Genomic DNA, 57671 nt, shown 5'->3' with positions numbered 1-57671 from the left:
TGATGGAAAAATTAGGCACGTCATCTCCCGTCTTGGCAACGGCAAATTCAATATGCAGGGGAAGAAGGAGTAGAGTCAGGTATATAAAATATTTTTTCACTTCGCCATAATAATAATCGTTACCCAGAAGCCTATGCACTCCGGGACGCGGAATTTACGAATAAAAAAAACAGGTTCGACAAAAATTAACCATTGCTTTTACGAAAATAAAAAAAAGCTGACAAAAGGAATATTATTTCAATAAAAAACCGGGGATGCAATACAAAACGCATCTCCGGCTCACAATAAAAAAGCGAATTGAGTAACTTAATATCACTCTTTATATCCTACTTTGTCAATAAACCAATCCAAAGTTTGAGATTTAGGTCGCTCAATAGGCAGGCCATACAATCGGTCCCAAATAAGTTGAGTCAGTACCCCTAGTGCTCTGGAAACACCAAAAAGCATGGTATATACCGGGTACTCCGTAATGCCATAACTAGACAGCAAACTACCGGAAATTGCATCCACATTGGGCCAGGGGTTTTTCACTTTCCCTGTTTGTACCAGTAGATCGGGAACTACTTCATACACTTTTTTAACCAGCTGAATTAATGGTGCTTCAGGAATATATTTATTGGCAAAATCCAATTGAACGGTAAACCTGGGGTCGGTTTTGCGCAAAACTGCATGACCATAGCCTGGAATAACATTACCGGCGCTCAGGGTTTTTTGCGCATACGCTCTGACTTGTTCGGTTGAGGGAGCATCGGTTCCCAACTCATCGATCATTCGCTCGAGCCAGTGCATCACATTTTGGTTGGCCATACCGTGCAGTGGCCCTGCCAAGCCATTCATCCCTGCCGAAAAGCTATAATAGGGATTAGATAAAGCCGACCCAACCAGATGGGTGGTATGGGCAGATACATTGCCGCCTTCATGGTCGGCATGAATAACCATATATAAGCGCATCAGCCTTTTTACTTCCTCGCTGTCAAACCCCATCATATGAGCCAGATTCCCGGACCAATCCAGTGAAGGATCCGGATCAATATATTTCTCATTATGGAAGACCCGACGATAAATATAGGCAGCAATAACCGGTAATCGACTGATAAGATCCATCACCCCCTCATACATCGGATCCCAATACTCCTTTTTATCCAATCCGGAAAGATAAGCACGCCGGAAATGGGACTCTGTACTCATAGCCAAAATAGCGGCATTAAACTGAATCATTGGATGCGCACTTTTGGGAAGCGCGTCAATGACATCAAAAACATGATGAGGGATATTTTGTGCTCTTTTGGCCCACGCTTCACTAATAAACTTAACATCCTCATGGGAAGGAAGCTCACCAATCAGCATCAAATAAAAAAGTCCTTCAGGTAAAGGTTCACCATCTTCTTTAATTTTGGGAAGTTTTTCCCGCAATTCGGGAATGGAATACCCTCTAAAACGAATTCCCTCCTCAGGATCAAGCTTGGAGGTACAGGTCAGTAAAGAAACGACCCCTCTCATCCCTGCAAACACCTGATCAAGAGTTACCTCCTGAATAACTTTATTCCCGTAATCCTTCTGAATTTTTTTAACCAATTCGGCCTGAGGCCTGCCTATGGAGATAAGCTTTTCCTTAATATAATCCATACTTAAAAAATTATTATTAGCAATTGGTTTTATCCGATATAAAATAAGAAGAAGTCAAAACCTGATAATTAAACAACAAATAATTAAAATTGTTCTATACTTCAAATAATACAAAAAGCCGGACAAGAAAAACATCTTGTCCGGCTTTAATTCTTTTGGAAGCAAGTTCCAAAATAGTTTTACGCCAAATTATGTGTTATAAAAACGCAAAATCTATTTTTTCAGAACTTTTTGATATCCATAAACCGCATTATCTCCCAGTTCTTCTTCAATACGAAGCAACTGGTTGTATTTGGCCATACGGTCGGAGCGGCTCAAAGAACCGGTCTTGATTTGACCACTATTGGTAGCCACAGCAATATCGGCAATCGTTGCATCCTCGGTTTCACCGGAACGGTGAGAGGTTACGCTGGTATAGCCTGCTCTGTGGGCCATTTCAATAGCATTCAATGTTTCGGTCAGCGTACCAATCTGATTTACTTTAATCAAGATGGAGTTGGCGGCACCCAGCTCAATTCCTTTCTTAAGATACTCAACGTTGGTAACAAACAGGTCGTCGCCGACAAGCTGACATTTACTTCCAATTTTGTTGTTCAGGTTAACCCAACCATCCCAGTCACCTTCATCGCATCCGTCTTCGATAGAATCGATGGGATATTTTTCAATCAATTCGGCAAGATAGTCGGCCTGTTCAGCGGAGGTACGTTTAGCACCGTTGGCCCCTTCAAACTTGGAATAGTCATAAATTCCGTCTTTATAAAACTCGGACGAAGCGCAGTCCAGAGCAATGGATACCTGACCGCCTTCTTCCAAACGGCCAGCTTTATATCCTGCATTTTCGATGGCTTTAATGATGCAGTTCAAAGCATCTTCGGTTCCGTCCAGTTCAGGGGCAAAACCACCTTCATCACCAACCGCAGTACTGAGCCCTCTTTCTTTCAATACTTTTTTCAACGAATGGAAAACTTCAGCTCCCATACGTAATCCTTCACGGAAACTTTTTGCGCCAACGGGACGGATCATAAATTCCTGAAAAGCAATAGGAGCATCAGAGTGAGAACCACCATTGATAATGTTCATCATGGGAACCGGAAGAGTAACTGCGTTGGTTCCACCAATATACCTGTAGAGAGGCAAATCGAGATATTCGGCAGCAGCCTTAGCCGTTGCCAAAGAAACCCCTAAAATGGCATTGGCACCCAGTTTGCTTTTGGTTTTGGTACCATCCATTTCCAACATTTTTGAATCAACACCGACCTGATCCAGAGCACTCATCCCAACCAAAGCGGGCGCTATTACTGTATTAACATTTTCAACAGCTTTAAGAACACCTTTCCCTAAGTAGCGATTCTTATCTCCGTCGCGTAATTCAAGAGCTTCATTTTCGCCAGTAGAAGCTCCGGACGGAACAGCTGCCCGACCAATAATTCCACAATCAAGAGTAACCTCAACTTCTACGGTAGGATTTCCCCGTGAGTCAAGGATTTCGCGGGCATGAACATTTGCAATTTGTCCCATAACTTTTTTAATTTATATCAGTTAATTAATAAACGTTGGTGTTCGGAATTTTCCGGCACTCAAATATCAAAACATAACAGCAATTTGTCAAAAAAAAAGGATAAAGCTAATACCCTTTATCCCTTTTTAAAGATTTTTTAATCTATTAAAGATCAAATCTATTCTTCTTTTTTGCTTTCCTCTCCCTCCGGTTTCTGATCCACCTGATTTTCTGCAGCTTCATTTTCTACTTTATCGGCAGCATCATCTGCAGGGGCAGCGGTCTCCTCAGAAACAGTTTCAACAGCCGTAGCCGTGGCTTTAGAGGCGGTTGACTTTTTACCACGTCGGCTTCTTCTGGTTCGTTTTTTATCTCCTTCGTCCGATTTAGCAGTCAACATATTTTCATTATAGTCGACCAACTCGATATAGCAAATTTCCGCGGCATCCCCCTGGCGATTACCAAGCTTCAGAATACGGGTATATCCTCCCGGACGATTGGCAATTTTTTCAGATACACCACGAAACAATTCGGTCACAGCCTCTTTGTTTTGAAGATGACGAAAAACAACCCGACGGGAATGAGTACTATCCGTCTTAGATCTATTGATAAGAGGCTCCACATACATACGCAGGGCTTTGGCCTTAGCTACGGTGGTCTTAATTCTCTTATGCATAATCAGAGAACAGGCCATATTAGCAAGCATAGCCTTACGGTGAGAACTGGTGCGGCTTAAGTGATTAAATTTCTTTCTATGTCTCATTGCGATTATTCCTTGTCTAATTTATACTTCGAAATATCCATGCCGAAAGTCAGACCCATATTTTCCAGTAGATCATCCAGCTCGGTAAGTGATTTTTTTCCAAAATTACGGAACTTAAGAAGATCGTTCCGGTTGTATTGAACCAACTCTCCAAGCGTCTCTACATCCGCAGCCTTAAGACAATTAAGGGCACGAACGGAAAGATCAAGATCCACTAGTTTGGTTTTTAACATCTGACGCATATGGAGTACCTCTTCATCAAATTCATCTCCACTCGCTTTTTCTTCAGACTCAAGAGTAATTTTCTCGTCTGAAAAGAGCATGAAGTGATGAATTAAAATCTTGGAAGCCTCTTTCAATGCATCTTTGGGATGAATTGAACCGTCAGTCTGAATTTCCAGGATCAATTTCTCATAGTCGGTTTTTTGCTCTACCCGAAAGTTTTCGATTTCGTATTTCACATTACGAATGGGTGTGAAGATAGAATCTATGGCAATAGTACCCAGCTCCTGATCGCTACTTTGATTTTCGCTGGCAGGTACATATCCCCTTCCTTTTCCAATGGTAAGCGTCATTTGGATTTTAACGTCCGAATCCATATGAGCGATTTCCAGTTCGGGATTAAGTACCTTAAAGCCATTAAGAAACTGATCAAAATCACCAGCAGTTAAAACTTCTTTTCCGGTAAGATCTACCGTCAATTTTTCCTGGTCATGATCCTCTGTGGTCTGCTTAAACCTAACCTGTTTAAGATTCAGGATGATTTCGGTCACATCTTCAACAACACCTGTAATGTTGGAAAATTCGTGATCAACACCCTCAATTTTAACAGTTGTAATGGCATATCCTTCAAGCGAGGACAACAGAATTCTTCTTAAGGCATTTCCAATAGTAATACCATATCCGGGCTCAAGAGGACGAAATTCAAAACGACCGAATTGATCGTCAGCCTCGAGCATGATGACTTTGTCAGGTTTTTGGAACGCTAATATTGCCATAAGAATAAATTATTTAGAGTACAATTCAACGATCAACTGTTCTTTAATATTTTCGGGTATTTCGGACCTTTCAGGTACATTAAGAAATTTACCCTGCATACTATTTTGGTCCCATTCCAGCCAGGAATATTTTTGAACACTAGAATTACTCAAAGAGGTACTAATCACTTCGAGCGATTTGGATTTTTCACGCACTCCAATAACCTGATCGGGCCTTAGGGTATAGGATGGAATATTCACAATACTACCATCAACGGTAATGTGACGGTGTAATACCAACTGACGAGCAGCAGCCCTGGTTGGAGCAATACCTAAACGATAAACAACATTGTCAAGTCTGGATTCCAGCAATCCAAGCAATACTTCACCAGTAATACCTTTTTTACTGTCAGCTTTCTTAAACAAATTACGAAATTGTTTTTCCAGCAAACCGTAGGTATATTTTGCTTTTTGCTTTTCTTTTAACTGAACCCCATATTCACTGGTTTTCCGACGACGGGAATTACCATGCTGACCGGGAGGATAATTTTTCCTTTCGAAATATTTATCCGGACCGTAAATGGATTCTCCAAATTTACGGGCAATTTTGGTTTTTGGACCAATATATCTAGCCATTCTACTAAATTTTTGATTTTAAATTTTTGATTTTAAATGATGAATATGACAGCCGCAAGATTATAGAGAGGAGGTTACAAATATAACCCACCATGATTCAAAACTCAAAATCAAAAATTCATGGTTAACAACTAGTTAAAACAATTATACTCTTCTTCTTTTGGGTGGGCGACAACCGTTATGCGGAAGTGGTGTAACATCTACGATTTCATTAACATCAATACCACTTGAATGAATCGCACGGATAGCAGATTCACGTCCGTTTCCGGGACCTTTGACAAATACCTTCACTTTTCTCAATCCCAAGTCATGAGCAACTTTCGCACATTCACTGGCTGCTACCTGGGCGGCATAAGGGGTATTTTTCTTAGAACCGCGGAATCCCATTTTCCCGGCACTGGACCAGGAGATCACCTGACCATTGTTATTGGTCATCGAAATGATGATATTATTGAAAGAAGAATGTATATGTGCCTGGCCAATAGCCTCCACTTTAACAATCTTTTTCCTTTGACTTCCCGACTTTTTTGCCATAATTCACTCAATTATTTCTTTTTATTAGCAACAGTTTTCTTTTTGCCTTTTCTGGTACGGGCATTATTTTTAGTGGATTGCCCATTCACCGGCAGACCGATACGATGACGAATGCCACGATAGCATCCAATGTCCATTAACCGCTTAATATTAAGCTGAACTTGTGCTTTTAGTTCACCCTCAGTGGTGTAATTGGAACTAATAATCTCACGAATCTTAGTAATGTGCTCATCATTCCAATCCTTAACCTTCATATTTCGGTCAATACCGGCCTGATCCAGAATTTTAATAGCACTACTCCGACCAATACCATAAATGTAGGTCAGAGCAATTTCTCCTCTTTTATTTGTAGGAATATCTACTCCTCCAATTCTTGCCATATTCTAAATTTTTATCCTTGACGTTGTTTAAACTTCGGGTTCTTTTTATTGATAACATACAAGCGACCTTTGCGCCGAACAATTTTACAGTCGGTACTTCGCTTTTTTATAGATGTTTTGACTTTCATACTCTTAAAATTTTCTTATTTGTGATTAAAACATTTGCACCAACCGTAGCCAGGCAAATTATCAAAGTTAACATTTATTTATATCTGTAACTAATTCTACCTTTCGTTAGATCGTAGGGAGACATTTCCACTTTCACCCTGTCTCCAGGCAAAATTTTGATATAATGCATACGCATCTTACCAGATATGTGGGCAGTGATAACATGCCCGTTTTCCAATTCCACGCGAAACATGGCGTTGGAGAGTGCCTCGATTATTGTACCGTCTTGTTCGATTGAAGCTTGTTTGGCCATAATCTATGTATCGTTTTATTTTTCAGACTGCAAATGTAATACTTCTTCCACAAATTTAAAACTGGACAATATATCAGCTTCATTTTTTCCTACAGCAACAGTATGTTCAAAATGAGCCGAAACCTTTCGATCACGGGTACGTATGGTCCAGCCATCCGCCTCTTGAACGATATATCGTTTGCCCAAATTAATCATTGGTTCAATGGCAATGACCATCCCTTCTTTCAGTTTAACTCCGTTACCTCTTCGACCATAGTTAGGCACTTCCGGTGCTTCATGTAAATTTTTTCCAACGCCGTGACCAACCATTTCTCTTACCACTGAAAAGCCGTATTGTTCCACGTAGGATTGAACGGCGAAACCGATATCTCCAATTCTTTTCCCCTCTACTGCTTGTTCAATACCTTTATACAAAGATTTTTTGGTTACATCCAGTAATTCTTTAACCTCTGAATCTACTTCTCCGACACAAAAGGTATAGGCAGAATCACCATAGTAACCATTGAGTAAAACTCCGCAATCCACAGAAATAACATCCCCCTCTTTCAAGGGCTTATTATTGGGAATTCCATGCACCACCTGATCATTCACTGAAGTACATAGTGAATTGGGAAATCCCTGATAATTGAGGAATGCCGGAACGGCCCCATGATCTCTTATGAATTCTTCAGCAATTTTATCCAGCTTCAAAGTAGTAATACCTGGTTCGATCCATTTGGCTAATTCACCCTGGGTTTTACCCACCAGCATATTACTCTCACGAAGTAACTCAATTTCTTCTTTGGTTTTTAAATAAATCATTCTATTATAACCACTCCCTTCATTAATACATCGAAGCGCCTCCTCCGGTGCGGCCTTTTATTCGGCCTGATTTCATTAAACCATCATAATGCCTCATCAGCAAATGACTTTCTATCTGTTGCAAGGTATCCAAAACCACACCTACTAAGATCAACAAAGAGGTTCCTCCGTAAAAATGCGCGAAAGATTGGTCAACACCGGCAATCATGGCAAAAGCAGGCAGAATAGCAACAATGGCAAGAAAGATGGAACCGGGTAAAGTAATTTTAGACATTACAGAGTCAAGAAATTCCATAGTTTTCTTTCCAGGTTTAACCCCGGGAATAAAGCCACCATTCCGCTTCATATCTTCAGCCATTTGCTGAGGATTAACGGTAATAGCCGTATAAAAATAGGTAAACAGTATGATTAACAATGCAAAAGTAAAGTTATACCAAAAGCCTGTATAGTTGGCAAACGTAGCAGCAAAACCGGTGGCGGTATCACTTTCCGAAAATCCTGCAAGGGTAATTGGTATAAACATGATAGCCTGTGCAAAAATAATAGGCATCACACCAGCAGCATTAACTTTAAGGGGAATATATTGTCTTACCCCTCCATATTGTTTGTTCCCAACAATGCGTTTGGCATATTGAACCGGAACTCTCCGAGTGCCCTGAACCAAAAGAATGGTACCTGCAAAAACAAAGAACAAAACCACAAGTTCAATAAGTAACATCACCAATCCACCACCTTCTTCCAAGCGAGAAACAAATTCTGCAATAATAGCAAATGGCAGACGAGCAATAATACCAATCATAATAATCAATGAAATACCATTTCCAATACCTTTATCGGTTATTCGTTCACCAAGCCACATCACAAACATGGAACCCGCAGTAAGAATTATGGTGGATGTTAAAGTAAAGCTCCATCCCCTAGCGGCAAACGCTGTTTCGGGCAACTGAGCGTGAAGATTAGCAATATAACCAGGGGCCTGAAACAATAATATAACCACTGTAAGATACCGTGTAATCTGATTGATTCTCCGACGACCACTCTCTCCCTCTCTTTGCAGCCGTTGGAAATAAGGAATTGCAATCCCTAACAGCTGAACAACAATAGAGGCAGAAATATAAGGCATTATTCCTAACGCAAAAATGGAGGCATTGGAAAATGCACCACCGGAAAACATATTTAATAATCCCAGAACGCCACTACTGGTTTGTGCATCAAGATTGGCTAATTGATCTGGATCAATACCCGGAATAACAACGTACGACCCCAAACGGTAAATGAGAATAAAACCAATGGTAGTCAAAATACGGGTTTTAAGGTCCTCTATTTTCCAGATATTTCGAATGGTTTCTATAAGCTTCATGAGTATTATTTTCTATATTGACAGACAAACAACAGCCCTCACATAGAAAGCGAGGGCCGGTCATTGCCTATAATTGTTCAGTAGTTCCCTGAGCTGCTTCAATAATTTCTTTGGCCTTTTTAGAAAAAGCATGAGCTTTAACATTCAATTTTGCCTTAAGCTCACCCTCGCCCAAAATTTTAACCAGATCTCGTTTTCCAACAAGACCGGCATTATAAAGAACTTCAGGAGTAATATCCGTAACATTCAATTTCTCAAAAAGAGATTGCAACGTACGAACATTGATAGATTTATACTCTTTTCGGTTAATATTCTTAAAACCGAATTTAGGAACTCTTCTCTGCAAAGGCATCTGCCCACCTTCAAAACCTATTTTTCTGGCATATCCCGAACGTGATTTGGCGCCTTTATGACCACGAGTAGAAGTACCTCCTAATCCTGATCCGGGACCCCGTCCAAGACGTCTTCCCTTATGCGTCGAGCCTTCAGCAGGTTTAAGATTATGTAATTGCATGATTTATATCAATAAAACGTTAAAACCTAAATTATTTTTCAACACTCACAAGGTGTTTCACTTTTTCAATCATTCCGAGAATATTGGGGGTATCCTCATGTTCCACGGTACTATTGAGTTTCTTCAGACCAAGTGCATCTAAAGTGCGTTTTTGTTTAAAATTACACTTAATGCGACTTTTAACCTGGGTCACTTTTATTTTAGCCATTTTTAAGAATTTTATCCGTTAAAAACTTTATCCAGGGTTACACCACGCTGTTGGGCAATGGTATGCGCATCACGCATTTGACAAAGCGCCTTAATAGTTGCTTTAACAAGGTTATGCGGATTGGCTGAACCCTTAGACTTAGCCAACACATCAGTAACTCCGGCACTTTCCAAGACAGCACGCATAGCACCTCCGGCCACCAGCCCGGTACCTTGCGATGCAGGTTTCATGAAAATACGGGCACCGCCAAATTTGGTCACTTGTTCATGGGGTATCGTTCCGTTAAGAATGGGTACACGAACCAGATTTTTCTTGGCAGCCTCAACACCTTTAGCGATTGCGCTGGTCACTTCATTGGCTTTGCCGAGTCCCCACCCCACAACACCTTTTTCGTCACCTACAACCACAATTGCGGAAAAGCTGAATGTACGGCCCCCCTTTGTTACTTTGGTAACACGATTAATGGCTACCAGGCGGTCTTTAAGTTCAATATCGTTATTGTTTCTAACTTTTTTTATATTTCCAGCCATAATGTTTTAGAATTTAAGACCGGCCTCTCTCGCAGCATCGGCCAATTGTTTAACTCTACCATGATACAAATATCCGTTACGGTCGAAAACCACTTGCTTGATGCCAGAATTTTGAGCTCGTTCTGCAATCAATTTACCGACCATGGCAGCTTTTTCACATTTCGTTCCACTTTGAGAAGCTATATCTTTTACCAGTGAAGAAGCTGCAGCGAGGGTTTTCCCGGTTTTGTCATCGATCAGTTGAACAGAAATCTGTTTATTGCTACGGTAGACCGACATCCGCGGTTTTTCAGCGGTTCCGCTAATATTTTTCCGGACCCTTCTTTTTATTTTTAGTCTTCTATTTAGTTTTGAAAAAGCCATATCTAATTATTTACTCAGATTAAACCTTAGCACTCTTACCAGCCTTACGACGAATTTGTTCACCCAAAAAGCGGATTCCTTTTCCTTTGTAGGGCTCAGGTTTACGTAATGAGCGCAACTTGGCGCAAACCTGTCCGAGAAGTTGTTTGTCGGCCGATTCCAAAGTAATCAATGGATTACTTTTCCGATCTGTTTTGGCTTCCACCTTAATCTCTTTCGGCAACTGAATATGAATGGGGTGCGAATATCCCAATGAAAGTTCCAGAACTTGTCCTGAATTTTGTGCACGATATCCCACACCAACCAGTTCAAGTTGTTTCCGATAACCTTCTGACACACCAATCACCATATTGTTTATAAGAGACCGGTATAATCCGTGTAAAGCCTTAAATTTCTTCTCGTCTGAGGGCCTTTTCACTTCGATTTTTCCTTCACTAATTTCCACCTTAATTTCGGGGTTAATATCTTGGTGAAGTTCGCCTTTAGGACCTTTAACAGTAACAATATTGTCTTTGACCGTTACGTTAACTCCTGAAGGTATGTTAATTGGTAAAATTCCTATCCTTGACATAACTAAACCTCCTTTTTAATATACGTAACATAAAACTTCACCACCAATTTTTTCCCGACGGGCTTCTTTGTCTGTCATAACCCCTTTACTGGTGGATATAATTGCAATTCCTAGTCCGTTCAGGACCCTTGGTACCAACCGATATCCGGTATATTTTCTTAAACCGGGTTTGGATACACGTACCAAACTTCTAATAGCAGCTTCTTTGGATACGGGATCGTATTTCAGCGCTATTTTTATAATCCCTTGTTTACCGTCTTCGATAAACTTGTAATTAAGGATATAACCTTTGTCATATAAGATCTTGGTCATTTCCTTTTTAAGGTTGGAGGCGGGCACCTCAACAACCTTATGCCTTGCCATAACGGCATTTCTGATTCGAGTCAGATAATCTGCAATTGGATCTGTCATCTTCTTAAGTTTAAATTGATCCCGCTTCCGGGACAATATTTAACACTTACTCTCCTTACCAACTGGCCTTTTTAACGCCGGGGATTAATCCGGCAGAGGCCAATTCACGAAAAGTAATCCTACTAACTCCAAATTGACGCATATACCCTTTGGGGCGTCCCGTTAATTTGCAACGATTGTGCTGTCTAACCGGTGATGCATTTTTGGGCAATTTTTGCAACCCTTCATAATCACCCTCAGCTTTCAGCCGGGCTCTTTTTTCTGCGTACTTGGCAATCAGTTTATCCCGTTTTCTGTCACGGGCTTTCATGGATTCTTTTGCCATACTAATTAATTCTTTTTTAGGTTTTTAAAAGGTAATCCGAATTCCCGGAGCAAACTAAATGCTTCTTCGTCCGTGTTAGCGGAGGTGACAAAGGTAATATTCATACCCATAATTTTATTCACCTGATCGATATTTATTTCCGGAAAAATGATTTGCTCTTCGATACCAAGTGTATAATTTCCACGTCCATCCAACTTGTCATTGATGCCTTTAAAGTCACGAATACGAGGTAAGGCCACACGAATAAGACGTTCCAGAAATTCATACATTTTATCCCGTCGAAGGGTAACACTCGCACCAATAGGCATTCCCTTACGTAACTTAAAATTGGAAATATCCTTTTTAGAGTATCTGGGAATGGCTTTCTGACCGCTAATGGTAGTCAATTCATTAATAGAAATATCCACCAGTTTTTTATCAGCCACAGCATTGCCTACACCCTGGTTAATAACAATCTTCTCCAATCTGGGAACCTGCATGACGGTTTTGTACCCGAACTCTTTCATCAGAGCCGGGATAATTTGTTCCTTATACTGTTTTTCTAATGTAGGTGTATAGCTCATTACTTAATCTCCTCTCCTGATTTTTTTGAATAACGAACCAATTTACCCTGATCATTTAATCTTCGACCGATCCGGGTAGCTTCACCTGAGGAAGGATCCTTCAGGTTGAGATTGGAAATATGAATAGGGGCTTCCTTTTTAATGACGCCACCTTGTGGATTTTCGGAATTGGGTTTGGTATGTTTACTTACCATATTAATTCCTTCCACGATGGCACGCATTTTTTTGGGAAAGACCTCCAGTACCCTTCCTTCCTGTCCTTTGTAGACACCGGCATTAACAATGACGATATCTCCCTTTTTAATATGTAATTTCCCCATAATAATACAAAATTTAAAGCACTTCTGGCGCCAATGAAACAATTTTCATGTAACCGTCACGAAGTTCCCGCGGAACAGGACCAAAGATACGCGTTCCACGTATTTCTCCGGTATTATTGATAAGCACACAGGCATTATCATCGAAACGGATATAAGAGCCATCGGCACGTCTGATTTCCTTTTTAGTACGAACGACTACCGCTTTGCTTACCGTGCCTTTTTTCATATCGCTCGAGGGCAAGGCACTTTTAACTGTCACCACAATACGGTCGCCCACGGAGGCATATCTGCGTCCGGTACCACCAAGGACACGGATACAGAGCACTTCTCGGGCGCCGCTGTTGTCAGCAACATTCAGTCTGGTTTCTTGTTGTATCATGATTACTTAGCTCTTTCAAGAATTTCAACTAATCTCCAACGTTTGGTTTTGCTTAAGGGCCTGGTTTCCATAATACGGACCGTATCCCCTATATGACAGGCATTTTGGGCATCATGAACGTGAAATTTCTTTGTTTTCTTCACAAATTTCCCGTAAAGAGGGTGTTTTTCACGAATTTCCACTGCAACAACGATAGATTTTTCCATCTTGTCGCTCACCACAACGCCTGTTCTTTCTTTTCTAAGATTTCTGGTTCCCATAAAACTTATTCTTTTTCATTAAGTTGTTTTTGACGCAGAATGGTCTTCATGCGTGCAATATCACGGCGGGTGTGCCTAATCTTCATCGGATTTTCCAGAGGAGAAATGGTATGATTTAGTTTCATACGAACCAGCTCCTGACTCATGTTCTCAATACGCTCTTCTAATTCGCGTGGTGTCATTTCTCTAATTTCAGAACTTTTCATACCTTTTATTCATTTGAAGATTCGACATAATCCCTACGCACCACAAACTTAGTCGTAACGGGTAGCTTTTGCGCAGCCAGACGCAGAGCTTCCTTAGCGACATTAAAAGGAACTCCGTCGCACTCGATAAGGATGCGCCCGGGTGTAACAGGAGCAACAAATCCTTCAGGACTACCTTTCCCTTTACCCATCCGCACTTCGGCAGGCTTCTTAGTAATGGGTTTATCGGGGAAGATACGTATCCAGATTTGTCCCTGACGTTGCATATAACGTGTCACTGCAACACGAGCAGCTTCAATCTGACGACCCGTGATCCATTTTGACTGCAGTGATTTAATTCCAAAAGAGCCGAATGCCAGTTCATGCCCACGCTGAGCATTCCCCTTCATTCTTCCCTTTTGTTGTCTTCTGTATTTAACTTTTTTTGGTTGTAACATCGTTAATAATTCAATTAATGGTTTAACCGATGATTACTTTCTTCTCTTTTTGAATCCGCCTTTTCCACGGCCACCTCCGGTTTCTTTCACGCTGTAATTGGGAGAAAGATCGGGTTTACCGTAAATTTCACCTTTGCAAATCCAGACTTTGATGCCTATCAAACCTGTTTTTGTAAGGGCTTCTGCTTTGGCGAAGTCAATATCAGACCGGAAAGTATGAAGGGGTGTACGACCTTCTTTATACATTTCTGAACGAGCCATTTCAGCACCGTTCAAACGACCTGAAACCTGAATTTTAATCCCTTCGGCTCCCATTCGCATGGTCGATGCAATAGCCATTTTCACAGCCCGACGATAGGCAATACGCCCTTCAAGCTGACGTGCAATATTGTTAGCTACGATCAGAGCATCCAATTCTGGACGCTTCACTTCAAAAATATTGATCTGAACTTCTTTATCAGTAATCTTCTTTAACTCCTCTTTAAGCTTGTCTACCTCTTGTCCGCCTTTCCCAATAATAATACCGGGCCTGGCAGTATATACGGTAATGGTCACCAGCTTTAGCGTTCGTTCAATCACGATACGGGAAACACTGGCTTTTGCCAGACGAGCATTGAGATATTTGCGCAGCTTGGAATCCTCCAGCAGCTTATCGCCATAATCTTTGCCTCCGAACCAGTTGGAATCCCATCCTCGGATAATTCCTAATCTGTTACTTATTGGATTTACTTTTTGTCCCATCTAGCTCAATTTAATTTTCTTGGTTTTCTATCTTACTCTCAACCTTAATGGTAACATGATTGGACCGCTTCCGAATCCGGTGTGCCCGTCCTTGAGGGGCTGGTCTCAATCTTTTAAGGATACGTCCGGAATCCACATAAATCTCTTTAATATAGAGATTGGCATCTTCCAGTCGTACATCATCATTTTTTTCCTTCCAGTTGGCGATAGCTGACAACAACAATTTTTCAACACGACGGGAGGCCTCCTTGGTGGAAAACTTCAGTACATCAAGTGCCTTATTCACTTCCATGCCTCGAACCATATCGGCTACGAGTCTCATCTTACGAGGTGAGGTAGGCACATTTCGAAGCCTGGCAACACATTCCTGTTTTTTGGCTTCTTTTAGTTTTTCTGCTCTTATTCTTTTTCTTGCACCCATTATTTTTTCATTAAAAAGTTAGAACTACAGGGCGATTATTTTTTCCTATTACCTGCATGCCCACGGAACGTACGCGTGGGAGCAAATTCGCCCAATTTATGTCCTACCATATTTTCGGTAATATAAACGGGAATAAATTTATTTCCGTTATGTACCGCAATGGTATGCCCCACAAATTCAGGGGCAATCATTGATGCACGGGACCAGGTTTTAACGACCGACTTCTTGCCGGATTCATTCATAGCTGAAATCTTACGTTCCAGTTTATAATGAATATAGGGTCCTTTTTTTAACGATCTGCTCATAATTCAAATACAATTAACCGGTTACTTTTTCCTTCTTTCAAGAATGTACTTAGAAGAAGCTTTCTTACGATTTCTGGTTTTATAACCTTTAGCAAGAAGGCCTTTTCTGGATCTTGGATGTCCACCTGAGGCACGACCTTCACCACCACCCATCGGGTGATCCACTGGGTTCATAACCACACCACGAACACGGGGTCGACGACCGAGCCAACGTGAACGTCCGGCCTTTCCTGACCGTTCCAGTGCATGATCAGAATTACCAACGGCGCCAATGGTGGCACGACAAGTGGTAAGTATCATTCGCGATTCTCCGGAAGGTAATTTCACAACGGCGTATTTCCCTTCACGAGCAGATATCTGTGCAAAGGTTCCGGCACTTCGGACTAATGCACCACCCTGTCCGGGACGAAGTTCAATATTATGGACAATAGTACCCAGCGGAATATCTCCCAAAGGAAGTGCATTCCCTATTTCCGGTGGTACACCGGAACCGGATTGGATCTTTTGTCCAACCTGCAACCCATTTGGTGCAAGAATGTACCGTTTCTCACCATCTTCATAGACCAGCAAGGCGATTCGAGCACTACGATTCGGATCGTACTGAATGGAATCTACCACTGCTGAAACACCGTCTTTGTCTCTTTTAAAATCGATTACCCGATACTTCCTCTTGTGGCCGCCGCCGATGTAACGCATGGTCATTTTACCAGTGTTGTTACGTCCGCCGCTCTTTTTTAGTGGCCGCAATAAGGATTTTTCTGGTACACTTGAGGTAATCGTATCAAATGCACCAATAATTTTGTGTCTCTGCCCTGGTGTTACGGGCTTTAGTTTTCTTACTGCCATGTCAATTAAATATTGCTAAAGAAATCAATCTTATCTCCTTCGGCTAATGTTACAATTGCTTTTTTGAAAGAATTAGTACGCCCGCTGATAATACCACTTTTGGTATAGCGAACTTTTGCTTTCCCGGCATAATTCATCGTATTCACGCGGGAAACTGTGACGCCATACATCTCCTCAACAGCTTTTTTTATTTCGATTTTATTGGCACGCTTGTCCACAATAAAGCCGTATCGGTTCAGGGTATCGCCAAGCCAGGTCATTCTTTCTGTTACTATCGGCTTAATAATTATATTCATGACTCAGTTTGTTAAGCGTTAAAAAGTTGAACGATTTCTTCAACCGAACTTTCGGCCAAAACAAGCGATTGGGCGTTCATAATATTATAAGTATTAAGACTGGTAAGTGTTGCCACCTGACATTTGGGAACATTTCGTGAAGAAAGGAAAACGTTCCGGTCCACTTCTTTGAAAATCATCAACGATTTTACTCCGTCCAGCTTAAGGTTCTTACGAATATTGACAAACTCTTTGGTTTTTGGCGCTTCCATAGAAAAGTCCTCAACCACCACAATAGCGTTATTTTTAGCTTTATAGGCCAGAGCCGATTTACGCGCCAGCTGTTTCAACTTTTTATTGAGTTTAAAGCTATAATCTCTGGGCCTAGGACCAAAAACACGACCCCCACCACGAAATACGGGAGACTTTATACTACCTGCACGGGCGGTACCCGTACCTTTCTGCCTTTTAATTTTCTTGGTACTACCGGCGATTTCGGCACGCTCTTTCGACTTATGCGTACCCTGACGGTTATTGGCCAAAAATTGTTTCACATCCAGATAGATGGCGTGGTCATTGGGCTCAATACCGAAAACAGTGTCGGGCAATTCCACTTTCCTGCCGGTTTCCTGTCCTTGTATGTTAACTACATTCAGTTCCATTACTTTTCGATAATTAAATATGAACCCTTAGGTCCGGGTACAGACCCTTTAACCATCAACAGGTTACTTTCGGGAATTACTTTAATAACTTTCAGGTTTTCAACTTTAACACGGTTGCCGCCTGTACGACCGGCCATTCTCATGCCTTTAAACACCCTTGAAGGAAATGAGGAGGCACCCAACGAACCCGGGGCTCTGAGACGGTTATGCTGACCGTGTGTTTGGTCACCTACACCGCCAAATCCGTGGCGTTTAACAACCCCTTGAAAACCTTTTCCCTTTGAAAAGCCGGTAATATCAACGAAAATATTTTCCTCGAAGAGGTCAACCGTTAATACATCCCCTGCTTTCAGCTCGTTTTCAAAATCTTTCAATTCAACCAGCTTGGCCTTGGGAGAAATACCTGCCTTTTTGAAATGCCCCTTCATCGGCATAGGCGTGTTTTTCTCTTTTTTATCGTCAAAAGCCAACTGAATGGCTTCGTACCCATCTGTCTCTTTCGTTTTGACTTGGGTGACGACGCAAGGACCAGCTTCGATAACAGTGCATGGAATATTTTTTCCCTCGGCACTGAAAACGGAAGTCATTCCGATTTTTTTTCCTATTAATCCTGGCATTGCTCTATAATTAAAACATTAGATCACACTTTTATCTCTACTTCTACACCACTGGGAAGTTCCAGTTTCATGAGCGCATCAATGGTTTTGGCTGTTGAACTGTAGATGTCAATTAGCCTTTTGTAGGATGCCAGCTCAAACTGCTCTCTCGACTTTTTATTCACAAAAGTAGAGCGCAAAACCGTAAAAATCCTTTTGTGTGTAGGCAACGGAATGGGGCCACTCACGACAGCCCCCGTCGTCTTTACTGTCTTTACGATCTTTTCGGCAGATTTATCTACCAGATTATGATCGTATGACTTCAATTTGATTCTTATTTTTTGATTCATAATCGTTGATGAGAACTGTTTCTATAATAATTCAACTTTACCTTTTGCCTCTTTTACAACCTCCATGGCAATGTTTCGGGAGACTTCTTCATAGTGACTGAATTCCATAGAAGAGGTGGCCCTTCCGGATGAAATAGTACGTAAAGAAGTTACATAACCAAACATTTCAGCAAGCGGAACCATGGCTTTCACAACCCGAGCACCAGCCTTAGATTCCATACCGCCTACTTGTCCACGACGCTTATTAAAGTCGGAAATAATGTCTCCCATATATTCTTCTGGAGTCACCACTTCAACCTTCATAATGGGTTCAAGCAACACCGGTTTAGCTTTCGTACAAGCCGCTTTAAAGGCCTGACGGGCAGCAATCTCAAACGACAACTGATCGGAGTCAACCGGGTGGAAAGATCCATCAAGCAATTCAACTTTAAGACTATCCACATTAAATCCGGCTAACACACCGTTTTTCATCGCTTCCTTGAATCCTTTCTCAACAGAAGGAATGAATTCTTTAGGAATGTTACCGCCTTTAACCAGATCGATGAACTCAAGGCCTTCTTTTTCTTTCTCAGCAGGACCTATGCGCACAATCACATCGGCGAACTTACCACGACCACCGGTCTGTTTCTTAAATACTTCACGATGCTCAACCGTTTGGGTAATCGCTTCTTTGTAATTAACCTGCGGACGTCCTTGGTTACATTCAACCTTAAATTCACGTCTCAGTCGGTCAACAATAATTTCAAGGTGTAACTCACCCATTCCACTAATTACTGTCTGGCCGCTATCCTCATCAGTCTCAACCCTGAAAGTAGGATCTTCTTCGGAAAGTTTCGACAAAGCGGTTCCGAGTTTATCCAAATCTTTCTGACTTTTGGGTTCAACAGCCACACTGATAACCGGATCAGGGAAATCCATGGATTCAAGAACCAGTGGATGTTTCTCTTCACAAAGGGTATCACCAGTCCGGATATCTTTAAAGCCCACACCAGCACCGATATCACCGGCAGAAATACTATCTTTAGGTAACTGCTTGTTCGATTTCATCTGGTAAAGACGGGCAATTCTCTCTTTTTTCTGTGTTCTGGAATTCCAGACATAAGAACCGGCATCCACTTTCCCTGAATAAACCCGCATAAATGCCAAACGTCCCACAAAGGGGTCGGTAGCAATTTTAAATGCAAGAGCGGTGAAAGGCGCGTTCTCATCATGCGGACGACTTTCTACGTTTCCGGTTTTAGGATTGGTTCCTTCAATCTCTGCCACATCGACGGGCGAAGGAAGGAAACTCACAATGGCATCAATCAAACGCTGAACACCTTTATTTTTAAAAGCAGATCCACACAACATGGGAACCACTTTCATATCGATCGTTGCTTTACGCAATACCTCGATGATTTGTTCTTTGGTAATAGAATCCGGATCATCAAAGTATCGTTCCATTAATTCATCGTCATATTCGGCCACCGATTCGATGAGTTTGCCTCGCCATTCAGCCACTTCATCAGCCATTTCGGCGGGAACATCCTGCAACGAATAATTGGTTCCAAGCACATCGTCATCGAACCAAACCACCGCTTTATTTTCAAGCAGGTCAACAACGCCTTGGAAATCATCTTCGGCACCAATAGGTATTTGAATGGGCACAGGGTTAGCACCCAGCACCTCTTTCACCTGACGAACCACTTCAAAAAAGTTGGCTCCGGAACGGTCCATTTTGTTGACAAACCCTAACCGCGGCACACCATATTTATTGGCCTGACGCCATACAGTTTCAGACTGGGGCTCTACTCCACCAACCGCACAAAATACAGCAACTGCACCATCCAGAACCCGAAGCGAACGTTCCACTTCGACAGTAAAGTCAACGTGGCCGGGGGTGTCGATGATATTAATTTTATATTCTTGGTCGTTATATTTCCATTGAGTGGTAATGGCAGCGGAAGTAATGGTAATACCTCTCTCCTGCTCCTGCTCCATCCAGTCCATTGTCGCGGAACCATCATGTGTCTCCCCAATTTTATGGGTCATACCGGTATAAAACAGAATCCGCTCTGTGGCGGTTGTTTTACCGGCATCAATGTGAGCCATGATTCCGATGTTTCTGGTATATTTTAAATCTGCCTTTGCCATAATAATAAGGTATCTCCTCTTCTATATTTAGTTAAGTTTAAAATCTAAAATGAGCAAATGCACGGTTAGCTTCAGCCATCTTGTGCATATCTTCTTTACGTTTGAAGGCTCCACCTTCTTGATTGTATGCAGCAACAATTTCAGCAGCCAGTTTTTCTGCCATTGACTTACCACTCCGTTTACGCGCGAAAGCGATCAGGTTTTTCATACTCACTGAAACCTTACGATCGGGACGAATTTCGGTAGGCACCTGAAAAGTAGCACCACCAACCCGACGGCTTTTCACCTCTACGGCAGGGGTAACATTTTCCAATGCTTTTTTAAACATTTCCAGCGGCGCCATCCCCTCTTTTTCAGCTTTTTCGCCTATCCGTTCCATCGATTCATAGAAGATATTGTAAGCGATGGACTTTTTACCGCTAAGCATCAGGTTATTTACGAACTGGGTCACCAGAGTATCATTAAACTTGGGGTCAGGAAGAATAATTCTCTTTTTAGGTTTACTTTTTCTCATTTCTCTTTTTTTGTTTATTAGTCTTTTTATTGGCTGTATTCATGTCTTCAACGACCTTCTGGTCATTTACTCAACCGTTGCTTACAAACCAATAAACAAAACCAAAACGTGAAACTTTAATTACTTCTTAGGACGTTTTGTTCCGTACTTGGAACGGCGCTGAGTTCTTCCTTCCACACCGGAAGTATCCAAAGCACCGCGAACCAGGTGATAACGAACTCCGGGAAGATCTTTTACACGACCACCGCGAACAAGAACAATGGAGTGTTCCTGAAGGTTATGGCCTTCTCCCGGGATGTAGGCGTTCACCTCTTTCCCATTGGTCAATCTCACACGAGCCACTTTACGCATGGCTGAATTCGGCTTCTTAGGGGTGGTGGTGTAAACCCGCACACAAACACCTCGCCGTTGTGGACAAGCATTCAAAGCAGGTGATTTACTTTTCTCTACCTGTTTTTTACGTCCTTTTCTAACTAACTGATGAATTGTTGGCATATAGACATTTGTTTTTAAACTTAATATTCTCTTTTAAAATGGCTTGCAAAGGTAATTTTTTTCTATTAAAACCTCATTGATTTTCAACAATTTTCCCTCTTTCGCACAAAAAAGCGGTGCAAAAGTACTAATTTTCAAACGAAAATTCATAATATCCTCTGTTTTTTTTCTTGTAAAGAATTGGTTAAAAATGGTTTTATCGGATATCAACCTCTAAACATCGTTTCTGATTACGAAGCCTTCATCCTCAAATAAATTTTATTTTTGATTTTATTTTCATTATTTAACCCTCAAGCCTTTTAGCTTTCTTATCCGATAAATTCATCTACCTTTTTCCTGCTTCCGAAGATGTCTTTATGCCAAAAAACATTCGGAATAACGCATTAACAATTAACCGACAAGGCGCATCGACCCATCAGCTTTAGCCCAATAGCGACCAACGCCAGGCATCAAATTTTGTTACCCCAATTAAATATGGAAGGTTAATTCCCGAAAGCCGACAACAACCGGTCAACGCCCCAAAATACCTGATCATACGGAAAAAATAAAACATATTGTATATTTGCAAGGCCAAAAAATAAATCATTAAAAACCAACAGACAATGAAAGCATACGTATTTCCAGGACAGGGAGCCCAATACGTTGGAATGGGAAAAGATGTCTACGACAATCATCCCCTGGCAAAAGAGCTTTTCGAAAAAGCCAATGAAATATTAGGTTTTCGGATAACCGATCTCATGTTTGAGGGGAGTGATGAAGACCTGAAACAAACGAAAGTGACTCAACCAGCCATCTTTTTACATTCAGTGATACTGGCCAAAACCGTTGACGAATCATTCAATCCGGAAATGGTTGCCGGACACTCGCTCGGAGAATTCTCTGCTCTTGTTGCAGCCGGGGCTCTATCTTTTGAAGACGGACTTAAGTTGGTCTCACAAAGGGCTCAGGCGATGCAAAAAGCCTGTGAAATCACGCCTTCCACCATGGCGGCTATCGTTGGACTGGAAGACCATGTTGTGGAAGAAGTATGCGAGTCCATCGAAGATGTGGTGGTGGCTGCCAACTATAATTGCCCCGGGCAGTTGGTTATCTCCGGCTCCTTCGAAGGCATTGACAAGGCCTGCGAACTGTTGAAAGAAAAAGGCGCCAAACGAGCCCTCAAATTACCCGTTGGCGGAGCATTTCATAGTCCACTGATGGAACCGGCACGTGCCGAGCTGGCCGAATCGATCAAAAACACCTCGTTCAGCAAGCCTGTATGTCCGGTTTATCAAAATGTGGATGGTAAGCCTTATACCGACCCCGAACAAATCAAAGCCAATCTGGTATCACAGCTTACATCGCCCGTAAAATGGACACAAACCGTTCGCAACATGATTGCTGACGGCGCCGATGATTTCACCGAAATAGGACCGGGTAAAGTATTGCAAGGACTCATCAAAAAAATTGACAGAAGCGTAGCTACACAAGGGATTAGCAGCTACAATAAATAAAAAACAAAAAAGGCAGAAGGTTGTAGGCCCTCTGCCTTTTTTTTATTTCGTTCAAAAACCAGTCTAAGCCATTGGCTTCTTTAATTTGGTGCGATTCCCAAAGACACCCCCAATACCCCATCTATTCAATTCCCGATCTAATTCTCCTCATTCCACATCACCACAGCTTTTTGTTGTTTCCCATCCATCAAAATGGTTAAGGGCTGTTCCAAACGAATATGTTTAAAGTAACGGGTATCTTCAATTACTTGCTGTTTTTTCAGGAAATCCAGATCTACAAACTCATTTTTATTTTTCGCCAACACCGAAAAATAACCAATATTCAACGAGGTCACATTATGAAAAAAATGAGATCCCAGAGATGCATCCAGCGGGAAGTCGGGAAGGCCCATTTCTACAATAACCCGGGCCTGTGATATTTGCGACCAAAAAACAGGTATTCCGGTCGACGGGTCTCTGGTACCCCACCGCCCCGGACCGATCAAAACATATTCGAGCCCTTCTTTTTCCATCTTTTTATTCATCATGGCCACCTCTTTAGCCATTTCACCTGTTTTGGTACGGTCAAATTTTTCCACATTCATAAAAACCACATCCTTTATATGATCATACCGACCATTTCCCATGCCCTTCTCCGATTTTATGATCACGCGTTTCTGCTCCACTTCTGAAAAGTCGACCTCCATATGTTTTTCCAGCCGAATGAGAGGTTTGATTTGAAGAAGCCAAAGAGTAGGTTTTCCTCTGTCGCCCGGATCCAGGTCCAGGGCAAACTCTATTTCGACCGGAGCCCCCATCGCTTCCCGAAAATACCGCAAAAGAGTATCCAGCGTTCGGGGAAGCGGAACCATGTCGTATTTTAAAATATCTGCAAAATTGAGCACTCTGGGGCCTCGTATTGAGAAATCATTCACCAATCGGTCATTATTTATATCATACACACTGGCACAGTGCTTCAGATTACCATCTTCCTCAGCCTCGCTAATATCCAATTTGCTGAGAAAAGCATCTTCCCCGTCTTTTAAAAAATCGACATTTTCCTTTTCCATATCCACAGCGTAGAAATATTGCTGGGAATCCTTAATCTGATCGCCCAACGAACTAAGTTCCAGACCCGGATAGCGAGGGCAAAACCGCCAGGCTCGCTCGCCCCCCACCACATATTTTCCGAGCCCCACGCCGATGACGGCAAACCCATCTTCGGGCTTCATATAAGAAAAGGGATAATAGTTAAACGACTGAGCCACTCCGCTGACGTGAGGGTAGTAACGATTATGCGCTTTTTGTCCAACCAATTGCTGAATAATTACAGCCATCTTCTCTTCATCGATCTTATAGTGTACCGCTTCGAAATAGGCTCTTGCCGTCGGACTAAAGATGGAAGCATACACCAGTTTCACGGCCGAAGCAAGCTGGCTGAACCGAACCTCCGGATTGGGATCATTGTTGGGAAGCACATAGGTTGAAAACACTCCGGCAAAAGGTTGTAAAAGACTGTCTTCAAAAAGACCGGATGATCGAACGGCTAGCGGCGCTTCCATACATTCGATATATTGACGCAACTTGCATTCTACCTCATCGCTAAGAGTGGCTGACAAAAAACGGTGCTGTAGGTCTTCAAAATCCGTTTCCTCATAAATGGTTTCCAAGAGATGATTCTTTTCCAAGAAGACCGAAAACTCGCCCGCGCCGATAATTGTGGTGGGCGGTATCTTAATATTCAGATCGGGAACGATAGAGAGAAAATCGATATTTTCAATAAAGTTGCTGAGAAAAGCCAACCCTCGCCCTTTGCCGCCAAACGAGCCGTCTCCAATGCGCATCACAAAGCGGTCGTTTTTCACCAAGGCAGGATCGAATTGCACAACGCGACCTCTCAAACGCTCGAGACGGGCTTCCTCGAAAATGTCCAGAATCTTCTGACGTAACTTTGTCGTGCTTTCAAAATCCTCGATCCGATAGGGCCGCAACCGCTTGGCGATGGAGATTTCACCACGGGCCATCAACCAGGTAGAGATCCCATTTCGGCGGGCATGATAGAGCAACGACTCGGCCGGTATTTCTTTCAGACAACTGATAAACTCTTTCAAATTTTTGGCAGTAGCCAGAGTAATGCCCCGCGAATTGGTAAATACAAAATTTCCAAACCCAAGCTTTTGATGGATAAAATTATACAAATCCATACTCAGGGTATCGGAATTTTTATCGATAAAATCGGCCCCCACCATCTCTGCTTTTTGGGCATTTTCAGGGTCGGACGATTGTAAAAGAGTGGGAATATTAATCTTACTTTTCACATAACTGATCAGATCCACACCGGCATTTTCGTCCGGCTGTCCGTCGCGCATATATTTTACGTCGGAAATTACGCAAATCAGGTTATCAAGGTATTGATCAACAATCTCCACGGCTTCCTCATAGGTGCTCACCAACAACACTTTGGGACGCACCCTCATTTTTAATATTTTATGGGTCTGGTCGGAAGTTTCCTCCGCCAAAATATTCTGGGTTTGGATCATTATGATGGAATACAACATGGGGAGATAGCGCGAATAGTAGCGCTGAGAATCTTCCACCAGAAGAATGATACGAACATCGCCCACCTTAACGTCGTTGGCTGTATTGAGCTTATCTTCCACATATTTAATCATGGCCAAAAAGACTCGGGAATCGCCATTCCAAACAAATACTTTATCGATGCTTCCACCCAATGCCGACGACTCATCAAAGTATTTAAGATCTTCATTGTTGTTGACCATTAAAAGAACCGGCAGTGAGGGGCATGACCGGTGTATTTCCTGACTCAGAGTGATGGGCATTTGTTTATCGAGACCGGCCATCAGAATAACCATGTCAAACTTACGCTCTTCAATTAACAGCATCGCTTCCTCATAAGTGGCAACACTGGTAATCCGTGGCGCAGAAAAAAGATTGAGCTGAAGATATTCCCCAAATATCTTATCGAAAAAACGACCCTCCCTCACAATAGAATAAGAATCATAATAGGTTGCAACCAACAAAACTTCGGTTACTTTAAAGGACATCAACTCCTGAAAGATATCCTGATCGGTCTTTTTACGTTTATAGATTTTGGAAAGCTCAACGTAGTCACTTCCTTGGTTCATCCGTATAAAATTTATCTCATTTATTGGTCTGATGAAACTCGCATGACTCCTGTTTTTCACACATACTCTTTGCCGGAAAGGACAAGGACAGATGGTAACATTCCTAAAGTGCCATGCTCATTTCAAAGCGTTAAACGGGTAATGGTTTAAAACCTAAAACAAGGTAGCAGATTTTGCGGAAAAAACAAAAGTCGAGCCAGTGCTTCCTCCACCTCTTCCATCGGTATACGATGGCTCCAATCCAATGGCCCAATGGCGCTCACATGCTCATTTTAAAGCTTGTATCGGTTCTATTTGAGGACAACAGCAGCATGCTCGTTGAAATCATAAAATTTGAATTGGACAGAAAATTGTTCCCGGCCCATAATATGGGTTCCCGCCATGAAACACCTAATCGCGGCACAAAAACACCGCTCCTGCCGATTTTGGAAGCCGTCCCGGCATTTTTATCCCGGCGCTGGCGCAAGACTGCCCCTCACTGGCAACCTGGTGCCTGGCGCTGGCCATCCATCCCCCCTCCTGGCGCATATTTTTTCTTTCCTGGCGGTTAGGTGACCTTTCCTGGCGTAACCATTGTCGTTCCTGGCGGCCAGGAAGGGTTGCAATACCGCCAGGAGAGGGAACGAACTGGCCAGGAGGGGTCGTAACCCGCCAGGACGCCCCACCCATCCGCCAGGAGCGGTGATGAACCGCCGGGACGGCATCAACACCGCCCGCCGCCACCTCATATCGTCAAGCGAACCTGTAAACACCGAAGGGCGAGTTTAAAAGCTGCCGGCGTGCCCAACGCAGGTTCTTGAATAGTCCTTTTCAGGCACAAAAAAAGCCATTCCTTCGGAAGAAGAAATGGCTTTTTTATTTTCATTATTAAAACACAAGTAAAATCCAATAGTATCAGAAAGCATATATATAATTACACACCGGGGTGTACAATCTGCTTCTTTTTTGTATCGTCAACAAACTTGTATTCCAAGAATGAAAGAGAATCGGATGGTTTTACCTTAATTCCAAAACCAAGATCGAATTTCCATTTTAAGATTTGTGATGGAAACCCATGTTTAAGGTAGGAATAAACATAAGGATGAACCCATAAGGTCAATTTTTTCTTTTTCAACTCTTGCACAACAAACCGGATCTTGTCATTCAAAGTATCGGCAAAAAGTAGAGAAGGTGTGATTTTACCTTTTCCATTGCAAACCGGACACTTTTCGCTAGTATCAATATGCATTTCGGGCCGCACCCGTTGCCGGGTTATTTGCATCAGTCCAAATTTACTGAGTGGCAAAATATTGTGTTTGGTTCTGTCGGCATCCATAGCTTGTTTCATTTTTTCATAAACCAGCTGACGGTGCTCGGCAGTTTGCATGTCGATAAAATCGACCACAATAATGCCTCCCATATCTCTAAGCCTTAATTGTCTTGCAATTTCTTCTGCTGCAGCAAGGTTAACCTCTACAGCATTGGTTTCCTGATCTGATGCCGAACGCGAACGGTTCCCGCTGTTAACATCAATGACATGCAAAGCTTCTGTATGTTCAATAATCAGATAAGCTCCGCTTTTAAATGAAACGGTCCGCCCAAAAAGCGTTTTAATCTGCTTTTCTATTCCATACTGATCGAAAAGGGGTGCATTTCCACGGTAAAGTTTGACAATTTTCTCTTTACCCGGGGCAATAAGTTCAACATATTCCTGCACTTCCTTAAAGATATCCATATCGTTGATAAATACGGAATGAAAAGAAGGATTCAGCAAATCTCTTAAAATAGCAGAGGTTCGACCAATTTCACCCAATACAAGACCGGGTATTTTGACGTCCCGAATTCTGGCCATGGCTTCTTCCCAACGTTTTACGAGGGTACGAAGCTCTTTGTCCAATTCAGCAACTCTTTTACCTTCCGCTACGGTACGGATAATAATTCCGTAATTTTTGGGCTTAATACTAAGCAACAACCGTTTCAAACGACTTCTTTCCTCTGGAGAATTAATTTTCTGACTTACCGATACCCGATCAGAGAAAGGAATAAGAATAAGGTTTCGGCCAGCAATGGAAATCTCTGAAGTTAGTCTGGGCCCTTTTGTAGAAATGGGCTCTTTGGCTACCTGAACAAGCACTTCCTGCCCACCTGTTAATACTTCGGCGATGGTTCCGTTTTTATTAATGTCGTTTTCCGGTTTGAATTTGTGCAAAGAGACACTTCCCTTTTTGGCTTTAGCCTGTTTGAGGTATTTATTAAGACTGAGAAACTGAGGCCCCAAATCGAGGTAATGCAAAAAAGCATCTTTCTCATACCCTACATCCACAAACGCAGCATTTAATCCGGGCATAATTTTTTTCACTTTACCCAAATAAATATCGCCAACTGCAAATTTGACATTGCTCGGTTCCCGTCTTAATTCAACAAGACGCTTATCTTCAAGCAAAGCAATGACAAGTTCGCCGGGAGTTACATCTACAAATAGTTCTGCACTCACAATACGAATTAAATTAAATTACCACTATTTCAAAGAACGACTTAACAAGTACAACAAAAGAACAAACAGCACAAAGGCCATTTGTTCTTGTAATACCTAAACTAAAGAAATTAAAAGACTACTTCTTCTTTTTATGACGATTTTTGCGCAGTCTCTTTTTTCTTTTATGTGTTGACATCTTATGCCGTTTTCTTTTTTTTCCGCTAGGCATAGCACATTTGATTTAACAAGTTAAACATCTTTACTTCACGTTATTTTTCACTTTCGTTACAAAACTCTTGGAAGGTTTGAACGAAGGAATGAAATGCTCGGGAATAATAATAGTAGTATTTTTTGAAATGTTACGAGCAGTCTTTTCTGCACGCTTCTTCACGATGAAACTACCAAATCCTCTCAGATATACATTCTTACCTTTCACGAGGTTCCCTTTTACTGTTTCCATGAAGGCTTCAACAGTTTTCTGAACTGTAACCTTCTCAATTCCAGTATTCTTCGAAATCTCATTAACAATATCAGCCTTTGTCATCTCTTTGTAAAATTATTTAATTATCAACTAATTAGAAGTCAATTTTAAATTTCAGTGTGCAAAGATAAAGGAATTCCATAAGAAAAAAAACAAAACCCCTATTTTTGCATAAATTTTTAATAATGACTTGCTTCGCATCAAAAATCAGAGAATGGTACCAATTGCATGGCAGAAAACTCCCCTGGCGTGAAACCGCTGATCCTTATAAAATATGGATTTCAGAAGTCATTCTTCAGCAAACACAAGTCAAGCAAGGTCTAAACTATTATCAGCGTTTCATCTGCTCATTTCCGGACGTCCGGACACTGGCCGCTGCCTCCGAGCGCCAGATCATGAAACACTGGCAGGGATTGGGTTATTATTCACGGGCCCGCAATTTGCATGCGGCAGCCCAAACCATCGTTCTGAAACAAAATGGCTTATTTCCACAAACATACGAAAATTTATTAAAACTCCGCGGAATTGGTCCATACACTGCTGCGGCCATTGCCTCCATTGCGTTTGGGGAACCCAAACCGGTGGTTGACGGCAATGTTTATCGGGTTCTTTCCAGAGTGTTTGCCATTGCTCTCCCCATCGACACCTCCGAAGGCAAAAAACATTTTGAAAAGTTGGCCCACAAACTGTTAGACGTTAACGATCCGGGGACGCACAATCAGGCCTTAATGGATTTGGGGGCCTTGATCTGCAAACCGACCTCTCCACGATGCCATGAATGTCCGGTATCTTCAATGTGCGAGGCTGCTGCCATCGGACAACAAGCCCAATTTCCCGTAAAAAGTAAAAAAATATCCAGAAAAAAAAGATGGCTTCATTTCCTGATCATTTCCGAACAAGGATACACCATCCTACAAAAAAGAACTTCCGACGATATTTGGAAAGGCCTGTATCAATTTCCCGTCATTGAGACCGGCAAGAAAGTTCCCATTCTCCACATCCAGGAGCAGGTGCAACAAATCTTTTCGGACACCCTAAAAATTCAAAAGATACATCACGCCAAGCATTTGCTCACGCACCAGGAGCTCAACACCCTGTTCTACAAAGTGAACTGGCCCAAAAACAGGCCTTTACCCAAAACCATCAATCAAACCCGGACAGTGGTGGTAAACAATAAAGAAATCGCTGAATTCCCCTTACCTCAAATCCTCCAAAAAAATCTATCCATATTAATTTAGTCCTGAAAATTAACATCCTAAAAAATTCCCCTTCCTAAAATTATGAAACACTATCAAAAGTTAGTACTTTAGCTGATTAGAATGCCAAAAACCTGTCAACAATGATAAACAAAGTTATTTTAGTAGGAAATGTAGGGAAAGATCCCGAAGTAAGATATTTCGACAACAATGAAGGTGTCGCCAATTTTCCCTTGGCGACCACCGAACCGGGGTTTACCACCAGAGACGGAAGGCAGATCCCCGAACGAACGGAATGGCACAACATCACCGTTCGCAGAGGTCTTGTCAAAGTCGCTGAAGCCTATATAAAAAAAGGAACTCAGTTATATATTGAAGGGAAGCTCCATACACGATCCTATGAACAGGATGGCGTGACCAAGTACATCACGGAAATTATCGTTGACACATTAAAACTGCTAGGCAGAAAATCAGATAATCCGGGCGCCGGCAACACGCCCTCGTCAAGTCCGGCATCTTCACCTGCCGCACCCACATCCCATACAGCCGCGCAATCGACGGGAGGCCCCGTCAATGATGAAGGATTTAGCGCCGGAAATGAGGATTCTTCGGAAGAAGCGGACGATTTGCCATTTTAAGTAAATTGAATAAATAGTTATTCCTTGGAACCTTATTTATTTCTGTCACATTTTTCAATGGGGGCTACCAACCTGCTGTTTCACCCACCAACAACGGACATTATTGTTGCGGCCATCGCTACCCTATTATTATTGGGTGGATCAGCCTTTGTATCAGGGTCGGAAGTCGCCTTTTTTTCTTTGAAGCCGGACGACATCGACCATTTTAGAACAGAAAACTCCAAACGAAGCCAACAGGTCATCAAGCATCTGGAAAATCCCGAGTTGCTTTTGGCCACCATTCTCATTCTCAACAATTTCATCAATGTTGGCATCGTAATTCTTTCGGCCTATATCTCTTCCGGTCTGTTAACGTTCGGTGACAACACCACGCTGAAATTCATTTTTGATGTTGTAATTATCACAAGCATCATTCTCTTTTTTGGTGAAATATTTCCCAAAGTTCTGGCAGGGCACTCGCCGCGCAAATTTGCCTCCAGGGCATCGTCGGTCCTAAAGACAGCGGTAAAGGTCCTCAAACCGGCAAGCATGCTTTTGGTCAAATCATCCGAATATGTCAAAAACAAAGCTGCCCAGAAAATAAAAAACCTCTCGCTTGACGACATATCAGATGCCCTCGATCTGACCGGTGATGAAGTATTTGAGGAGAAGCAAATATTGAAAAGCATTGTAACTTTCGGGAACATCAATGCCGCAGAAATTATGACGGCCAGGGTAGATGTCACCGATCTTGAGATAAAAAACGACTTCAACAAGGTGCTCTCAGTCATTGTGGAATCAGGCTACTCGCGCATTCCGGTTTTTGAAGAGACCCCGGACAATGTGAAAGGTCTGTTATATGTAAAGGATCTATTACCTCATCTGGGGAAGGATAACACGTTTCAATGGCAAAAGCTGATCCGACCCGCCTATTATGTCCCTGAAACCAAAAGGATCAATGATCTCCTCACGGAGTTTCAGGCCAACAAAATTCACATGGCCATAGTGGTGGATGAATACGGTGGCACGTCGGGGATTATCACCCTCGAAGACATTCTGGAAGAGATTGTTGGAGAAATCAGCGATGAATTGGATGAAGAAGAAGATTTTTATTCGGTTTTGCCTGACGGGTCGCTGGCCTTTGAAGGGAAAACACTCCTGAAAGATTTTTTTCGCATCACGGAAATTGACGAAAAAGTTTTTGAAAAAGTAAAGGGCGAAGCCGAAACTCTGGCAGGCCTCCTCCTTGAAATAAAGGGTGTTATTCCTGAAAAACATGAGGTTATTGAAATAGGTCCTTATAAATTCAATATCTTGGCAGCCGATAAAAGACGAATAAAAAAAATCAAATTTATTCAAAAGGGAAAATCATGAGAAAGAGTTTAGTTTTCAAATCATGGGTTGTGCTTTTAGTGATCTTTCTGGTGGTTGCCTGCAGCAAAACTTATCCTCCAAAACCAAGAGGTTACTTCCGAATTACCCTACCCAAAAAAGAATATATCACCATTGATACACTTCTTCCCTATCGTTTTGATCATCCGGTCTATTCTAAAATAGTTCCCCACAAGGGCTACAACGAACCTTATTGGATCAACCTAAAATTTCCTCAATTTAAAGCACAGGTACATTTCAGCTATAAATCCATAGACCAAAACCTATATCAATTGCTGGAAGATAATAGAGAACTGGTATTTAAACACACCGTTAAAGCAGATGCCATCAAAGAGCATCTTTTTGAATCTCCGGAAAAAAAAGTGTATGGCATTTTATATGAAATAAAAGGGAACACCGCATCGCCCATACAATTTTTTGTCACCGACAGCAGCAAACACTTTCTTCGCGGATCTCTTTATTTTGATGTGATACCCAACAAAGACTCCATCGCTCCGGTGCTGAATTTCCTAAAGGAAGACATTACACACTTAGTAGAAACCATTTCCTGGCAGACCTCCCCGGACTTTTAAACGAACCATCGACCATTCAATCCGGTCTGAATCGACGGACATTTATACATACCGGATGCTTCTTTTCGCACTCAAGCAGACGGTTGCCATAACTTCAAAGATAAAAATATAGAAACCCACTAAAAACAATGGCCCTAGTATTTGATACAACGGATTTTTCCCATCCGAGAGTTGCAGTATGGGAAATTACAGAAACAGAGCAAGACCTACTCAATCTCCTTCCTCCCTTTCGAAAAGAGGAAGCTGATTTTCTCCAGAAAATTTCTCATCCCCCCAGACGAATGGAATGGCTGGCATCAAGAGTCTTAATCCATCACCTAACAGGTCTTTATCCGGCTACGGCATATAAAGAAAACGGACAACCCTATATAAAAGGCTGCCATGAACACATCAGCATTTCTCATACTAAGGATTATGCAGCGATTGTTTTATCTGAAGAAACGATCCCGGGCGTAGATATAGAATACCCTTCCGATCGCATCCGTAAAGTATCGGATCGTTTTCTAAACGAAAAAGAAAAGGCGTTTATTAGCGAACCTTATTCCGATCTTCAAATAGGCCTTATTTGGTGCGCCAAAGAAGCGATCTACAAAGCAGTCGGAATTCCGGGACTGATATTCAAAGATCAAATAATCATTTCAACCTTCCACCCTGATGGCGATCAGGGAGTTCTGAAAGCCACTCTAAAGACCCCCTCTAGAAAACAACAATTTCAAATCCATTACCGCATAGAAAAAAATTATTTTTTGGTTTGGACAAAATAGTAATTGATTACAAACGATTCGTTTTAAACTTCATATATTTGCTATATAAAAACCATTCAAATAGCAGAAATTGAAGATTCACAATTACATAAAGGACCACATCCGCGCCCATAAAAAGATGCTTGCCTTACTAATTGATCCGGATAAATGCAGGGGCGAGAAACTTATTCAACAAACCCAATTGATCAATTTGTACAGGCCACATTTAATTTTGGTTGGCGGCAGTCTGATAAGACACTCGGCCGATGAAACGGTGAAGTATCTGAAAAACAACACCGATATTCCGGTCGTCCTTTATCCGGGGCATCCCATTCAATTATCCTATTCGGCCGATGCACTGCTATTTCTCACCATGATTTCAGGCAGAAATCCGGAACTACTCATCGGCGCACATGTGATATCAGCTCCCATTATAAAGGAGAAAGGATTGGAAGCCATTCCAACCGGTTATCTGTTAATTGATGGTGGTATTCCCACCTCGGTAGAATATATTAGCCAAACACGTCCCATTCCATCAGAAAAATCAGACATAGCAGCCTCCACCGCTCTGGCAGGAGAAATGTTAGGTCTTCAACTGATCTATCTGGATGCCGGCAGCGGTGCGCTTAATCCGGTTCCGCCTGACATGATTAATAAAGTAAAATCAACCATACAAATACCACTCATGATTGGCGGAGGCATAAACAACGAAGAGAAACTTAAGACTGCATTAAGTAGCGGGGCCGATATAGTGGTAGTAGGAAACGTACTGGAAACGGATCCGTACCTGCTCCAATCGTTGATGGCAATAACCCGTCAATCATAACTTTTTCCATACCTGAGCACATCCACATCTTCCATAAAAATGAATCCCCCGACTCCGGCTTTATCCATCAGTCGGCTTGCAATCCCTGCGAAGTCCGAAAGGCGTTTACCCACATCTACCAATGCAATCACCATTGGTAAATCATCCGTCAAAGAAAAAATTTTACTGCAATGCAACATATTGTCGTGCCCATAAGATAGAACTCCTTTTGTTATGGTAGCTCCGGCAATTTTATACTTCTTCGCGGCATATATGATGGCCTCATATAATGGTCGTTGGTAAACCATGTCCGATTCTCCAACGATAATAATCAATTTTTTTGCCTGGCCCGAAAGCTTCATTGATTCTATTGTTTAAGTAATCATTTAAATAAAACAGACCCAACTTCTAATGATTCCACTTAAGATGAGATGGTCCGGACTTTCAAAACTTAATCATTCAGTCAACTAACGATCAATCAATTTACATAACTTAAATGACAATTTCAATTTTCATTTAACAATGAGAAAATGATTACATCTATTGGGAAGGGTACTTTTAAAATGAAAAATTTTGGAACAGAAAAATAAGTCGGCGACTTGTATCTTGTTGAGGATTTATTAATTTTACGGTCAACCCTTTTTTAACTTATTTTATCAACCTTTTTTAAAATTATACTATCATGAAAGTATATCAGGCCGACCAAATCAAAAACATATCGCTGCTTGGAAGCAGCGGCTCGGGCAAAACCACCCTTGCAGAGGCAATGCTCTTCGAGGGTGGTGTTATCAATCGCCGGGGAACGATTGAAAACCAAAATACCATATCGGATTATCACCGGGTAGAGCATGAATATGGCTACTCGGTTTTTTCGTCTGTACTATTTACAGAATGGGAAGGTAAAAAGCTCAATTTCATAGATGCCCCCGGAGCCGACGACTTTATCAACGGTGCCATTACCGCCCTCAACGTCACCGACACCGCTTTGATGGTGCTCAATGCTTCGCAAGGCGTGGAAGTTGGAACAGAAAACCTGTTCAGGTATACTGAGACCTACAACAAACCGGTGATTTTTGTTGTCAACCAACTGGACCATGAAAAAGCCAACTTTGATATGGTGCTGGAAACAGCCCGTGAAACCTTTGGGCATAAAGTTGTGATTGTCCAGTATCCGCTTAATGTGGGACCCGGTTTCGATGCGCTGGTTGATGTCTTAAAGATGAAAATGTATAAATGGGGTCCGGATGGTGGCGTCCCGGAAGTACTGGACATCCCGGACGAAGAGAAAGAGAAAGCGGAAAAACTTCATAACGAACTGGTTGAGGCGGCAGCCGAAAACGATGAAGATCTGATGGAGTTGTTCTTTGATAAAGGAACCCTTGATGAAGAAGAAATGCGTCGCGGCATCCGCAAAGGCCTCGTTGCCCGTGATCTTTTTCCGCTGTTTTGTGTATCGGCAGCCAAAGATATGGGTGTCCGTCGCATGATGGAATTTTTAGGCAACATCATCCCTCTCGTTTCACAAATGCCCCCCAAAAAGACCAATCAAGGCGTTGATGTTTCTTGCGACCCCAATGGACCGGCCTCCATTTTTGTTTTTAAAACCAGCATTGAACCTCACCTTGGTGAAGTCAGCTTTTTTAAAGTGATGTCGGGGAAGGTCAGCGAAGGCATGGATCTGATGAATATGTCGCGTGAAACCAAAGAGCGACTCTCCCAACTCTATTGTGTAGCCGGTAACACCAGACATAAAGTGGAAACCCTTCAGGCAGGGGACATCGGAGCAACCGTCAAACTGAAAGAGACAAAAACCAATCATACCCTTAATGAAAAAGGATGTAACTATGTTTTCGACCCCATAAAATATCCGGAGCCTAAATACCGAACTGCTGTCAAACCCGTCAATGAAAGTGATGATGAACGCCTTGGAGAAATATTGCAGCGGATACATGAAGAAGATCCAACCATTGTCATAGAATATTCCAAAGAACTGAAGCAGATAATTGTTTCCGGACAAGGTGAATTCCATCTCAACACCATGAAGTGGCGGATTGAAAATAATGACAAGCTGCCCATAGAATTTCTTCGTCCCAAAATACCTTATCGGGAGACCATCACCAAACAAGCCAGAGCTGATTACCGCCATAAAAAGCAATCCGGAGGGGCCGGCCAATTTGGGGAAGTACATCTCATTATTGAACCATACTATGATGGCATGCCGGATCCTTCAATCTACAAATTCAACGGACAGGAATACAAGGTTAATGTTAGAAATAAAGAAGAAGTAGAACTCCCTTGGGGTGGTAAATTGGTCTTTTGCAATTGCATTGTCGGAGGATCCATCGACAGCCGCTTTATGCCTGCCATACTGAAAGGGTTGATGGAAAAAATGGAGGAAGGACCACTCACCGGCTCCTATGCTAGAGACATCAGGGTGTGCGTTTACGATGGGAAGATGCACCCGGTCGATTCTAATGAAATTAGCTTTAAACTGGCCGGAAGAAATGCTTTCAGTCAAGCCTTTAAGGAAGCTGGCCCCAAAATTCTGGAACCCATCTATGATGTAGAAGTACGCGTACCTTCCGATCGGATGGGTGATGTAATGAGCGATTTGCAGGGAAGACGAGCTATCATTGAAGGAATGAACAGCGAAAAAGGGTTTGAAGTAATCAGAGCGAAAGTGCCATTGAAAGAAATGAACAAATACTCTACATCACTGAGTTCTCTTACCGGTGGTAGGGCCTTTTACAGTATGAAGTTCAGCAAATACGACAAAGTTCCGCCCGAAATTCAGCAAGAGCTTCTGGCGGCCTACGAAGCCGAAACTAAAAAAGAAGATTAAAAACTTCCTTTTCACCATAAAGGGCTGCCACATTTTAGCAGCCCTTTTTTGTTCATTTTGAGCATCTCTAATAATAAATATAATCTTAAGTGATTTTCAATGATCAATTAAAAACCGCCTCAACAAAACAATGACACGAGCTAACAAGAAAACTTTTCCATGAAGGGCTCATCTTTTTGAGAATAAAACGCATTAATTAAAACCATGTAACTTCTGGAAAATCAACCTTACAAGCATTAAATAGAATAATCTTTAAACCTAATTCCATTGGTCTAGACCAAAATGGGTAAAAACATTCAGACACTTGTGATCAAACATTTCAAGAATGACAAGTTTCGTGTTTAACATTACAATCATACTTAAATTTGCACCATAGGGGGGCTGACAGTTTGTGCAGATATTTCGTACCTTGAATACAAATAATTCTATACGGGTGAAATGAGCATGACAATGTAGGTTTGTCACAAAAGAGAATGGAAAAATCACTGTCATGCGAATTCCATCAGACCAATGATTTAACCTAATTTTATACTGATGAAAAACCGCTCAAAAAATATAAGACTAGGAATATTCATAGTAACAGGCACCAGTGTTTTGCTGTTTTTAATTGTGTATTTCACGGCACGGGAACTTTTTAGAAAGTCTGACACTTATTATGTGTCTTTTCGAGATATTTCAGTAAGCGGCATGGAGATGGGCAGTCCTGTAAAATACCTGGGGATTAAAGTTGGTACCATATCCGACATCCGTATCAATCCGCAGGACATTACTAGCGTTATTGTGGAGTTATCTCTCAAACCGGGGACTCCAATAAAAGAAGATGCTAAAGCAGATATTGTGTCATTGGGGATTACCGGCATGAAGGCCATTGAAATACGTGGCGGCACGAATGAAGCGAAGCTTTTAAGTCCGGGATCTAACATTCAGCCAGGCTCCTCTTTAGCTTCTGAAATAACCGGACGAGCAGAAGTAATCGCCAAAAAAGCGGAAGCTGTTCTGAATAATCTTCAGCTCTTTACCCACCCCGACACCTTGGCGCAAATAACAAAAACCATCCAAAAGTTCAATAAGTTGGCGCAAGATGCCGATAGAGCTGTCTTACAGTTAGACACGCTCATTTCTCAAAACAAACAAAACTTAAGCACCACCATAGAAAACGTTAATACAATCAGCGAATCCATTCTCGAAGTAACCGGCCCTCTTAGTCATGCTGCTGAAAGGATAAACCTTCTGGTTCAGAGCGATTCTATTAACGATATTATAGGCAACACGAAATCAATAACGCAAAAGCTAAAAGATTCCGACATCAGTCAACTTATTGAAGACCTTGCAGGCGTTGCACGACAAACAAAAGAGTTACTGCTCAAGGTGGACGATGACATTAACAAAGGAAGCAAGGACTTTCTTAAAAATCAGGAAATGCTTCAGTCAACGCTTCGCAATTTGGAAGAAGCATCCAGAAAAATTAATAATAATCCGTCGGTTCTCATTCGGAAGAGTAAAACCAGAAATTTACCCGACGATAAATTTGCGAATTAACATTATAATTCTCAAAAACATATTCAAAGAATAGATTTATAAAATACTAAAATGGATAAACATAAATATAGAAAAGACTTATTCCGGTATTTCCGAGCACCCATATAAAATTCAGGTAAGCTCGGCTTGTTCGGGGAAACGCTGGCAACAAAAGTTAAAGTAAATTTCAGAAGAATGAGACAGAAATTATTATTTATACTCCTAATAACAGTCTTCCTTATGGCAGGATGCGGATCGCAAAAAACCGTGATAAGGAAATACTATACACTGGAGCAACCGGATACCGTAAGAACGCCGTTTGTGAAAGACACGATCCTTTTTAATGCTCGTTGTGAAGTGGAAGATGTGGTTGTTTATCCAGCCTACGCCACCAGGAAAATCGTATTTCGAGATGACTCTCATCAAATTAGATATTTTGAAGAACATGAATGGGCGGTACAACCCAAAGATATCCTAACGCCCATCATCATTGATTTTATGACTTCCAAAAATCTCTTTTTAAAAGTATCGGATCGTTTTTGGAAACATACCCCACAATACCGCATCCAAACAACTATTTACAGAATAGAAGTAGCTCCGGCCGAGAACAAAAAAAAATTCACTGCACACCTGGAAGTCCGGTTTGAGTTAACAAACGCTCAATCCGAAGAAACCATTATTTCTCATTTTGCCAATCGTCAGTCTCAACTTGAAAAGGGAGATTTAAATCTCATGGCGGCAAGTATTAGTGATTTGTTTTATGAAGAGCTCAACAATTTTTCATTAAAAATAAAAGATAAACTTTCAAACAGGGAAGCAGGTGACTAAAAAAAAGACAAAAATTTCGGACATTTTTTCTCTGGAAGGGGATATGATAAAGATAAATGAGAATCTAACATTTAAAAACACGGTCCCTTTTTTACGGCAGATAGAGATGCTCTTCAGAGAAAGCACCGATGCTGCCTTTACCGTTGATCTTTCAAACCTCAAAGATGTGGACAGTGCAGGGGCTCAAGCCATCCATCGGGTAACTCAAATAGCTGAAGAATTAAATATCACTGTGCGAGTTAAAAACTTAGGAGAAACCGTAAGAAATAAGATGGACCTGTTTCAGCCTGTTGTTCCTAAAACCGAACCAACTTTTGCGAAGAAAGAAGGATTTTTTTATCTGCTGGGCGCTAAAACCCACCGCTTCCTCAACGATTATGTAATTTCCTTTTTATATCTGGTTTCGGACACTCTTTATTGGTCTGTCAAAGATCTATTTCATAAAAAACAAAGAAGGAAAGGAGATCTTGTAAACCAAGCCGTTTCTATAGGGGTCAATGCCGTCCCCATTGTCATGGCAATGGCTTTCATTATTGGATTAGTATTGGCGTTGCAATCATCTTTCCAACTCCAAAATTTTGGAGCGAATATTTATATTGTTGATCTGACAGTCATCGCCATGATGGCTGAGATGGGCCCGCTCATAACGGCCATTATGGTTGCCGGCAGGAGCGGCTCCTCGATCGCAGCCGAAATTGCCACCATGAAAGTAACTGCGGAAATAGATGCCCTGCGAACCATGGGGCTCAATCCTATTCGATTTGTGGTCGTACCCAAAATATATGGCAGCTTGATCACTCTACCCTTTCTGACCCTACTTGCTTGTATGGCTGGCATTTTTGGAGGAGCGGTGGCAGCCAACCTTTATCTGGACATTACACCTTCTATATTCTTCAACCGAATGCCGGAAGTCCTTTTCCAAAAAGATATTTTAACTGGCATCATTAAAAGTCTGGTATTCGCATTCATAATAGTTATTACCGGGACTTTTTTTGGTTTTAAGGTAAAAGAAGGAGCAGAAGGTGTCGGCAAATCCACCACCAGTGCCGTCGTTGCAGCTATCTCTTTGGTCATAATAGCTGATCTTATTTTGGGAATCATTTTTTACTGATCTGTAATAGCCGGAACCAAATGAAGCAGGAAAAAATCATAACCGTAAAAGACCTCAAAGTTTCTTTTGACGAGAGACAAATCCTCAAAGGGGTCTCTTTTTCAATAAATAAAGGAGAAATTGCCGTTATTTTAGGAGAAAGTGGTTCCGGAAAAAGTACCATTCTTAAACATATGCTGGGCCTTTTCCCAATAGCCCCCGGCACCATCTCAATATTCGGACAAGATCTTGCAGATCTTAATGAAGAAGATGAAATGCAGTTTTATCTTAAACTTGGTGTCTTTTATCAAAACGGGGCCTTATTAAATTCCTTAACCGTAGGTGAAAATATTGCTTTGCCTTTGGAACAACACACCAACCTTCCAGATGATCTAATTGAAGGGCTGGTTCGCACCAAACTGAAGCTGGTCAACCTGGAAGAGGCATATTATCTTTTCCCGTCTCAGCTAAGTGGTGGCATGCTAAAACGGGCCGCCCTTGCCAGAGCCATAATTATGGACCCACCCCTGTTGTTTTGCGATGAACCGGGAGCGGGCCTGGATCCTGTCTCTCTGGCTTCTCTGGACGAACTCATTCTTAGACTCAGGGACCAATTGGGCATGACCGTACTGATGGTCACCCACGAGGTAACCAGCATTTTACGGATAGCAGATAAAGTTGTATTCGTTGACAACGGCATTATTGCATACGAAGGCGCACTTAAAGATGCTCAAAACTCCCAAATACCTGCCTTAAGTGCTTTCTTCAGAGTTGGAACCGGTGGCAAACATTAGACTTCTAAAACTCGGAATTATTTCATAAGTCGCGGAAATAAAATTGTGAGCAAGACACCCCGTGCAAACATAAACAATACCATCCCCAGCCATAAAGCATGATTATTCATCACTGGATATAACAAGTAAAAGGGCACAAAGAAAAAGAACAATACCGCAATTACCATTGAATTACGCATCGCTACAGATGCTGTTGCACCAATATATACCCCATCCCAAATATAGGTACCAAAACTAACAACAGGCAGGATTATTACCCATGGCAAGAACTCTATTCCGCGCTCAATGACGTCTGTTTGATCGGTAAAAAATAACAACAAGTATTTTCCGGCCACAGCATAAACAATCGTGAATAAAATTCCCATAGCAGCCCCCCATCGAAACAGCAACCGAATGGTCAGTTTCAAATGAATTTTCTTTCCTGCACCAAACCATCGCCCTACCATGGCTTCTGCCGCATAAGCAAATCCATCCAGAAAATAGGAAAAAAACAACAGAAATTGCAACAACACACTATTGGCTGCCAAAGTTATATCACCAATACCGGCCGAACGCGAAGTAAAGAATGTAAACACTGCTATAATTCCTAAAGTACGGATAAAAATATCTCTCCCCACATTCATGAACCGGATAAAATCTTTTTTAAGATCGTCTATTCGACTGGTAAAATAATGCCACGCCCAACGGTATTTCCTGAAAAAATAGTACGTCGCCATAATTAATCCAAAGTATTGCCCAACAACTGAACCCAGAGCCACCCCTTCTGCCTCCATCTTTAACCCCCGGACAAAGACAATGCTGCACAACACATTAACCAGATTAACAGCCACAGAAATAACCATTGGATAAAAAGAATTTTGCATTCCCAAAAACCATCCGGAAAATACCATCAGTGAGATGGCTGCAGGAGCCGCCCATATCCGTACAAAAAAATATTCTCTGGCAATCTCTTTGACGCTCTCTGAACCCTCAAGAAGATTAAATGCTACGTGCGCCAAAGGAATCTGAAGCAATAATAAAAGGACTGACCCTCCAACTGCAATGATGAGTCCCCGTTGAAGCACAAGAGCCATCTCCTGTCGGTTGCCTCCCCCAAAAGACTGAGCAGAAATACCGCTTATGCTCATCCTCAAAAACGAAAATCCCCAGTATATAAAATTGAAAATAACTCCCCCCAAAGCCACCGCTCCCATGAAGAGAGAACTATTCAGATGCCCCATCAGATAAAGATCAACCATACCGAGAAGAGGGATGGTTAAATTTGAAAGAATATTCGGCAATGCCAACCGAAGAATCTCTTTATTCATTTTGCAGTTTTATATCAATTGTTCTGCAAAGATAACAATGTATCAATACTTCTATTTATCTTTTGTTTTAAACCCAAATAGGAAAGTTAACATTTTTTTATGCACTTTATTTGGAATTAGTCCAAACAAGCATTAATTTTGGATAACAATATCCGAATTAAACGATATTAACTAATTGTCAAATCATAAAAATTTAAATATTATGGCTTTTGAACTTCCAAAACTCGATTATTCTTACGATGCACTCGAACCTTACATCGATGCTCGTACAATGGAAATCCATCACACTAAGCACCATGGTGGCTACACCTCCAAACTAAACGCCGCCATTGAAGGAACCGACCTGAAAGGAAAAAGTATTGAAGAAATTTTGGCCAACGTTTCCAAGCATTCGGCTGCAGTTCGCAACAACGGGGGTGGATATTACAACCACAACCTATTTTGGAAAATAATGGCCCCCAATGCTGGTGGTTCACCAAAAGGCGAACTCCTTAAAGCCATTGAAAAAGACTTTGGCTCTTTCGACCAATTTAAAGAAACCTTCGAGAATGCCGCTGCAACCCGATTTGGTTCAGGCTGGGCGTGGCTTGTCAAACAAGAAAACGGGAAACTCGTAATAGGTAGTACGCCCAATCAGGATAACCCATTAATGGACCTCTCAGAATTAAAAGGAACTCCCATCCTCGGTTTGGACGTTTGGGAACATGCTTATTACCTAAAATACCAAAACAAACGCCCCGAATATATTAGTGCTTTTTGGAGTGTCGTTAACTGGGACGAAGTATCCAAGCGCTTTCTGGCATAAATCAACATCATTAACCATTTGTCAATCTACCAACAAAAACGCCTGTGGAACTCATTTTCGCAGGCGTTTTTATTTTGCGGGCGAAAACAAAGAAATACAATCTATCGCCTCCAAAAAGTCAAAAAATTGGCAAATGATCTTATTATCTTTGTGTGATAAAAACAGTTCCATTATGTCAAACATCGACCCCCAAATTGAAGAAAGCTGGAAATTAGCGCTTAAGGATGAGTTTAACTCACCTTACTTTATAAACCTCAAAAATTTTTTGGTTGAAGAAAAAAAACAGCACACCATTTATCCACCAGGTCCTTTAATATTTAATGCATTTAACCATACGCCACTCAATAAAATTAAAGTTGTGCTCATTGGCCAGGACCCTTATCATGGACCTGGACAAGCTCAAGGGCTTTCCTTCTCTGTTCCCGATGGAATTCGACAACCCCCATCTCTTCAAAACATTTTCAAAGAAATAGCCAATGACATTGGAACCCCACCCCCCGTTTCAGGAGATCTTACCCGATGGGCACAACAAGGTGTTCTACTGCTCAATGCCACGCTCACCGTCCGAGCTCACTCCCCCGGCTCTCATCAAGGAAAAGGCTGGGAACAATTTACCGACGCTGTCATCAGGACAATATCTGAGAATTGTGAAAATATTGTTTTTCTGTTATGGGGACGCTATGCCCAAAACAAACAAGCCTTAATAAACCCATCAAAACATCTGGTGTTGAAAGCGGCCCACCCATCTCCTTTTTCCGTTCACAAAGGCTTCTTCGGATGCAAACACTTTTCAAAAACCAACGAATGGCTCGAAAAGCATGGAATCAAAAAAATTGAGTGGTAGAAATAACCAATCATTTATTTCAATTTGTAAGAGCTCCAAAATAAAAAGTCCCTCGGTTTTTCAACCAAGGGACTTTAAAATTCAGCAACCTTAATTAGCCCAAACAATTATCAATCACAAATTATTTAATTTCAATAATCCGGGAAGGTTTGGGCTTAGCTTCCTCCCGTTTGTGCAAGGTGATGGTGAGCAACCCATCTTTGTATTTAGCATCGATTTTGCTATCATCCACCTCATTTTTGGGGATTGAAAACGACCGATTGAAGGATGAATAGCAAAACTCACGACGGGTATAACCCTTTTCATCATCTTTCTCTTCTGATTTGTTCTCCACTTCGGCTGAAATGCTCAATACTCCATTATTAATTTCTACTTTAAAATCCTCTTTCTTCATTCCCGGAGCAGCCACTGCGATCACGTATTCGTTCTCGTTTTCTTTAACATTAACGGCCGGTGTCGAAGCTCTGCGCCATTGTAAAGCAGGTGCATTGAATAAATCTCCACCAAAGAAGTCATCAAAGAAGTTTGTGATGTCAGGAAACTGGTTGTTAAATTTTCTTACGATTGTCATAGCTTAATCCTCCTATTTTTTAGTTCGACATTTTTTTAATCAATCTGCTTTGTTTTTTTTCAAACCTAATGCCAACACAAAAAGAGGGTCTAAAAGACAGGATTTATCGCACTTGCATGTCATATTGTCTCAACCGCAATAATCAACAATGTCATTTTGTCTGTTTTTTATTGAGGTTTTAAAAGAAAACCGTCCGTTCGGATTAAAATTAACCACAACATTTGCCCCTTTGAGACTACCCTATCAGCACTCTGTTCCTGATCGCGATTCTAGCAACCCCAATAAAAGACTCAATGAACCACAACATATTGCAACCTTTCCTTTTCGCCATTCTCAATTTATTCTTTTTAAAAAAACTACTTTTCAAACACTTAACAAAACAGCATCACAACACCAACTAACAACCACTCAAAAAACAGATAATTAGCAACGGGAAATTAAAATATGGATAACATGCAGGTAATACATAAGTAACAAGAAAAGAAGACTTTTGAAAAGTGGAAACAATTATTATTTCCTCCCAACAATTCCTGTGTAAAAAGGGTCATTTCGAACGCGAAACGACCCTTTTTTTTTATAAGCTTTATCCTCTTTTGAAAAGAGCTTTAATAATATACGATATCATTTTAGGATTTTCTTTTAAACGCCTTGAAGAATAACCAAACCATTCTTTTCCATAAGGAACATAAACCCTCATTTTATGTCCGGCCCTCACCAGTTCGGAACGTAATTCAGGAGTTACTCCATACAACATCTGAAATTCGTATTTTTCAGATCCTATCGCATATTGCTTTATTAGTTGCTGTGCCATATCAGTCAATGACCTGTCATGAGTAGCAATACCCACGTAGATTCCTTTCTCCAAAAGAAATCTTAATGCTTTTACATATTGCTGACTAATTTCTTTGCGATCCTTAAAAGCAATCTCCTCAGGTTCAACATATATACCCTTGCAAAGGCGCACATTTACCGGTGAAGCTTCGGAGTGTAGCTTTTCCAAAAAAAGAAGATCCTTCGGAGTTCGTTTCAAATAAGCCTGAATTACGATTCCAACATTTTGCGGATATATAGCATGTAATCTTTGATACAATTCCAACTCTGCATCAACGCAGCTACTATCTTCCATATCAATGCGAACAAAAGAGTCATAACCACGTGCTTTTTCCACCACCTCCCTAACAAGCTCAAAACATGTTTCAAAATCTGTCAATAGCCCAAAATTAGAAGGTTTCACCGAGTAGGTAACCGATAAATCTTCTTGCTCAAAGCGATCAATCATTTCCAGATAAATCCTTTGTACCTGCTTTGCCATCTTAATTTCAGTAACATACTCTCCTAAGTGGTCAATAGTAGAAGAAACACCTTTCATCGCCAGCTGCTTGGAAACCGTTACGGCATCTTCCAGTTTTTCCCCTGCGATATACCGTTTCGAAAACATCCAAACAATTTTTTTTGGCAAACAAGGCAATATCGAAGCAATTATCTTGTTGATCATACGTTAAAGTGATAAGGGCCAATAATCCATCCGGACTTTGGGAGTTAAACCATAAACAATTATTTACAATATTTCATTTTTTTAAATTTTAAAAAAATGATACATCTCATTATCAGAACGACCAAAGAAGATTAAGTGTTAAATTTTACATTTTTTCTATTGGATGTGGGTTGTTAGGAGCCTTACTTAATCAATAGTTTGACATAACCTTTAGTTCAAAAGCAAAAACAGTCAACGATAGAAGCCCGTCAAGCTAATGCAGTAAAAAAGTAAGGATCAGCACTTAATGACATGAGAAAACAAATACTCACAGGGTTAATTTTTGCAGCGATGTTTTTCATGCTGCCAGATCAGAATAATTATGCACAAAGCTGTGATTACCAAGGTGGACAAAATGACGATTGGATCTTCGACAAGCGTTGCGCCCCTGTAACGGTTCAACGCATTGTTACCTTTCGCGGGGTGAACGATGGTGGCACAGGAAATGTCAGCATTTATTTTGACTGGGGCGATGGTTCTGTGCCGGATATTGTCCCGGCCACAGAAATAAGTCCCGGGAATTGGCAGGCAGCTGCTTCACACATTTATCCTCCCGGCGGCGATCAATGCAATTATGAAGCCAGAGCTTATTTAATGGTTGACGGGATATTATGTACCAGTTCCGTACAAACCCAAATCGCTACAGTATGGGACGTGGACAATCAAAATGGAGGAGCCATTAACATCAGCCCCGAAGTTTTTCCCATTTGTATTGGGGAAGACGGGTCCATACAATTTACGGACAACAGTCAGTGGAACTGCACGCCTCCTGACGAGGAAGACACACCTAATTTTCGACATCGATGGACCCAATGGATATACGGAACCGACACCACCAATATCAATACTGCAAGAGTAAACGGTATCACTCATGCATGGCCCTACGCGGGACCGATTAACTATTACAGTGCAGACACCGTCCTTTCACCAACTCCTCCGGCCTCTTTGTCTGAGGTCATCCAAATTCCTTCCGGATATAATGTTGGTGATCGTTTTATCGTCACGCTCAGAAACTGGAACACTTGCAACCCCTATGATGATCCCGACATCCCGGGACCTCCTGTAGACCCTGTAAATGGAGATAATGATCCCGTCATTTCAACGGCGATGGCAATAATAGTCGATTTGCCGGATAATGGAATCGCTAGCGTAGGTCCTCTTTGTGAAACAGATCCTGAAATCACGCTTATTCCCGCTACGCCCGGAGGCACATGGTCTGGCCCAGGAATCAACCCAACCTCTGGAACATTCAATCCCTCTGAAGCAGGACCAGGAACACATACCATTCAATATGAAGTCACCAATTCAAACGGATGTTCCACCATCGGATCAATCAATTTGGAAGTTAAAGGAGCTCCGGATATAAATATTGTACCGGGAAACGCCATTTTTCTGTGCCCGGGAATAGATCTCCAGCTCAATGCAGAAGTTACGGGAGGAACCCCACCCTATTCCATACAATGGATAGGTGATACTATCCCTCTAAGTACTACCAATATTATCAATCCAACCTTTAACACCGTAGTGGTAGGAAGCCACCATCTCACCGCATTGGTATCCGACAATACCGGTTGTACCAATCAAACCGACATCACCATTGAGGTTCAGGATGTTTCAGTAAACTTTGACCCCAATCCAATTATTGCCTGTGCCGGACAAATCGTTGAATTATCGCCCATCGTTTCGGGGGGTAGCACCATCTATTCCGCACACCAATGGTCTGGTCCTAACACAGATAAACTCTCTGCTACAGACATTGCCAATCCCGATTTTCATTCCGCCGAGACAGGCACTTTTAACTTTGTTTACCAGGTCTTTGATGATTTGGGATGCTCCGACCAGACCACTGTTTCAGTAATTGTTAAAGAACAACCACTAGCCAACGCTGGATCAGATGAACAAACCTGTTCAACTGACTATCAACTACAAGGAAACTTCTACGAGGCAGATTCCTCTCATTGGTCTGTTATTTCTGGCCCCGGATCCTTACTTTTTGAAGACCCAACGCAAGGAAATTCTCTCGTTACTGCCGATCAGTATGGGACTTATCTATTGGCTTGGGAACTCAATAAAGAGGGTTGTAAAGATGCGGATACTATTTCGGTTACATTTTCCAAAACTCCGGAACCGAACATCGCCGATGATTATCAAATTTGCGGAACAACCGGAACAATTGAAGCTTTCCCCGACACTGCAGGAGGACATTGGACAGTAATTTCTGGGCCGGGTAATGCAACCATCAATGACAGTAACAGTCCCTTCACAGCAGTAGAAGTGGACACTCATGGAAGCTACACATTTACATGGCGAGAAGTTACACCTGATGGCTGCTGGGCTGAAGTTTCTCAAGGCGTTGAGTTTTTACCCCAAGCCATTGCGCAAATAGCACCTTTCGAAAGCGAAAATTGTTCATCAGTTGAAATCAACTTTGAAAACAATTCCATAAATGCAGACAACTTCCACTGGGATTTTGGGGATGGGAGTGCCTCCAATCTGGAAAATCCCTCACACATATTTGCAACCAACAAAACCGAACCCGACACTCTTATTATAATGCTACAAGCCAACAACAATAGTGGCTGCAATGATACTACTTTACGGGAGCTAATCCTTAAACCTGTTCCCATAGCATTTTTCGAGGCAGAACCAATTGCTGGCTGTTCGCCACTCGAAGTATTCTTTTCGAACACATCCACGGGCGCCACTCAATATTCATGGAATTTTGGAGATAGCACATCCATTAGCCATGAAGAATCACCCAAACATACTTTTACCAATTCACAGAATTACGTCCAGTCCTTTCGTGTGGAACTAACCGCTGAAAACTCTTTTGGCTGCTCTGATGTGCAAACACTTTACACCACAGTCTATCCTGTGCGAGAAATAACTCTAACCGCAAACCCCCAAGAGGGTTGTTCGCCTCTTACCTCACAACTCTCGACAGAGGCAGGGGCAAAAGAATATCAATGGGATTTTGGATATGGAACCACCACGACAGCTCAATACCAATCCATTCATACTTTTGAAAACAACACCACCGAAACGATCTCTCTGACCGCAAAAGTCACAGGCATATCTTCCTTCGGGTGTCCCGAAGAAGCATCGGTTCAAGTAACCGTTTTTTCTACCCCTCAACCCAATTTCAGCGTAACCCCAGAAATTCTCCAAATGCCGGACAGAACGGTCAGTTTGGACAATCAGACCAACGGCACTTGGAACTTTTACTGGGACTTTGGGGATGGAACCGGTTCGGATTTGGCCCAACCTCAAAACCATCAATACAACATTTCGGGCAATTATAACATTTCGCTTAGGGCCTTCAGTGATTATTGCGAAGCCATCTTGTCAAAATCCATATCAATAACCCCAATGACGCCTTCCATCGTTTATGGTCCCGATACTTCCGGATGTCTTCCACTGACCGTTGAATTCTTCAACAACACCCTGGATGCCAACGCCTTTTTATGGGACTTTGGCGATGGTACATTTTCGGATGAAAGAACGCCATCACACACTTACAGAATTCCCGGAGACTATACCGTCTCCCTTACTGCTTACGGCGCAGGAGGACAATCCACTGAATCATCTGTTAGTATTCAGGTTCATCCTGTTCCAACAGCACTTTTCGAACCTGTTCCAAAAGTGGTATATATTCCTACTGATGGCGTTACTTTTCTGAACAAATCGGAAGGTGCAGTTTCATATTTTTGGGAAATGGGAGAGGGAACCACATCCAATGATTTTTCGCCCACTCATATTTATGACAGAACCGGAAGTTACGATGTCACCCTGGAGGTCTTTAACGAATTCAACTGCAGTGATAAACTAACAATTCCTAATGCCGTAAAAGCAATGCAAGGAGGGCAAATCAGCTTTCCCAATGCTTTTACTCCCGGCAAAAACGGGCCTTCCGATGGAAAATATCAATACGGCGATCGACACAATCTGATATTTTACCCCTTTGTTCAAAAAGGAATTGTAGAATACCAGTTACAAATTTATTCAAGGTGGGGCGAATTAATTTTTGAGAGTAAGGACATTAGTCGTGGATGGGACGGATATTATAGAAACAGTCTGTGTCCTCAGGGAGTTTATATCTGGCGTGTAATTGTCAAATATAGCGATGGAAGACGAATTGAAAAGACCGGTGATGTAACCTTACTCAGGTAGCGGAAAAAACAATATTTATGTTGAAACAACTTCTAATAAAATACTGTCCGATTTGGTTTTTCAGTGTTTTTGCGATGTCCACCATCAATGCGCAAGACCTTCACTTCTCTCAGTTTTACGCCTCCCCGCTTTATCTGAGTCCTTCCTTTGCAGGTGCTACTGATGGTGGAAGACTTATAATGAATTATCGCAATCAATGGCCGGGAATAGAGAATGCCTTTTCTACTTATGCTGTTTCGTTCGACAACTTTTTTAACACCTTTAACAGCGGCATTGGAATTCAACTGATACAAGACCATGCAGGAACTGCAGGATTAACCTCGACCCAGATGGCACTGCAATATTCATACAACATCCAAATCTCAGATTATTGGCAGGCAGTTCCTGCCATTCAATTTGCTTATGGCAACAGATCCATCGATTTCAGCAAACTACGTTTTGCCGACGAACAAATTGGGGGGGGCGCGTCTGGATCATGGGATCAATTAACCAATGACAAAGCCCAATATGCTGATTTTGCCTCTTCCGTTCTCTTCTACAGCCCCCTAATGTGGTTCGGCCTCACTGCCGACCACCTTTCTACCCCCAACTATTCTTTCCTGGGTGAAAACATGAAACTGCCAATAAAATTAGTCTTTTTCGGAGGGATCAACATCTGGACAGAAAGAGGAAAAAAATCCAAAGGGGAGAGAAAACTTACTGGCAGCTATCGAATCCAGCGGCAAAAGGATTTCCACCAGGCAGATATCGGAGCATACTGGACAAATGATCCTCTGGAAATAGGCATTTGGTACAGAGGGCTTCCAGTTTTGGACAAAAAACAGGAAAACAAATTTAATCAGGATGCCATTGTGGTCTCTCTCTCGTATCGATACGGTCCCATGAGGTTCGGATATAGTTATGACATCACCATTAGTGGGTTGGCCTGGAGATCAGCCGGAGCTCATGAAATCTCTCTCATATACGAATTCAATCAAAACTTTCGTTTACGAAACCACGGCAGAAGACCGGCAGTACCTTGCAGGGCTACCTCAAATCCACTTATTGATCAAGACTACACAGGAAAATACCGAAAAACGAAAAAAAGAATTTTTTAAACAAACTATTTTATCTAAAATTCCATTCTAAAAGGTGTCATTTATCACCATAAATCGACCAGTCATTATCCCCGTTTTTTCCAAAAAAGAAATAATCAAAAAATACAGGATTTTTCCTATATTTGTTTGAGGTGTTTAGTTTATCAATAAAACTGAAACACTTCATTATTTTACAGCTGCAAATAAGATTTATTAAACTCTAAAATAGCAGTATCATGAAATTTTCACTTCCGCAATTACCCTATGCACTAGATGCATTGGAACCAAACATTTCAAAAAAAACGTTGGAGTTCCATTACGGCAAACACCATCAGGCTTATGTCAACAATCTCAACAACCTGATTCAGGGCACCAAATTTGAGAACGCAGATCTTGAAACCATTGTTAAAGAAGCCGAAGGAGGCATCTATAACAACGGCGCACAGGTATGGAATCACACCTTCTATTTCACATCTCTTTCTCCCAACGGAGGAGGCGTTCCTTCGGGTGCTCTTGCCAAGGCTATTGATGAAGCTTTTGGCTCGTTTGAGAAATTCAAAGAACAATTCTCACAGGCTGCAGCCACTCTATTTGGTTCTGGTTGGGCATGGTTGGTAAAAAACAACGATGGCAAACTGGAAATCGTCAAAGAAAGCAATGCCGGCAATCCAATGCGTAGGGGATTGACTCCAATTCTCACATGCGATGTATGGGAGCATGCTTACTATCTGGATTACCAAAACAAACGACCCGATTACATTCAACGCTTTTGGAATTGTGTTGACTGGAATCTGGTGGCCAAACGATTTTAAAATACCAACTCAGACCACACTGTTTTTTTATCCTTAAAAACATCTGATTCAATGGTCTAATAAAACGAGCATGACCAAGCTTATTCTTCTTGTTTAACAAACGTATTGTCATGCTCGTTTCATGAGTATATTAATCCTTATTCAATGAACAACTTAAAAGATTTAATCCGGCGCAATAGAAGTTATCGCCGTTTTTATCAGAATGTATCAATTCCTGAATATGTTTTGGAAGGATTGGTCGATCTGGCACGGTTATCTCCTTCGGCCCGAAATGCACAGACACTGAAATATTTCATTTCTTGGCACCCAAAAACCAATGAAAAAATATTTCCCCATTTATCCTGGGCGGGTTATTTGAAAGATTGGGATGGTCCCTCAGAAGGGGAACGCCCCTCTGCTTATATTATCATTCTCAACGACACCACCATCTCGGATACTTACTTCTGTGATGATGGCATCGCAGCCCAAAGTATTCTTTTGGGAGCCGTAGAACAAGGGTTGGGCGGATGCATCATTGGATCGGTTGACCGTTTAAAGCTTCAGAAGGCTTTAAACCTTCCCCAACATCTTAGAATAGTAGAAGTCCTGGCACTTGGAAAACCACGAGAACAAGTGGTTATCGAAGACATGAAAAACGGGGACTTCAAATACTGGCGTGACAAAAACCAAACTCATCACGTTCCCAAAAGACCTCTGGATGAAATCATTATTAAAGATTCTGAACCCAAAGATTAAAGCAGATCTAATAACAACCTTTGCCTCAATCATTTCATCAAATCTTATAAATTAAAAGGCTGTCCAAAATACCGGACAGCCCTTTGGGTTTTAAAAAGCTTCCTGAAAACCTTCTTTCAATATAAATTCTCCGAAAAAAACCGAGCTGTGAGAGTCGTTTCTTTATTTGCCTCTGATGAGATGGACAGCTCCACCCTTTTTATAAACTTCCCCTTCGTTGTATCCTTCTCCATATATGTAATAATAATATACGCCGGGAGCCTGACCGGAACCATCCCATCCTACAGCAGGATCTTTACTCTCAAAAACTTTTCTACCCCAACGATTGAAGACAACCATCTCAAACTTTTTCAACGATTTATACGCAACCCTGAACTCATCATTTATACCATCACCATTGGGGGTAAAGACATTGGGAACTTCCAGCTCCGACTCTGTAATATTTACTTCAAACACATCACTAAAGCTTTCACATCCCGATTCGCGGTTTAACACATAAAGAGTCACCTCATGCAAGCCGGCCTCGGCAAAGACAAACAAAGGATCTTGATCGATGGATCTGCCAAGAGTCCCAAAAGTCCATTCCCTGGCGCTTACTTTCCCCTTTGAAGTATCCGTAAACCGAATCTCATACGGAGCAGAGCCCTGAATCTCATCATGCCGCTCATTAAGGACCGTATCTTTCATGCTCTCCACCTCAAAATCGGCCATTACGGCTATCGCCGAATAATTCACACTGTCATTTAAACTATTTTCAAACCGATCTTTAACAGTTACGACATAGATCAAATCTTCATACGGGGCATCAAAAGTAACTGATTCACCGGATAATTGCATCTCTCCTTCAGGCACTGTTTTCCACTCAAAGGACAATTGATAGCTCAATGCCACCTCCACTCCACTCAAAGGATCAATATAATATAAGGGATTGGTTGTAGCAGAGACAGACAGTTCAACTTTGGAACAGTTCTCATCAACAACCCCGGCCTCTACTTCCGTTATGGCCTGACTGTTATAAACCCAAAATCGCCTGTCGGCAACCTCCGTTCCCTCTTCTTCTGCCACCACTCTATACCCCCCTTCTGAAGATACGTTTAACTGAGGTCCCCCATTCTGAACCACCTCATTCCATGTGTTGTCTTCCGGATTGTGCCGATACCAGGTTAAGGAAGATCCCAACACTCCATCTCCATACTTTATAATCATTGGAAAGCCCTGCCGAAAACAAAAAATGGTATCATTCTTTGCACCCGAAGGATAATCGGTCAAGGCCACAATCGCATTGTCGGCAGAAATCTGACCATAAGCAATGGAGCTCAACAAAGCCGAAAAAAGATTGATTAAAATTATCGCGCAGAAATTCAACTTCATTAGTATCTTATTTTCTAAAACATTGGTCTAATGGGACTCACATGACTAATTTTTTTACATCGCCATGCTCGCTTCATCCGTATAAAACGACTTAAATTATTGGTTCCTGGAGCTTCAGATGAATGCAAACCACCAAAACTAGGGCATTTCACATCCCTTGGCAGATGGAACAAGAAGCATGAAACTCTTTTGCCCATGCTCATGCTATCCAACCTCTTTTTGATCACGAAAAATACAATTATTTAACGTATTCGTAGGCTTTAAAATTGTGATTATGACTTTTCGGTTTGCGTATTTGATATTTTCATGTTCCATAGCAGAGGAATTCTTATCTTTGACTGTCCAAAATTATCATCAGACAGCCATGCAAAAAAAAACACATTTTACATTTATAACCAATCTATTATTAATTATTCTTTTACTTTCCCAATGTTCTCCGAAAAACGAGGAACCACAAAAAGCGCCAGAGAAAGAGACCTCAGACCCAGAGATTTCCCAATGGAAAGAAGTCTGGGGAACAAACAGGATTTCTCTTTTCATCCATTTTGGCGTTTACTCCACGTTAGGAGGTGAATGGAACAACAAAGATATTAAGGGTCCAGCTGAAAACATTCAGGCTATAGCCGGAATCGGCGCCGACAAATACCAACAAATAGCCAGCAACTTTTCCCCAAAAAAGTGGAATCCGGAAGAAATTATCGCTCTGGCCAAAGATATTAATGCAAAAACCATAGTATTCACCGTAAAGCACCATGATGGTTTTTGCCTTTTTAAAACAGAAACAACCTCTTTCAACATTGTGGATTTCACTCAGCTCAACCGGGATCTTTTAGCCGATTTGGCCAAGGCCTGCAAAAAAGCAAATATCGGACTGGGAATCAATTATTCCCTCACCGACTGGCACCTGCCTGCTGCATGGCCCATCACCTCCCGCAACGGAGCTCCCATCACCCACGAACACCACCAATACAACCTACGCCAGATTAAAGAATTATTAACCAACTATGATAATATCTCATCCATCTATTTTTACTCCGGTCTACCGACTCCCGCTCAAAGCAAAGAGATGCACGACCTCATCAAAGAAATTCAACCTCAATGCCTGATTAGCAACGGAATAGGGAACGACATGGGCGATTTTTTGGCAACACCGTTCAACCAACCACTAAACATGATTCCCGAAACTCCCTGGATATACCGTTCCGCTTTCTTTCCTCCTTCTTTAGGCTTTGACAAAAACAAGAAAACGGTTAACGCTCTTCAAACGGCCAGAAGTAAAATACGGGAACTGGTAAATGTAGTGTCTTCAGGAGGAAACTATGCCGTTAATATAGCTCCGCAGAAGGATGGTTCTTTGGATCCCATGGAACTGGAAATCCTGAACCACATGGGACGATGGATAAAAGTAAATGATCGCGCGCTTACCCGGACCAACGGAAATTCGATTGGGGTAGATTCTAAATTTTGGTCGGCTACTTGGAAAAATAATTCGCTATATCTGTTCGTAGATTCGGTACCCGCATCTCAAAAAATTGTTTTATCGAAATTAAACTACCCCATAAAGGAAGTAAAATTTCTGGGAAGCGGCATTGAAACCCAATTTTTCAACCGGGAACAACAACATGAAATTATTTGGACTTCTCCTGCAATGGCCGACCCGATGCAGCTCCCTGTCCTGGAAATTTCAATGAACGGACCACTCCTTCCATTGCCCGAAAAACAATTGGTTGTAAGCCCCATCGACACCGTCATTCTAAGCCTCACTAACGCGATCACCGCCAAAAGCATGAGCGGGATAGACCAACTTGCCGTCATACCATCCATCACAAACTTTAAGTGGAATCTAAAAACTCAAAATCCATTAAAGGCGACCCTGAGGTTCACGGACCATGAAGCCGGAAGATCCGTTATTGTCGAAACAGCCTCGTCCAAATCCCTGGTACAATTGCAAGGCAAAGCCAACCATTTCATTCGGTCGACGGCTGATACGCTTCAAACAGGAAGTGTGTTTCGATCAATGCCCTATTACGGACCATTTGAGGAGCTCCACATAAATCCCAAAGGAGAAAACCGACTGCAGATTTCAAGAAGTTCGTGGAACGTCCTTTCTCAAAAAAGAAAAAATATTACACCACTTCCATTGACAAACTATTATTATTTCGTAGAAATCACCTCTGAGTCTCCGCAACAATATTGTTTTCAAGTCACCGGTAATGAAGGCATACAACTGTGGCTCAACACCAAAGAAGTATTAAAGAAGAACAATCTTCTGGTTGACCAACCTTTAGTCTGCAAAATCGTTCTCAACCTAAAAAAAGGTATGAACATCCTATTAATCAGGAATTTTAACAGATGGGGAAAAGATGACCAATTCTCATTGGCGCCCCTGCCTGATGCCAGATGGCGGACTCAACCATTGGAAATACCCGAAAATCCAGGATTTATTAAAGTGATGAGAGCCACCTCTTCCTCTCCACATGCCGATATAGATCTGCCCAATTTCTCCATAGAACTTACACCCCAAAATTAGTATTATTGACATCGATCCAATTATTTATAATATCGTAAAAGAAAAACGCTTGTGGAAAGTTACCTCGAACAACTCAATGATGCTCAACGAGAAGCGGTTGTTAACACCGATGGCCCCGCACTGGTAATTGCCGGTGCAGGATCGGGTAAAACCCGCGTTTTGACCTATCGCATAGCCCATCTTTTAAGCAAAGGGGTTCCTCCCTGGTCGGTGTTGGCCCTTACATTTACCAACAAGGCCGCACGCGAAATCAAAGAGCGAATAAGTCATATTGTTGGGAACGATTTGGCCTCCAAACTTTGGATGGGAACTTTTCACTCTGTTTTTGCCAAAATCCTCAGAATAGAAGCTGAGCATCTGAATTACCCCTCCTCTTTCACCATCTATGATACTGCCGACTCCAAAAGTCTGATCAACAGCATCCTTAAAAACATGGGGCTCAACAAGAATAAAGCTTATAAACCAAGTACCATTCTTGGCCGTATCTCCTCCGCTAAAAACGACCTTCTTGTTCCGGCAGCTTATGCCCGGGATTCGCATAGAA

General features: G+C 41.8%; 65 protein-coding genes (2 of these 65 cut by a window edge). 21 read left to right on the top strand and 44 right to left on the bottom strand.

The genetic code is table 11. The annotated features are described in order from the left end of the window. The 36 genes from ACT29H_RS10420 to rpsL all read right to left on the bottom strand — a co-directional run. A protein-coding gene (locus ACT29H_RS10420) for a ligand-binding sensor domain-containing protein (RefSeq protein WP_444821569.1) crosses the window boundary here: on the bottom strand, window positions 1-139 show its 5' end (the start). It extends 3224 nt beyond the left edge of the window; only the first 139 of its 3363 coding nucleotides appear in the window; its start codon is at window positions 137-139; its stop codon lies off the left edge, out of view. A 173-nt stretch (window positions 140-312) separates the two neighbouring features. Next, window positions 313-1626 (bottom strand): citrate (Si)-synthase, encoded by a 1314-nt coding sequence (locus ACT29H_RS10415; RefSeq protein ID WP_444821568.1) that lies wholly within the window; start codon window positions 1624-1626, stop codon window positions 313-315. Window positions 1627-1839: 213 nt separating this feature from the next. After that, a complete protein-coding gene (gene eno / locus ACT29H_RS10410; protein ID WP_444821567.1) occupies window positions 1840-3144 on the bottom strand; it encodes a phosphopyruvate hydratase in 1305 nt (434 codons plus the stop codon). 158 nt (window positions 3145-3302) lie between these two features. Further along, on the bottom strand, window positions 3303-3887 hold the full coding sequence (gene rplQ, locus ACT29H_RS10405) for a 50S ribosomal protein L17 (protein ID WP_444821566.1): 585 nt from the start codon (window positions 3885-3887) through the stop codon (window positions 3303-3305). Between the two features lie 5 nt (window positions 3888-3892). Further along, window positions 3893-4885 carry a DNA-directed RNA polymerase subunit alpha gene (locus ACT29H_RS10400; RefSeq protein WP_444821565.1) on the bottom strand — a complete coding sequence of 331 codons (993 nt, stop codon included), beginning with the start codon at window positions 4883-4885 and terminating at the stop codon, window positions 3893-3895. Between the two features lie 9 nt (window positions 4886-4894). After that, a complete protein-coding gene (gene rpsD, locus ACT29H_RS10395; protein WP_444821564.1) occupies window positions 4895-5500 on the bottom strand; it encodes a 30S ribosomal protein S4 in 606 nt (201 codons plus the stop codon). A 144-nt stretch (window positions 5501-5644) separates the two neighbouring features. Beyond that, entirely contained in the window at window positions 5645-6034 is a 390-nt protein-coding gene (rpsK, locus tag ACT29H_RS10390) for a 30S ribosomal protein S11 (protein WP_444821563.1), read from the bottom strand. 11 nt (window positions 6035-6045) lie between these two features. Further along, complete coding sequence (gene rpsM / locus ACT29H_RS10385) at window positions 6046-6414, bottom strand: 30S ribosomal protein S13 (RefSeq protein WP_444821562.1); 369 nt, start codon at window positions 6412-6414, stop codon at window positions 6046-6048. Window positions 6415-6425: 11 nt separating this feature from the next. Continuing rightward, complete coding sequence (gene ykgO / locus ACT29H_RS10380) at window positions 6426-6542, bottom strand: type B 50S ribosomal protein L36 (protein WP_444821561.1); 117 nt, start codon at window positions 6540-6542, stop codon at window positions 6426-6428. Window positions 6543-6616: 74 nt separating this feature from the next. After that, window positions 6617-6835: a translation initiation factor IF-1 gene (gene infA / locus ACT29H_RS10375; protein ID WP_010663197.1), complete on the bottom strand. Its 219-nt coding sequence runs from the start codon at window positions 6833-6835 to the stop codon at window positions 6617-6619. Between the two features lie 15 nt (window positions 6836-6850). After that, window positions 6851-7636 (bottom strand): type I methionyl aminopeptidase, encoded by a 786-nt coding sequence (gene map, locus ACT29H_RS10370; protein WP_444821560.1) that lies wholly within the window; start codon window positions 7634-7636, stop codon window positions 6851-6853. A gap of 22 nt (window positions 7637-7658) precedes the next feature. Continuing rightward, the gene (gene secY / locus ACT29H_RS10365; RefSeq protein WP_444821559.1) at window positions 7659-8996 is read right to left on the bottom strand and encodes a preprotein translocase subunit SecY; all 1338 of its coding nucleotides are present in this window, start codon (window positions 8994-8996) and stop codon (window positions 7659-7661) included. 67 nt (window positions 8997-9063) lie between these two features. Next, complete coding sequence (gene rplO, locus ACT29H_RS10360) at window positions 9064-9510, bottom strand: 50S ribosomal protein L15 (RefSeq protein WP_444821558.1); 447 nt, start codon at window positions 9508-9510, stop codon at window positions 9064-9066. 31 nt (window positions 9511-9541) lie between these two features. Further along, the gene (rpmD, locus tag ACT29H_RS10355; RefSeq protein ID WP_444821557.1) at window positions 9542-9718 is read right to left on the bottom strand and encodes a 50S ribosomal protein L30; all 177 of its coding nucleotides are present in this window, start codon (window positions 9716-9718) and stop codon (window positions 9542-9544) included. A gap of 11 nt (window positions 9719-9729) precedes the next feature. Beyond that, window positions 9730-10248: a 30S ribosomal protein S5 gene (rpsE, locus tag ACT29H_RS10350; RefSeq protein ID WP_444821556.1), complete on the bottom strand. Its 519-nt coding sequence runs from the start codon at window positions 10246-10248 to the stop codon at window positions 9730-9732. 6 nt (window positions 10249-10254) lie between these two features. Continuing rightward, window positions 10255-10611 (bottom strand): 50S ribosomal protein L18, encoded by a 357-nt coding sequence (gene rplR, locus ACT29H_RS10345; RefSeq protein ID WP_444821555.1) that lies wholly within the window; start codon window positions 10609-10611, stop codon window positions 10255-10257. A 19-nt stretch (window positions 10612-10630) separates the two neighbouring features. Beyond that, window positions 10631-11182 carry a 50S ribosomal protein L6 gene (rplF, locus tag ACT29H_RS10340; RefSeq protein ID WP_444821554.1) on the bottom strand — a complete coding sequence of 184 codons (552 nt, stop codon included), beginning with the start codon at window positions 11180-11182 and terminating at the stop codon, window positions 10631-10633. Window positions 11183-11197: 15 nt separating this feature from the next. After that, window positions 11198-11593: a 30S ribosomal protein S8 gene (gene rpsH / locus ACT29H_RS10335; protein ID WP_444821553.1), complete on the bottom strand. Its 396-nt coding sequence runs from the start codon at window positions 11591-11593 to the stop codon at window positions 11198-11200. A 55-nt stretch (window positions 11594-11648) separates the two neighbouring features. After that, window positions 11649-11918 (bottom strand): 30S ribosomal protein S14, encoded by a 270-nt coding sequence (gene rpsN, locus ACT29H_RS10330; protein WP_444821552.1) that lies wholly within the window; start codon window positions 11916-11918, stop codon window positions 11649-11651. A 5-nt stretch (window positions 11919-11923) separates the two neighbouring features. After that, entirely contained in the window at window positions 11924-12481 is a 558-nt protein-coding gene (gene rplE / locus ACT29H_RS10325; protein WP_444821551.1) for a 50S ribosomal protein L5, read from the bottom strand. Further along, a complete protein-coding gene (gene rplX, locus ACT29H_RS10320; protein WP_444821550.1) occupies window positions 12481-12801 on the bottom strand; it encodes a 50S ribosomal protein L24 in 321 nt (106 codons plus the stop codon). The genes rplE and rplX overlap by 1 nt, the downstream gene beginning before the upstream one ends. A gap of 13 nt (window positions 12802-12814) precedes the next feature. Continuing rightward, on the bottom strand, window positions 12815-13180 hold the full coding sequence (rplN, locus tag ACT29H_RS10315) for a 50S ribosomal protein L14 (protein ID WP_444821549.1): 366 nt from the start codon (window positions 13178-13180) through the stop codon (window positions 12815-12817). A 2-nt stretch (window positions 13181-13182) separates the two neighbouring features. Continuing rightward, entirely contained in the window at window positions 13183-13440 is a 258-nt protein-coding gene (rpsQ, locus tag ACT29H_RS10310) for a 30S ribosomal protein S17 (RefSeq protein WP_444821548.1), read from the bottom strand. 5 nt (window positions 13441-13445) lie between these two features. Continuing rightward, a complete protein-coding gene (rpmC, locus tag ACT29H_RS10305; protein WP_444821547.1) occupies window positions 13446-13646 on the bottom strand; it encodes a 50S ribosomal protein L29 in 201 nt (66 codons plus the stop codon). A 5-nt stretch (window positions 13647-13651) separates the two neighbouring features. Further along, window positions 13652-14083 (bottom strand): 50S ribosomal protein L16, encoded by a 432-nt coding sequence (gene rplP, locus ACT29H_RS10300; protein ID WP_444821546.1) that lies wholly within the window; start codon window positions 14081-14083, stop codon window positions 13652-13654. A gap of 33 nt (window positions 14084-14116) precedes the next feature. After that, complete coding sequence (gene rpsC / locus ACT29H_RS10295) at window positions 14117-14824, bottom strand: 30S ribosomal protein S3 (RefSeq protein ID WP_444821545.1); 708 nt, start codon at window positions 14822-14824, stop codon at window positions 14117-14119. A gap of 10 nt (window positions 14825-14834) precedes the next feature. After that, complete coding sequence (gene rplV, locus ACT29H_RS10290) at window positions 14835-15245, bottom strand: 50S ribosomal protein L22 (protein ID WP_444821544.1); 411 nt, start codon at window positions 15243-15245, stop codon at window positions 14835-14837. A gap of 35 nt (window positions 15246-15280) precedes the next feature. Next, entirely contained in the window at window positions 15281-15550 is a 270-nt protein-coding gene (rpsS, locus tag ACT29H_RS10285; protein WP_444821543.1) for a 30S ribosomal protein S19, read from the bottom strand. 21 nt (window positions 15551-15571) lie between these two features. Then, window positions 15572-16396, bottom strand: a complete 825-nt coding sequence (gene rplB, locus ACT29H_RS10280; protein WP_444821542.1) for a 50S ribosomal protein L2 — start codon at window positions 16394-16396, stop codon at window positions 15572-15574. A 5-nt stretch (window positions 16397-16401) separates the two neighbouring features. Beyond that, window positions 16402-16692 (bottom strand): 50S ribosomal protein L23, encoded by a 291-nt coding sequence (gene rplW / locus ACT29H_RS10275; protein WP_444821541.1) that lies wholly within the window; start codon window positions 16690-16692, stop codon window positions 16402-16404. Window positions 16693-16703: 11 nt separating this feature from the next. After that, a complete protein-coding gene (rplD, locus tag ACT29H_RS10270; protein WP_444821540.1) occupies window positions 16704-17333 on the bottom strand; it encodes a 50S ribosomal protein L4 in 630 nt (209 codons plus the stop codon). Next, window positions 17333-17950 carry a 50S ribosomal protein L3 gene (gene rplC / locus ACT29H_RS10265; RefSeq protein WP_444821539.1) on the bottom strand — a complete coding sequence of 206 codons (618 nt, stop codon included), beginning with the start codon at window positions 17948-17950 and terminating at the stop codon, window positions 17333-17335. Before rplC ends, rplD begins: the two co-directional genes overlap by 1 nt. Window positions 17951-17973: 23 nt before the next feature. Further along, window positions 17974-18279, bottom strand: a complete 306-nt coding sequence (rpsJ, locus tag ACT29H_RS10260; RefSeq protein WP_444821538.1) for a 30S ribosomal protein S10 — start codon at window positions 18277-18279, stop codon at window positions 17974-17976. Window positions 18280-18300: 21 nt separating this feature from the next. Beyond that, window positions 18301-20412 carry an elongation factor G gene (gene fusA / locus ACT29H_RS10255; protein ID WP_444821537.1) on the bottom strand — a complete coding sequence of 704 codons (2112 nt, stop codon included), beginning with the start codon at window positions 20410-20412 and terminating at the stop codon, window positions 18301-18303. Window positions 20413-20449: 37 nt separating this feature from the next. Beyond that, window positions 20450-20926 (bottom strand): 30S ribosomal protein S7, encoded by a 477-nt coding sequence (gene rpsG, locus ACT29H_RS10250; protein WP_444821536.1) that lies wholly within the window; start codon window positions 20924-20926, stop codon window positions 20450-20452. Window positions 20927-21046: 120 nt separating this feature from the next. After that, the gene (gene rpsL, locus ACT29H_RS10245; RefSeq protein ID WP_444821535.1) at window positions 21047-21421 is read right to left on the bottom strand and encodes a 30S ribosomal protein S12; all 375 of its coding nucleotides are present in this window, start codon (window positions 21419-21421) and stop codon (window positions 21047-21049) included. A 602-nt stretch (window positions 21422-22023) separates the two neighbouring features. Here rpsL and fabD point away from each other — a divergent pair. Then, window positions 22024-22914 carry an ACP S-malonyltransferase gene (gene fabD / locus ACT29H_RS10240; protein WP_444821534.1) on the top strand — a complete coding sequence of 297 codons (891 nt, stop codon included), beginning with the start codon at window positions 22024-22026 and terminating at the stop codon, window positions 22912-22914. A 137-nt stretch (window positions 22915-23051) separates the two neighbouring features. Here the strand turns inward: fabD and ACT29H_RS10235 are convergent, their stop codons facing one another. Continuing rightward, window positions 23052-26039 (bottom strand): PEP/pyruvate-binding domain-containing protein, encoded by a 2988-nt coding sequence (locus tag ACT29H_RS10235; protein WP_444821533.1) that lies wholly within the window; start codon window positions 26037-26039, stop codon window positions 23052-23054. Window positions 26040-26302: 263 nt separating this feature from the next. On the opposite strand from ACT29H_RS10235, the gene ACT29H_RS10230 reads away from it, so the two are divergent. Continuing rightward, entirely contained in the window at window positions 26303-26590 is a 288-nt protein-coding gene (locus tag ACT29H_RS10230; RefSeq protein WP_444821532.1) for a hypothetical protein, read from the top strand. A gap of 362 nt (window positions 26591-26952) precedes the next feature. Here ACT29H_RS10230 and ACT29H_RS10225 read toward each other — a convergent pair whose 3' ends face one another. Both ACT29H_RS10225 and ACT29H_RS10220 read right to left on the bottom strand, forming a co-directional pair. Next, complete coding sequence (locus tag ACT29H_RS10225; RefSeq protein WP_444821531.1) at window positions 26953-28512, bottom strand: Rne/Rng family ribonuclease; 1560 nt, start codon at window positions 28510-28512, stop codon at window positions 26953-26955. Between the two features lie 241 nt (window positions 28513-28753). Then, window positions 28754-29038, bottom strand: a complete 285-nt coding sequence (locus tag ACT29H_RS10220) for an HU family DNA-binding protein (protein WP_444821530.1) — start codon at window positions 29036-29038, stop codon at window positions 28754-28756. Between the two features lie 122 nt (window positions 29039-29160). Between ACT29H_RS10220 and mutY the strand changes: the two genes are divergently transcribed. The 6 genes from mutY (at window position 29161) to ACT29H_RS10190 (ending at window position 34321) form a co-directional block, all read left to right on the top strand. After that, complete coding sequence (gene mutY, locus ACT29H_RS10215; RefSeq protein WP_444821529.1) at window positions 29161-30213, top strand: A/G-specific adenine glycosylase; 1053 nt, start codon at window positions 29161-29163, stop codon at window positions 30211-30213. A 101-nt stretch (window positions 30214-30314) separates the two neighbouring features. Next, complete coding sequence (locus ACT29H_RS10210; protein WP_444821528.1) at window positions 30315-30809, top strand: single-stranded DNA-binding protein; 495 nt, start codon at window positions 30315-30317, stop codon at window positions 30807-30809. A gap of 24 nt (window positions 30810-30833) precedes the next feature. Then, complete coding sequence (gldE, locus tag ACT29H_RS10205; protein WP_444821527.1) at window positions 30834-32162, top strand: gliding motility-associated protein GldE; 1329 nt, start codon at window positions 30834-30836, stop codon at window positions 32160-32162. Then, window positions 32159-32752 (top strand): gliding motility lipoprotein GldD, encoded by a 594-nt coding sequence (gene gldD / locus ACT29H_RS10200; protein WP_444821526.1) that lies wholly within the window; start codon window positions 32159-32161, stop codon window positions 32750-32752. The genes gldE and gldD overlap by 4 nt, the downstream gene beginning before the upstream one ends. Window positions 32753-32880: 128 nt before the next feature. Beyond that, entirely contained in the window at window positions 32881-33516 is a 636-nt protein-coding gene (locus ACT29H_RS10195; RefSeq protein ID WP_444821525.1) for a 4'-phosphopantetheinyl transferase family protein, read from the top strand. Window positions 33517-33586: 70 nt separating this feature from the next. Beyond that, window positions 33587-34321, top strand: coding sequence for a geranylgeranylglyceryl/heptaprenylglyceryl phosphate synthase (locus ACT29H_RS10190; RefSeq protein ID WP_444821524.1), 735 nt, complete (start codon window positions 33587-33589; stop codon window positions 34319-34321). On the opposite strand, the gene ACT29H_RS10185 is transcribed toward ACT29H_RS10190, so the two are convergent. After that, a complete protein-coding gene (locus ACT29H_RS10185; protein ID WP_444821523.1) occupies window positions 34312-34662 on the bottom strand; it encodes a DUF190 domain-containing protein in 351 nt (116 codons plus the stop codon). The genes ACT29H_RS10190 and ACT29H_RS10185 overlap by 10 nt on opposite strands. Before the next feature lie 320 nt (window positions 34663-34982). On the opposite strand from ACT29H_RS10185, the gene ACT29H_RS10180 reads away from it, so the two are divergent. From ACT29H_RS10180 to ACT29H_RS10160, 5 genes are all read left to right on the top strand, one after another. Next, window positions 34983-37142, top strand: a complete 2160-nt coding sequence (locus ACT29H_RS10180; RefSeq protein WP_444821522.1) for an elongation factor G — start codon at window positions 34983-34985, stop codon at window positions 37140-37142. A gap of 534 nt (window positions 37143-37676) precedes the next feature. Further along, complete coding sequence (locus ACT29H_RS10175) at window positions 37677-38681, top strand: MlaD family protein (protein ID WP_444821521.1); 1005 nt, start codon at window positions 37677-37679, stop codon at window positions 38679-38681. 174 nt (window positions 38682-38855) lie between these two features. Then, complete coding sequence (locus ACT29H_RS10170) at window positions 38856-39488, top strand: ABC-type transport auxiliary lipoprotein family protein (protein WP_444821520.1); 633 nt, start codon at window positions 38856-38858, stop codon at window positions 39486-39488. Continuing rightward, the gene (locus ACT29H_RS10165) at window positions 39481-40599 is read left to right on the top strand and encodes an ABC transporter permease (protein WP_444821519.1); all 1119 of its coding nucleotides are present in this window, start codon (window positions 39481-39483) and stop codon (window positions 40597-40599) included. Before ACT29H_RS10170 ends, ACT29H_RS10165 begins: the two co-directional genes overlap by 8 nt. 20 nt (window positions 40600-40619) lie before the next feature. Then, a complete protein-coding gene (locus tag ACT29H_RS10160; protein WP_444821518.1) occupies window positions 40620-41372 on the top strand; it encodes an ABC transporter ATP-binding protein in 753 nt (250 codons plus the stop codon). A gap of 17 nt (window positions 41373-41389) precedes the next feature. On the opposite strand, the gene ACT29H_RS10155 is transcribed toward ACT29H_RS10160, so the two are convergent. Continuing rightward, the gene (locus ACT29H_RS10155) at window positions 41390-42679 is read right to left on the bottom strand and encodes an MATE family efflux transporter (protein WP_444821517.1); all 1290 of its coding nucleotides are present in this window, start codon (window positions 42677-42679) and stop codon (window positions 41390-41392) included. 202 nt (window positions 42680-42881) lie between these two features. Here ACT29H_RS10155 and ACT29H_RS10150 point away from each other — a divergent pair, with 202 nt between their 5' ends. Together ACT29H_RS10150 and ung are read left to right on the top strand one after the other, a co-directional pair. Further along, window positions 42882-43484, top strand: coding sequence for a superoxide dismutase (locus ACT29H_RS10150; protein ID WP_444821516.1), 603 nt, complete (start codon window positions 42882-42884; stop codon window positions 43482-43484). Window positions 43485-43656: 172 nt separating this feature from the next. Continuing rightward, window positions 43657-44328, top strand: coding sequence for a uracil-DNA glycosylase (gene ung / locus ACT29H_RS10145; RefSeq protein ID WP_444821515.1), 672 nt, complete (start codon window positions 43657-43659; stop codon window positions 44326-44328). A gap of 121 nt (window positions 44329-44449) precedes the next feature. Here the strand turns inward: ung and ACT29H_RS10140 are convergent, their stop codons facing one another. Continuing rightward, a complete protein-coding gene (locus ACT29H_RS10140) occupies window positions 44450-44899 on the bottom strand; it encodes an Hsp20/alpha crystallin family protein (protein WP_444821514.1) in 450 nt (149 codons plus the stop codon). A gap of 583 nt (window positions 44900-45482) precedes the next feature. Further along, a complete protein-coding gene (locus tag ACT29H_RS10135; RefSeq protein WP_444821513.1) occupies window positions 45483-46337 on the bottom strand; it encodes a proline dehydrogenase family protein in 855 nt (284 codons plus the stop codon). 348 nt (window positions 46338-46685) lie between these two features. Here ACT29H_RS10135 and ACT29H_RS10130 point away from each other — a divergent pair, with 348 nt between their 5' ends. The 4 genes from ACT29H_RS10130 (at window position 46686) to ACT29H_RS10115 (ending at window position 53226) form a co-directional block, all read left to right on the top strand. Beyond that, window positions 46686-50603, top strand: coding sequence for a PKD domain-containing protein (locus tag ACT29H_RS10130; protein WP_444821512.1), 3918 nt, complete (start codon window positions 46686-46688; stop codon window positions 50601-50603). Window positions 50604-50620: 17 nt separating this feature from the next. Beyond that, window positions 50621-51700 (top strand): PorP/SprF family type IX secretion system membrane protein, encoded by a 1080-nt coding sequence (locus ACT29H_RS10125; RefSeq protein ID WP_444821511.1) that lies wholly within the window; start codon window positions 50621-50623, stop codon window positions 51698-51700. A 215-nt stretch (window positions 51701-51915) separates the two neighbouring features. Beyond that, entirely contained in the window at window positions 51916-52491 is a 576-nt protein-coding gene (locus ACT29H_RS10120; RefSeq protein WP_444821510.1) for a superoxide dismutase, read from the top strand. Window positions 52492-52635: 144 nt separating this feature from the next. Further along, window positions 52636-53226: a nitroreductase family protein gene (locus ACT29H_RS10115; RefSeq protein ID WP_444821509.1), complete on the top strand. Its 591-nt coding sequence runs from the start codon at window positions 52636-52638 to the stop codon at window positions 53224-53226. A 162-nt stretch (window positions 53227-53388) separates the two neighbouring features. Here ACT29H_RS10115 and ACT29H_RS10110 read toward each other — a convergent pair whose 3' ends face one another. Then, the gene (locus ACT29H_RS10110; protein ID WP_444821508.1) at window positions 53389-54597 is read right to left on the bottom strand and encodes a T9SS type B sorting domain-containing protein; all 1209 of its coding nucleotides are present in this window, start codon (window positions 54595-54597) and stop codon (window positions 53389-53391) included. Window positions 54598-54961: 364 nt separating this feature from the next. Here ACT29H_RS10110 and ACT29H_RS10105 point away from each other — a divergent pair, with 364 nt between their 5' ends. After that, the gene (locus ACT29H_RS10105; RefSeq protein ID WP_444821507.1) at window positions 54962-57127 is read left to right on the top strand and encodes an alpha-L-fucosidase; all 2166 of its coding nucleotides are present in this window, start codon (window positions 54962-54964) and stop codon (window positions 57125-57127) included. A 51-nt stretch (window positions 57128-57178) separates the two neighbouring features. Next, on the top strand, window positions 57179-57671 hold the beginning of the coding sequence (locus ACT29H_RS10100) for an ATP-dependent helicase (protein ID WP_444821506.1). The gene runs 1820 nt beyond the window's last position; only the first 493 of its 2313 coding nucleotides appear in the window; it begins with the start codon at window positions 57179-57181; its stop codon lies off the right edge, out of view.

It is taken from the genome of Thermophagus sp. OGC60D27 (assembly GCF_052400625.1).
GTDB lineage: Bacteria > Bacteroidota > Bacteroidia > Bacteroidales > Marinilabiliaceae > Thermophagus.
The sequence above is the reverse complement of the archived record's forward strand: the minus strand, read 5'-3'. Positions and strand labels throughout refer to the sequence as shown.

Excerpts from the sequence above, each read along its gene's own strand:
- ACT29H_RS10415 (WP_444821568.1), bottom strand. The coding sequence starts at position 1,626 with ATGGATTATATTAAGGAAAAGCTTATCTCCATAGGCAGGCCTCAGGCC.
- eno (WP_444821567.1), bottom strand. The coding sequence starts at position 3,144 with ATGGGACAAATTGCAAATGTTCATGCCCGCGAAATCCTTGACTCACGG.
- rplQ (WP_444821566.1), bottom strand. The coding sequence starts at position 3,887 with ATGAGACATAGAAAGAAATTTAATCACTTAAGCCGCACCAGTTCTCAC.
- ACT29H_RS10400 (WP_444821565.1), bottom strand. The coding sequence starts at position 4,885 with ATGGCAATATTAGCGTTCCAAAAACCTGACAAAGTCATCATGCTCGAG.
- rpsD (WP_444821564.1), bottom strand. The coding sequence starts at position 5,500 with ATGGCTAGATATATTGGTCCAAAAACCAAAATTGCCCGTAAATTTGGA.
- rpsK (WP_444821563.1), bottom strand. The coding sequence starts at position 6,034 with ATGGCAAAAAAGTCGGGAAGTCAAAGGAAAAAGATTGTTAAAGTGGAG.
- rpsM (WP_444821562.1), bottom strand. The coding sequence starts at position 6,414 with ATGGCAAGAATTGGAGGAGTAGATATTCCTACAAATAAAAGAGGAGAA.
- ykgO (WP_444821561.1), bottom strand. The coding sequence starts at position 6,542 with ATGAAAGTCAAAACATCTATAAAAAAGCGAAGTACCGACTGTAAAATT.
- infA (WP_010663197.1), bottom strand. The coding sequence starts at position 6,835 with ATGGCCAAACAAGCTTCAATCGAACAAGACGGTACAATAATCGAGGCA.
- map (WP_444821560.1), bottom strand. The coding sequence starts at position 7,636 with ATGATTTATTTAAAAACCAAAGAAGAAATTGAGTTACTTCGTGAGAGT.
- secY (WP_444821559.1), bottom strand. The coding sequence starts at position 8,996 with ATGAAGCTTATAGAAACCATTCGAAATATCTGGAAAATAGAGGACCTT.
- rplO (WP_444821558.1), bottom strand. The coding sequence starts at position 9,510 with ATGCAATTACATAATCTTAAACCTGCTGAAGGCTCGACGCATAAGGGA.
- rpmD (WP_444821557.1), bottom strand. The coding sequence starts at position 9,718 with ATGGCTAAAATAAAAGTGACCCAGGTTAAAAGTCGCATTAAGTGTAAT.
- rpsE (WP_444821556.1), bottom strand. The coding sequence starts at position 10,248 with ATGGCTGGAAATATAAAAAAAGTTAGAAACAATAACGATATTGAACTT.
- rplR (WP_444821555.1), bottom strand. The coding sequence starts at position 10,611 with ATGGCTTTTTCAAAACTAAATAGAAGACTAAAAATAAAAAGAAGGGTC.
- rplF (WP_444821554.1), bottom strand. The coding sequence starts at position 11,182 with ATGTCAAGGATAGGAATTTTACCAATTAACATACCTTCAGGAGTTAAC.
- rpsH (WP_444821553.1), bottom strand. The coding sequence starts at position 11,593 with ATGACAGATCCAATTGCAGATTATCTGACTCGAATCAGAAATGCCGTT.
- rpsN (WP_444821552.1), bottom strand. The coding sequence starts at position 11,918 with ATGGCAAAAGAATCCATGAAAGCCCGTGACAGAAAACGGGATAAACTG.
- rplE (WP_444821551.1), bottom strand. The coding sequence starts at position 12,481 with ATGAGCTATACACCTACATTAGAAAAACAGTATAAGGAACAAATTATC.
- rplX (WP_444821550.1), bottom strand. The coding sequence starts at position 12,801 with ATGGGGAAATTACATATTAAAAAGGGAGATATCGTCATTGTTAATGCC.
- rplN (WP_444821549.1), bottom strand. The coding sequence starts at position 13,180 with ATGATACAACAAGAAACCAGACTGAATGTTGCTGACAACAGCGGCGCC.
- rpsQ (WP_444821548.1), bottom strand. The coding sequence starts at position 13,440 with ATGGGAACCAGAAATCTTAGAAAAGAAAGAACAGGCGTTGTGGTGAGC.
- rpmC (WP_444821547.1), bottom strand. The coding sequence starts at position 13,646 with ATGAAAAGTTCTGAAATTAGAGAAATGACACCACGCGAATTAGAAGAG.
- rplP (WP_444821546.1), bottom strand. The coding sequence starts at position 14,083 with ATGTTACAACCAAAAAAAGTTAAATACAGAAGACAACAAAAGGGAAGA.
- rpsC (WP_444821545.1), bottom strand. The coding sequence starts at position 14,824 with ATGGGACAAAAAGTAAATCCAATAAGTAACAGATTAGGAATTATCCGA.
- rplV (WP_444821544.1), bottom strand. The coding sequence starts at position 15,245 with ATGGGTGCAAGAAAAAGAATAAGAGCAGAAAAACTAAAAGAAGCCAAA.
- rpsS (WP_444821543.1), bottom strand. The coding sequence starts at position 15,550 with ATGAGCAGATCGTTAAAAAAAGGACCCTATATTCATTATAAACTGGAA.
- rplB (WP_444821542.1), bottom strand. The coding sequence starts at position 16,396 with ATGGCAGTAAGAAAACTAAAGCCCGTAACACCAGGGCAGAGACACAAA.
- rplW (WP_444821541.1), bottom strand. The coding sequence starts at position 16,692 with ATGAATATAATTATTAAGCCGATAGTAACAGAAAGAATGACCTGGCTT.
- rplD (WP_444821540.1), bottom strand. The coding sequence starts at position 17,333 with ATGGAACTGAATGTAGTTAACATACAAGGACAGGAAACCGGCAGGAAA.
- rplC (WP_444821539.1), bottom strand. The coding sequence starts at position 17,950 with ATGCCAGGATTAATAGGAAAAAAAATCGGAATGACTTCCGTTTTCAGT.
- rpsJ (WP_444821538.1), bottom strand. The coding sequence starts at position 18,279 with ATGAATCAAAAAATAAGAATCAAATTGAAGTCATACGATCATAATCTG.
- fusA (WP_444821537.1), bottom strand. The coding sequence starts at position 20,412 with ATGGCAAAGGCAGATTTAAAATATACCAGAAACATCGGAATCATGGCT.
- rpsG (WP_444821536.1), bottom strand. The coding sequence starts at position 20,926 with ATGAGAAAAAGTAAACCTAAAAAGAGAATTATTCTTCCTGACCCCAAG.
- rpsL (WP_444821535.1), bottom strand. The coding sequence starts at position 21,421 with ATGCCAACAATTCATCAGTTAGTTAGAAAAGGACGTAAAAAACAGGTA.
- fabD (WP_444821534.1), top strand. The coding sequence starts at position 22,024 with ATGAAAGCATACGTATTTCCAGGACAGGGAGCCCAATACGTTGGAATG.
- ACT29H_RS10235 (WP_444821533.1), bottom strand. The coding sequence starts at position 26,039 with ATGAACCAAGGAAGTGACTACGTTGAGCTTTCCAAAATCTATAAACGT.
- ACT29H_RS10230 (WP_444821532.1), top strand. The coding sequence starts at position 26,303 with ATGCTCATTTTAAAGCTTGTATCGGTTCTATTTGAGGACAACAGCAGC.
- ACT29H_RS10220 (WP_444821530.1), bottom strand. The coding sequence starts at position 29,038 with ATGACAAAGGCTGATATTGTTAATGAGATTTCGAAGAATACTGGAATT.
- mutY (WP_444821529.1), top strand. The coding sequence starts at position 29,161 with ATGACTTGCTTCGCATCAAAAATCAGAGAATGGTACCAATTGCATGGC.
- ACT29H_RS10210 (WP_444821528.1), top strand. The coding sequence starts at position 30,315 with ATGATAAACAAAGTTATTTTAGTAGGAAATGTAGGGAAAGATCCCGAA.
- gldD (WP_444821526.1), top strand. The coding sequence starts at position 32,159 with ATGAGAAAGAGTTTAGTTTTCAAATCATGGGTTGTGCTTTTAGTGATC.
- ACT29H_RS10195 (WP_444821525.1), top strand. The coding sequence starts at position 32,881 with ATGGCCCTAGTATTTGATACAACGGATTTTTCCCATCCGAGAGTTGCA.
- ACT29H_RS10185 (WP_444821523.1), bottom strand. The coding sequence starts at position 34,662 with ATGAAGCTTTCGGGCCAGGCAAAAAAATTGATTATTATCGTTGGAGAA.
- ACT29H_RS10180 (WP_444821522.1), top strand. The coding sequence starts at position 34,983 with ATGAAAGTATATCAGGCCGACCAAATCAAAAACATATCGCTGCTTGGA.
- ACT29H_RS10175 (WP_444821521.1), top strand. The coding sequence starts at position 37,677 with ATGAAAAACCGCTCAAAAAATATAAGACTAGGAATATTCATAGTAACA.
- ACT29H_RS10170 (WP_444821520.1), top strand. The coding sequence starts at position 38,856 with ATGAGACAGAAATTATTATTTATACTCCTAATAACAGTCTTCCTTATG.
- ACT29H_RS10160 (WP_444821518.1), top strand. The coding sequence starts at position 40,620 with ATGAAGCAGGAAAAAATCATAACCGTAAAAGACCTCAAAGTTTCTTTT.
- ACT29H_RS10155 (WP_444821517.1), bottom strand. The coding sequence starts at position 42,679 with ATGAATAAAGAGATTCTTCGGTTGGCATTGCCGAATATTCTTTCAAAT.
- ACT29H_RS10150 (WP_444821516.1), top strand. The coding sequence starts at position 42,882 with ATGGCTTTTGAACTTCCAAAACTCGATTATTCTTACGATGCACTCGAA.
- ung (WP_444821515.1), top strand. The coding sequence starts at position 43,657 with ATGTCAAACATCGACCCCCAAATTGAAGAAAGCTGGAAATTAGCGCTT.
- ACT29H_RS10140 (WP_444821514.1), bottom strand. The coding sequence starts at position 44,899 with ATGACAATCGTAAGAAAATTTAACAACCAGTTTCCTGACATCACAAAC.
- ACT29H_RS10135 (WP_444821513.1), bottom strand. The coding sequence starts at position 46,337 with ATGTTTTCGAAACGGTATATCGCAGGGGAAAAACTGGAAGATGCCGTA.
- ACT29H_RS10130 (WP_444821512.1), top strand. The coding sequence starts at position 46,686 with ATGAGAAAACAAATACTCACAGGGTTAATTTTTGCAGCGATGTTTTTC.
- ACT29H_RS10125 (WP_444821511.1), top strand. The coding sequence starts at position 50,621 with ATGTTGAAACAACTTCTAATAAAATACTGTCCGATTTGGTTTTTCAGT.
- ACT29H_RS10120 (WP_444821510.1), top strand. The coding sequence starts at position 51,916 with ATGAAATTTTCACTTCCGCAATTACCCTATGCACTAGATGCATTGGAA.
- ACT29H_RS10115 (WP_444821509.1), top strand. The coding sequence starts at position 52,636 with ATGAACAACTTAAAAGATTTAATCCGGCGCAATAGAAGTTATCGCCGT.
- ACT29H_RS10110 (WP_444821508.1), bottom strand. The coding sequence starts at position 54,597 with ATGAAGTTGAATTTCTGCGCGATAATTTTAATCAATCTTTTTTCGGCT.
- ACT29H_RS10105 (WP_444821507.1), top strand. The coding sequence starts at position 54,962 with ATGCAAAAAAAAACACATTTTACATTTATAACCAATCTATTATTAATT.